The 57,671-nt window shown below is 73.5% G+C and carries 39 protein-coding genes and 2 pseudogenes (1 of these 41 running past the window's edge); 26 read left to right on the top strand and 15 right to left on the bottom strand.

Features of this window, described 5'->3' with window-relative positions:
* Positions 1–116 precede the first annotated feature (116 nt).
* Entirely contained in the window at positions 117–2,285 is a 2,169-nt protein-coding gene (locus tag ACZ5XS_RS13030; protein WP_468650608.1) for an alpha-galactosidase, read from the bottom strand.
* A gap of 120 nt (positions 2,286–2,405) precedes the next feature.
* Between ACZ5XS_RS13030 and ACZ5XS_RS13035 the strand changes: the two genes are divergently transcribed.
* The 5 genes from ACZ5XS_RS13035 (at position 2,406) to ACZ5XS_RS13055 (ending at position 9,192) form a co-directional block, all read left to right on the top strand.
* The gene (locus ACZ5XS_RS13035; RefSeq protein ID WP_468650609.1) at positions 2,406–3,443 is read left to right on the top strand and encodes a LacI family DNA-binding transcriptional regulator; all 1,038 of its coding nucleotides are present in this window, start codon (positions 2,406–2,408) and stop codon (positions 3,441–3,443) included.
* 56 nt (positions 3,444–3,499) lie between these two features.
* Positions 3,500–4,831, top strand: coding sequence for an ABC transporter substrate-binding protein (locus ACZ5XS_RS13040; RefSeq protein ID WP_468650610.1), 1,332 nt, complete (start codon positions 3,500–3,502; stop codon positions 4,829–4,831).
* 17 nt (positions 4,832–4,848) lie between these two features.
* Positions 4,849–5,772, top strand: a complete 924-nt coding sequence (locus ACZ5XS_RS13045) for a carbohydrate ABC transporter permease (protein WP_468650612.1) — start codon at positions 4,849–4,851, stop codon at positions 5,770–5,772.
* Entirely contained in the window at positions 5,769–6,599 is an 831-nt protein-coding gene (locus ACZ5XS_RS13050; RefSeq protein WP_468650614.1) for a carbohydrate ABC transporter permease, read from the top strand. The genes ACZ5XS_RS13045 and ACZ5XS_RS13050 overlap by 4 nt, the downstream gene beginning before the upstream one ends.
* Positions 6,600–6,687: 88 nt before the next feature.
* Positions 6,688–9,192 carry a CBM35 domain-containing protein gene (locus ACZ5XS_RS13055; protein WP_468650616.1) on the top strand — a complete coding sequence of 835 codons (2,505 nt, stop codon included), beginning with the start codon at positions 6,688–6,690 and terminating at the stop codon, positions 9,190–9,192.
* A gap of 201 nt (positions 9,193–9,393) precedes the next feature.
* On the opposite strand, the gene ACZ5XS_RS13060 is transcribed toward ACZ5XS_RS13055, so the two are convergent.
* The 5 genes from ACZ5XS_RS13060 to ACZ5XS_RS13080 all read right to left on the bottom strand — a co-directional run bounded on the left by ACZ5XS_RS13060 (position 9,394) and on the right by ACZ5XS_RS13080 (position 22,635).
* Positions 9,394–11,376 (bottom strand): hypothetical protein, encoded by a 1,983-nt coding sequence (locus ACZ5XS_RS13060; RefSeq protein WP_468650618.1) that lies wholly within the window; start codon positions 11,374–11,376, stop codon positions 9,394–9,396.
* Positions 11,373–15,620 (bottom strand): DUF5682 family protein, encoded by a 4,248-nt coding sequence (locus ACZ5XS_RS13065; RefSeq protein WP_468650620.1) that lies wholly within the window; start codon positions 15,618–15,620, stop codon positions 11,373–11,375. Before ACZ5XS_RS13065 ends, ACZ5XS_RS13060 begins: the two co-directional genes overlap by 4 nt.
* A complete protein-coding gene (locus tag ACZ5XS_RS13070) occupies positions 15,617–16,777 on the bottom strand; it encodes an ATP-binding protein (protein ID WP_468650622.1) in 1,161 nt (386 codons plus the stop codon). The genes ACZ5XS_RS13065 and ACZ5XS_RS13070 overlap by 4 nt, the downstream gene beginning before the upstream one ends.
* Positions 16,778–16,876: 99 nt before the next feature.
* The gene (locus tag ACZ5XS_RS13075) at positions 16,877–21,772 is read right to left on the bottom strand and encodes a DNA-binding protein (RefSeq protein WP_468650624.1); all 4,896 of its coding nucleotides are present in this window, start codon (positions 21,770–21,772) and stop codon (positions 16,877–16,879) included.
* On the bottom strand, positions 21,769–22,635 hold the full coding sequence (locus ACZ5XS_RS13080) for a DUF4132 domain-containing protein (RefSeq protein ID WP_468650626.1): 867 nt from the start codon (positions 22,633–22,635) through the stop codon (positions 21,769–21,771). Before ACZ5XS_RS13080 ends, ACZ5XS_RS13075 begins: the two co-directional genes overlap by 4 nt.
* A gap of 412 nt (positions 22,636–23,047) precedes the next feature.
* Between ACZ5XS_RS13080 and rsgA the strand changes: the two genes are divergently transcribed.
* From rsgA to ACZ5XS_RS13095, 3 genes are all read left to right on the top strand, one after another.
* On the top strand, positions 23,048–24,160 hold the full coding sequence (rsgA, locus tag ACZ5XS_RS13085) for a ribosome small subunit-dependent GTPase A (protein WP_468650628.1): 1,113 nt from the start codon (positions 23,048–23,050) through the stop codon (positions 24,158–24,160).
* 90 nt (positions 24,161–24,250) lie between these two features.
* Positions 24,251–25,654, top strand: coding sequence for a DNA-3-methyladenine glycosylase 2 family protein (locus ACZ5XS_RS13090; RefSeq protein ID WP_468650921.1), 1,404 nt, complete (start codon positions 24,251–24,253; stop codon positions 25,652–25,654).
* 50 nt (positions 25,655–25,704) lie between these two features.
* Positions 25,705–26,193 carry a methylated-DNA--[protein]-cysteine S-methyltransferase gene (locus tag ACZ5XS_RS13095; RefSeq protein ID WP_468650923.1) on the top strand — a complete coding sequence of 163 codons (489 nt, stop codon included), beginning with the start codon at positions 25,705–25,707 and terminating at the stop codon, positions 26,191–26,193.
* Positions 26,194–26,218: 25 nt separating this feature from the next.
* Here the strand turns inward: ACZ5XS_RS13095 and ACZ5XS_RS13100 are convergent.
* Together ACZ5XS_RS13100 and ACZ5XS_RS13105 are read right to left on the bottom strand one after the other, a co-directional pair.
* A pseudogene (locus ACZ5XS_RS13100) lies at positions 26,219–26,584 on the bottom strand (PPOX class F420-dependent oxidoreductase); the annotation flags it as partial.
* 202 nt (positions 26,585–26,786) lie between these two features.
* On the bottom strand, positions 26,787–27,269 hold the full coding sequence (locus ACZ5XS_RS13105) for a DUF456 domain-containing protein (RefSeq protein WP_468650630.1): 483 nt from the start codon (positions 27,267–27,269) through the stop codon (positions 26,787–26,789).
* 210 nt (positions 27,270–27,479) lie between these two features.
* On the opposite strand from ACZ5XS_RS13105, the gene ACZ5XS_RS13110 reads away from it, so the two are divergent.
* Positions 27,480–29,462, top strand: a complete 1,983-nt coding sequence (locus ACZ5XS_RS13110; RefSeq protein WP_468650632.1) for a protein phosphatase 2C domain-containing protein — start codon at positions 27,480–27,482, stop codon at positions 29,460–29,462.
* An 11-nt stretch (positions 29,463–29,473) separates the two neighbouring features.
* Here ACZ5XS_RS13110 and ACZ5XS_RS13115 read toward each other — a convergent pair whose 3' ends face one another.
* Complete coding sequence (locus ACZ5XS_RS13115; RefSeq protein ID WP_468650633.1) at positions 29,474–30,829, bottom strand: helix-turn-helix domain-containing protein; 1,356 nt, start codon at positions 30,827–30,829, stop codon at positions 29,474–29,476.
* A gap of 218 nt (positions 30,830–31,047) precedes the next feature.
* Here ACZ5XS_RS13115 and ACZ5XS_RS13120 point away from each other — a divergent pair, with 218 nt between their 5' ends.
* Both ACZ5XS_RS13120 and ACZ5XS_RS13125 read left to right on the top strand, forming a co-directional pair.
* The gene (locus tag ACZ5XS_RS13120) at positions 31,048–31,698 is read left to right on the top strand and encodes a hypothetical protein (RefSeq protein ID WP_468650635.1); all 651 of its coding nucleotides are present in this window, start codon (positions 31,048–31,050) and stop codon (positions 31,696–31,698) included.
* Positions 31,699–32,310: 612 nt separating this feature from the next.
* On the top strand, positions 32,311–32,763 hold the full coding sequence (locus ACZ5XS_RS13125) for an ATP-binding protein (protein WP_468650637.1): 453 nt from the start codon (positions 32,311–32,313) through the stop codon (positions 32,761–32,763).
* Positions 32,764–32,848: 85 nt separating this feature from the next.
* Here ACZ5XS_RS13125 and ACZ5XS_RS13130 read toward each other — a convergent pair whose 3' ends face one another.
* Positions 32,849–33,892, bottom strand: a complete 1,044-nt coding sequence (locus ACZ5XS_RS13130; RefSeq protein ID WP_468650639.1) for a DUF2637 domain-containing protein — start codon at positions 33,890–33,892, stop codon at positions 32,849–32,851.
* Positions 33,893–34,194: 302 nt separating this feature from the next.
* Positions 34,195–35,064 (bottom strand): (2Fe-2S)-binding protein, encoded by an 870-nt coding sequence (locus tag ACZ5XS_RS13135; RefSeq protein ID WP_468650641.1) that lies wholly within the window; start codon positions 35,062–35,064, stop codon positions 34,195–34,197.
* A 156-nt stretch (positions 35,065–35,220) separates the two neighbouring features.
* Here ACZ5XS_RS13135 and ACZ5XS_RS13140 point away from each other — a divergent pair, with 156 nt between their 5' ends.
* Positions 35,221–36,021, top strand: coding sequence for a GntR family transcriptional regulator (locus tag ACZ5XS_RS13140; protein WP_468650642.1), 801 nt, complete (start codon positions 35,221–35,223; stop codon positions 36,019–36,021).
* A 236-nt stretch (positions 36,022–36,257) separates the two neighbouring features.
* Here the strand turns inward: ACZ5XS_RS13140 and ACZ5XS_RS13145 are convergent, their stop codons facing one another.
* Positions 36,258–37,037 carry a hypothetical protein gene (locus ACZ5XS_RS13145; RefSeq protein WP_217237509.1) on the bottom strand — a complete coding sequence of 260 codons (780 nt, stop codon included), beginning with the start codon at positions 37,035–37,037 and terminating at the stop codon, positions 36,258–36,260.
* Positions 37,038–37,175: 138 nt separating this feature from the next.
* Entirely contained in the window at positions 37,176–38,852 is a 1,677-nt protein-coding gene (locus ACZ5XS_RS13150) for a PucR family transcriptional regulator (protein ID WP_468650644.1), read from the bottom strand.
* A gap of 376 nt (positions 38,853–39,228) precedes the next feature.
* Here ACZ5XS_RS13150 and ACZ5XS_RS13155 point away from each other — a divergent pair, with 376 nt between their 5' ends.
* The 5 genes from ACZ5XS_RS13155 to ACZ5XS_RS13175 all read left to right on the top strand — a co-directional run bounded on the left by ACZ5XS_RS13155 (position 39,229) and on the right by ACZ5XS_RS13175 (position 46,085).
* Positions 39,229–40,128 (top strand): FAD binding domain-containing protein, encoded by a 900-nt coding sequence (locus ACZ5XS_RS13155; RefSeq protein WP_468650646.1) that lies wholly within the window; start codon positions 39,229–39,231, stop codon positions 40,126–40,128.
* Positions 40,128–40,712, top strand: a complete 585-nt coding sequence (locus ACZ5XS_RS13160; RefSeq protein WP_468650648.1) for a (2Fe-2S)-binding protein — start codon at positions 40,128–40,130, stop codon at positions 40,710–40,712. Before ACZ5XS_RS13155 ends, ACZ5XS_RS13160 begins: the two co-directional genes overlap by 1 nt.
* A 2-nt stretch (positions 40,713–40,714) precedes the next feature.
* On the top strand, positions 40,715–43,111 hold the full coding sequence (locus ACZ5XS_RS13165) for a xanthine dehydrogenase family protein molybdopterin-binding subunit (RefSeq protein WP_468650650.1): 2,397 nt from the start codon (positions 40,715–40,717) through the stop codon (positions 43,109–43,111).
* A 312-nt stretch (positions 43,112–43,423) separates the two neighbouring features.
* On the top strand, positions 43,424–44,881 hold the full coding sequence (locus ACZ5XS_RS13170; RefSeq protein ID WP_468650651.1) for an NCS2 family permease: 1,458 nt from the start codon (positions 43,424–43,426) through the stop codon (positions 44,879–44,881).
* Between the two features lie 52 nt (positions 44,882–44,933).
* Positions 44,934–46,085: an XdhC family protein gene (locus ACZ5XS_RS13175; RefSeq protein ID WP_468650653.1), complete on the top strand. Its 1,152-nt coding sequence runs from the start codon at positions 44,934–44,936 to the stop codon at positions 46,083–46,085.
* Here the strand turns inward: ACZ5XS_RS13175 and ACZ5XS_RS13180 are convergent.
* Both ACZ5XS_RS13180 and ACZ5XS_RS13185 read right to left on the bottom strand, forming a co-directional pair.
* Entirely contained in the window at positions 46,037–47,353 is a 1,317-nt protein-coding gene (locus tag ACZ5XS_RS13180) for a lanthionine synthetase LanC family protein (RefSeq protein WP_468650655.1), read from the bottom strand. The two genes, ACZ5XS_RS13175 and ACZ5XS_RS13180, sit on opposite strands and share 49 nt — an antisense overlap.
* 73 nt (positions 47,354–47,426) lie before the next feature.
* The gene (locus ACZ5XS_RS13185) at positions 47,427–47,867 is read right to left on the bottom strand and encodes an SRPBCC family protein (protein ID WP_468650657.1); all 441 of its coding nucleotides are present in this window, start codon (positions 47,865–47,867) and stop codon (positions 47,427–47,429) included.
* 195 nt (positions 47,868–48,062) lie between these two features.
* On the opposite strand from ACZ5XS_RS13185, the gene ACZ5XS_RS13190 reads away from it, so the two are divergent.
* The 9 genes and pseudogenes from ACZ5XS_RS13190 to rfaE2 all read left to right on the top strand — a co-directional run.
* Complete coding sequence (locus tag ACZ5XS_RS13190; protein ID WP_468650659.1) at positions 48,063–49,025, top strand: UDP-glucuronic acid decarboxylase family protein; 963 nt, start codon at positions 48,063–48,065, stop codon at positions 49,023–49,025.
* Positions 49,026–49,193: 168 nt separating this feature from the next.
* Complete coding sequence (locus ACZ5XS_RS13195; protein WP_468650661.1) at positions 49,194–50,828, top strand: carbamoyltransferase family protein; 1,635 nt, start codon at positions 49,194–49,196, stop codon at positions 50,826–50,828.
* On the top strand, positions 50,825–51,844 hold the full coding sequence (locus ACZ5XS_RS13200) for a glycosyltransferase family 2 protein (RefSeq protein ID WP_468650663.1): 1,020 nt from the start codon (positions 50,825–50,827) through the stop codon (positions 51,842–51,844). The genes ACZ5XS_RS13195 and ACZ5XS_RS13200 overlap by 4 nt, the downstream gene beginning before the upstream one ends.
* A pseudogene (locus ACZ5XS_RS13205) lies at positions 51,841–52,416 on the top strand (D-glycero-alpha-D-manno-heptose-1,7-bisphosphate 7-phosphatase); the annotation flags it as partial. The gene ACZ5XS_RS13200 and the pseudogene ACZ5XS_RS13205, both read left to right, overlap by 4 nt.
* A gap of 326 nt (positions 52,417–52,742) precedes the next feature.
* Positions 52,743–53,759: a glycosyltransferase family 9 protein gene (locus ACZ5XS_RS13210; protein ID WP_468650665.1), complete on the top strand. Its 1,017-nt coding sequence runs from the start codon at positions 52,743–52,745 to the stop codon at positions 53,757–53,759.
* Complete coding sequence (locus ACZ5XS_RS13215; protein ID WP_468650667.1) at positions 53,756–54,706, top strand: glycosyltransferase; 951 nt, start codon at positions 53,756–53,758, stop codon at positions 54,704–54,706. Before ACZ5XS_RS13210 ends, ACZ5XS_RS13215 begins: the two co-directional genes overlap by 4 nt.
* Complete coding sequence (locus tag ACZ5XS_RS13220) at positions 54,703–55,920, top strand: glycosyltransferase (RefSeq protein ID WP_468650669.1); 1,218 nt, start codon at positions 54,703–54,705, stop codon at positions 55,918–55,920. Before ACZ5XS_RS13215 ends, ACZ5XS_RS13220 begins: the two co-directional genes overlap by 4 nt.
* A complete protein-coding gene (locus tag ACZ5XS_RS13225; protein ID WP_468650671.1) occupies positions 55,920–56,501 on the top strand; it encodes a D-sedoheptulose-7-phosphate isomerase in 582 nt (193 codons plus the stop codon). The genes ACZ5XS_RS13220 and ACZ5XS_RS13225 overlap by 1 nt, the downstream gene beginning before the upstream one ends.
* A protein-coding gene (rfaE2, locus tag ACZ5XS_RS13230) for a D-glycero-beta-D-manno-heptose 1-phosphate adenylyltransferase (protein WP_468650673.1) crosses the window boundary here: on the top strand, positions 56,498–57,671 show its 5' portion. It continues 233 nt past the right edge of the window; only the first 1,174 of its 1,407 coding nucleotides appear in the window; the start codon lies at positions 56,498–56,500; the stop codon falls past the right edge of the window. Before ACZ5XS_RS13225 ends, rfaE2 begins: the two co-directional genes overlap by 4 nt.

Consider the following 57,671-nt stretch of genomic DNA (forward strand, 5'->3'; position numbering starts at 1 on the left):
TCCCCCACGCTCGAACAACCTCGCGCGGGGGGACCCCCATCGCGGCCGCTCCGGCGCCTTGCGATGCACGGCACCAGACCACGCGACCTGATCGGCCGCTCATAGTGAAAGGACCCCTAACCGCCCGGGGTGAGCCGGACGAGCAGGACCCCTGGTGTGCGCGGCAGCGACACCCGCAGTCCGTCGCCGTCCCAGACCGCCGAGCCCGATCCCGCGGCGGACGGGTGCAGGATGTCCGCCCGGGCCTCACGACCGGCCAAGTGCCCTACGGGCAGGCGGAGTCCGCTGACTCCGCCCCGCCGCCACACCGAGACGTACGTGCAGCCGTCCGGCACCCGCAGGCCCAGAGCCAGCCACTCGTCCGTCCACCCCGGCAGACCGAGCGGCCAGAACGGCACTGCTCGGGCGAGGTCCTCGCGGATCGTCTTGTACGTCCCCACCGCGTCCCGCACGAGCCCGAGCTGGTGTGCCGACATGCGGTCCAGGTGGCCGGACAGATGGATCCGTCCGAGCAGCGCGCCGCCCAGGGTGAAGGTGATGAGGTCGTCGTCGTAGTCGGGCTGGGGGTAGGCCCAGACGGCGCCCTGCTCGGGCGGGACGGCCGTCGGTGCCGCCGCGGCGATCGGCGGGTAGCGCAGCGGATCCTGCTGGTCGCTGGTGGACTGGAGCTGGGCCACGGCGAGGGTGGCGCCGTCCATGCGCATCCCGCCCGAGGCGCAGTTCTCGACGACCAGGCCGGGATGGCGGTCCAGGACGCCGGACAGCCAGTCCAGGTAGGCCTGGGCATGGCCGAGGAGTCCGGCTCCCGGTGCGATGTCCCCGGTGTTCCGGGTGTCCTCGGTGACGCCCGTGTCTCCGGGCGCGCACGTTCCCGGGTCGACCACGATGTTGTAGTCCAGCTTGAGGTAGCCCACCCCCCAGTCGCCGACGATCCGGTCCACCGTCTTGTCGAGGTGCGCGCGGGCGGCCGGGTGCCGAAGGTCGAGCTGGTGGCGGCCCTGTTCGGTGAGGCGTACGCCGTCCCGCTGGAAGAAGGCCTCCGGCGGGAGCGCGGACGCGACGGGGCTGCGCACGCCGACGACCTCCGGCTCCAGCCACAGGCCGGGCACCATCCCGCGTTCCCGGATCCGGTCCAGAACCGTGCCGATCCCGCCGCCGGGAAAGCGGCGGGGCGAGGCCAGCCACTCGCCCACGCTGTCCCACCAGCCCCGGGTGTCGTCGTCGTACCAGCCGGAGTCGACGCAGAAGTACTCCGCCCCGGCCTCGGCGGCCGCGTCGATCAACGGCAGTAGCTTCTCGGTGGTCGGGTCGCCCATCAGCGTGTTCATGTAGTCGTTGAAGACGACCGGAAGCGTGGTGTGGTCCGGGTGCGGGCGGCGGACGGCACGGCGGTACGAGGTCAGCGCACCCATCGCCGCGTCGAACCCGGAACCGAGGGCCAGCACCCCCGGCACGGTGGTGAACTCCTCACCCGGCGCGAGCCGGACCCGCCACTGGTGCTCCGCGTCGGTGGGGCCGTTCAGCGCCAGATAGGTGCCCAGGGCGTGTTCGCCCAGGTCCCAGCGCCAGCCGGCCGGGGACTCGGTCTGCCACAGCCAGGTCCGGTCGCCGTCCCGCTCCGTCAGCGCGCCCATCGCCAGGTGGCCGTCGGTGGGCCAGCTGCCGCGCCCGGCGAGGACGAGGGCGGCCCGGCTGTCGTGCTGGTGGGCACCGACGTTGATGTCGGCGACGGTGTCGCGGAGCGGTTCGGCGTACCAACGGCACTCGGCGAGCCAGTCGTTGCGCGCCCGGTGCACGTCGAGCGCGTCCGGAGAAGGCAGGCCGCCGAGCAGCAGGCTGCTGACGGACTGGACGACCAGGGGCTCGGTGCCCTCGTTGCGCAGCCGGACGCGGGAGCGGAGCACCGGCAGTCCGGTCGGGGACGTCAGTTCGACGAACGCCGTCAACCCGGTGGCGGGGTCGTGGAGTTCGACGGTCAGCCACTCCCGGTCGGCGCGCCTGCCGCTGCGGTGGTCGCGGTACCGCAGGCGGGTGCCGAAGGCCGTGCCGGTGAAGCGCGGGCCGGACCAGCCGCTGCCGTGGCCGAGGGCGGTCAACTCGACGAGGGGGAGGGCGGCCTCCGGATCACAGGCGGGCCCGGCGTCGCCGGGAGCGGCCAGCCGGACCAGCCGCAGGGTTCCGTCCGAGGCGGTGGCGAACTCGGCCCCGAGCCCCGAGTGACCCCAACGGAAGGTGTCCTCCGGGTGGTTGCCGATCTTCCTCGTCGCATCCGCCGTACCGGCCAAGGCGTCTCCCCCTCCTGACCCCGCCCCCGTCGTTCCTCGGCGGCGGCGGTCTGCGTCAGTCGCGTGAATCCATCGTTACGGTCTCTTGACGACCGCATTGTGACCGGTCACAATCCTGGCATGAATGTGACCGGTCACACAAGCCGCCCGCCGAGCATCCGGGACGTGGCGACGGCCGCCGGGGTCTCGTACCAGACGGTGTCCCGGGTGATCAACGGCCATCCCAGCGTCAAACCGGCCACCCGACAGCGGGTGCTCGCCGCCATCGACGAGCTGGGTTTCCGGCGCAACGCCACCGCGCTCGCCCTGGCCAGCGGCCGCAGCAGGGCCGTGACCGTGCTCACCGCCAACACCACCCACTACGGCTACGCCTCCATCCTCCAGGGCATCGAGGAGGCCGCCCGCGCCGCGTCCTACGCGGTGGGGATCGGCGTCCTCGAATCGGCGGACGAGCCCGCCGTCGCCGCCGAAGTGCAGCGGGCGGCGGACGCGGGCGGCGGACTGATCGTGATCGCCTACGATCCGGCCGGGGTACGGGCCCTGGCCGCCGTCCCCCCCGAACTGCCGGTCGTCGGCGTCGTCGAGACCCCCACGAGCCCGCCCTCGGGCGACCGCCCCTGGGTGTGGACCGACGACCGCGAGGCCGCCTACGAGGCGACCCGCCACCTGCTCTCCCTCGGCCACCGCACCGTCCACTACGTCGCCATCCCCTCCAGCACCCGCCGCACCAGCGCCCGCACCTCCGGCTGGCGTCAGGCGCTGAAGGAGGCCGGAGCACCCGAACCCCGCCCGGTGCAGGGCAACTGGGGCCCGGCCGGCGGTCACGGCGCGGGCCTGGAACTGGCGAACGGCCCGGACGTCACCGCGATCCTGTGCGGCAACGACGACCTCGCCCTCGGGGTGCTGCGCGCCCTGTACGAGTCCGGCCGGTCCGTCCCCGGCGACGTCAGCGTGGCCGGTTTCGACGACGCCCCGCACTCCGCGTTCCTGACCCCGTCACTGACGACCGTACGCATGGACTTCACCGGCCTCGGCCGGTCCGCGTTCGCCCTGCTGCACGGGGTGCTGGAGGAGTCCGCGCAGATCGCCCCGCACCCCGTGTCCGTACCCGAGCTGGTGGTGCGGGAGAGCTCGGGACCCCCGTCCGCCCGCGACTGAGATCTCGGTACCGCCGTCCTGAACCAACCGTTCGCGAAAGGCACTTGAGGTACGTGATGAAGACAAGAGCTCTCCCCGCCCTGGCCCTCGTATGCGCCGTCGGCCTGGCCGCCACCGCGTGCAGTGACCCCACCGCCGGTGACTCCGGCGACTCCGGTACGGACGCGAAGCAGACGGCCGTCGACCCGACCGCCCGGCTCGACGGCGTGAAGCTGACCATGTGGACCGCACAGAACACGGTCAACGCACCGAAGCAGGTCGTCGACGCCTTCGAGAAGGCCACCGGCGCCGAGGTCGAGACCCAGGCGATCCCGGACCTCTACGAGCAGAACGTGCCGACCAAGCTCGCCTCCGGCGACCGGCCGGACCTGATGTTCTGGCAGCCGTCCATCTCCACGCTGCCCTTCATCCAGCCCCAGCAGAACCTGCTCACCCTCGACGGGGAGGAGTGGGTCTCCAAGCTCGGCTCCACCGAGCGGTCCCTCGGCGTCATCGACGGCAAGCGGTACGCGGCGATCGTCACCAGCCCCGCCATGCTCGGCGTCTACTACAACAAGGACGTCTTCCGGCAGGCGGGACTGGCCGAGAAGGACTTCCCGAAGTCGTACGACGACCTGCTGGCCCTCGGCCGCACCGTCACCGACAAGACCGACGCGGCCGGCTTCTACGAGGCCGGCGGCGACCAGTGGCCCCTGCAGTGGCAGATGCAGGTCCAGCTCACCGACCTCGACAAGCAGTGGTGGGCGGATCTGAACCAGAACAAGAAGAAGTGGACCGACCCGGTCGTCGTCGACGCGATCAAGAAGTACAAGGAGAAGCTGCTCGACGCCGGGCTCGCCCAGAAGAACCACAGGACCGGCACCTTCACCGGGCAGGCCGACTCCCTCTGGAAGGGTGAGGCCGGCATGGTCCTCAACGTCACCTCCTTCCAGAGCCAGTTGCAGGCCAAGTACTCCACCGCCGAGATCGACAAGAAGATCGGCTGGTTCCCGGTCGCCAACTCCTCGGCCACCGGCCTGTACTCGCCCGACCAGACCAACGGCGTGGTCGCCTTCAAGACGGGTGACGAGAAGCGACAGAACGCGGCTCGGCAGTTCCTCGCCTTCTGGCTCGGCCCGGACTACGCCGACTACATCAAGGCGATGAAGATCCCGTCCGTGCAGCCGTCCGTGCCCACCCCCGACGGACTCCCCGAGGCGTCCAAGGACCAGGTCGCGGCCCTGCCCAAGGCCATCGGGGTCTTCCAGGCCAAGGCGATCGTCGCCCCGGACACGCACCTCTACCTCGCCGACATGCTCTACGGCAAGAAGAGCCCGCAGCAGGTCGCCCAGGCGATCCAGGACCAGTTCGCGCAGGTGGCCAAGGCCCAGGGCGCGCCCGGCTTCTAACGACACGGGGCTCTTTGATGGCGGACACAGCCATACGCACGCGCAAGCAGGCATCCACGACAGGCGAACCCCGGCGGGTGGGACGGCTCCCGCGCGCCGCCGTGCACCACCCCTGGTGGTTCGCGCTCCCGGCGATCGTCGTCTTCGCGGGCTTCTTCCTGGTGCCGAACCTGCTCAACTTCTACTACCCGTTCACCAACTGGTCCTCGTACCACGCGGACATCGCCTTCACCGGCCTCGACAACTTCAAGACCATCGCCGACGACGGCTCCCTGCTGCGCGCGATCCGTACGACCCTGCTGTACGCCCTGCTCGCCGCGCTGTTCCAGAACGGCTTCGGACTCGTACTCGCCCTGTTGCTGGAGGCCGACACCCGCTTCAACCGGTTCTTCCGCGCCGTGTTCTTCCTGCCCGTGCTGATCTCCGCGCTCGCCACCGGCTACGTCTTCCAGGCCCTCCTCGACCAGGACGGCGCCGTCAACTCCGTCCTGGGCACGGACATTCCGTGGCTGGGCTCGACGACCTGGACGCTGGTCCTGGTCACCCTCATCCACGGCTGGAAGTGGATGGGCCTGGCCATGCTGATCTACCTGGCCGGCCTCAAGGGCATCCCCGGCGAGATGCTGGAGGCCGCGAAGTGCGACGGCGCCGGGCCCTGGCGGACCTTCTGGTCGGTGCGCTGGCCGATGCTCGCGCCGGCCGTCACCTTCAACGTCACCACGGCGCTGATCGGCTCGATGAACACCTTCGACATCGTGCAGGCCACCACCGGCGGCGGGCCCGCGGGATCCACGGAGGTCTTCAACATCTACATGTTCCGGATCTTCGGACAGGGCCTGTACGCCCAGGCCTCCGCGATGAGCCTCGTCCTCTTCCTGGTGGTCGTCGCCGTCGCGGTCCCGCTGGTCGTCGGCCTGAGGCGAAGGGAGCAACTGCTGTGAACCCGTCCGTGGCCTGGCGATACGGCCGCCCGGCCCTCGTCCTGCTGCTCGCGGGGCTGGCCGTGGGCGTACCGCTGTGGCTGGTCGCCGTCACCTCCGCCAAGCCGCAGGCGGAGGCCATCAAGCCGAACCTCGACCCGCCGGGGCACTGGCAGGCCGGCAGCAACTACGCGGACGCCGTCGGCCAGGGCGAGATGCTGCGCGGCTTCGTCAACTCGCTGCTCGTCGTGCTGCCTTCGGTGCTCCTCGTCCTGATCCTCGGCGCGGGCGCCGCCTGGGTCTTCGCCCGCCGCAAGTCCAAGCTGGTCTCGGCCGCGTACGCGCTGTGCATCAGCGGACTGCTGCTGCCGCCCGCCGTCATCACCATCGTGATGGAACTGCGGCAGCTCGGGCTCTCCAACACCCGGCCCGGGATGATCGCCGTCTACACCGGGATGTACCTGTCCACGTCGATCTTCTTCATGACGGGCTTCATCCGCGCCATCCCCTTCGAACTGGAGGAGGCCGCGCGGATCGACGGGGCGCGGCCGGCGCGGATCTTCCTGCGGATCATCCTGCCGCTGCTCAGGCCCGTGATCGCCACCGCGACGATCATGGTGATGCTCTACGCCTGGAGCGACATCTTCTACGCCTTCTTCGTCCTCGGCGGCGGAGAAAGGGCGACCCTGCCGCTCAACCTCTACAAGGTCGCCAGCGCCCAGCTCTACCTCAACAACTGGCATCTCGTCTTCGCGTACGTCGTGGTGATGAGCCTGCCCATGGTCGCCGTGTTCCTCGTCGGCCAGCGAAAGATCGTGTCCGGAATCACCAGTGGAGCCGTCAAGTGACCGGAGGTCCAACCGCGTGATCACCCCCACCCGCACAAGATCCCGTCTCAAAACACTGTTCGTCACGACCGCACTCGGAGTCGCCGCCATGGCAGGCACCCTCCCCGCCGCGGGGCCCGCGGCAGCCTCCCCCACTCTCGACTTCGCTCGAGCGGGAGGTACCCCCATCGACCCCCAGCGGCTCACCGTCGACCTCGGCACCTCCGAGGGTCCGGTGATGCTCGGCGCCAACGGCGCGCTGTACGGGCTCAGCGACGACGGCGTGCCCAGCGACGCCGCCCTCGAGCCTTTGAAGATCACCAGCATCTCGCAGAAGCCGGAGGGCGGCGCCCAGCACCCCAACGGCGACGCGCTCACCGTCTCCAAGTCGTTCTTCCGCAACGGCGGCGGCGAGATCAACGTGATGATGCAGGACATCTACGCCAAGTGGCCCTACGAGGACCTCGGCATCGACGACTACCTCCCCAAGGTCGACAAGATCGTCAAGGAGGTGTCGGCCGACCCGAACAGCGACCGCTTCGTCTACATCCCGTTCAACGAGCCCGACCAGATCTGGTACAACCTCGGCACCTCCGACCAGGCGCAGTACGAGGCCAACCGCGACCGGTTCCTCAAGGACTGGAAGACGGTCTACCAGCGCATCCGCGCGATCGACCCCGACGCGCGGATAGCCGGCCCCAACGAAGCCGGCTACCACACCCGCCTGCTGACCGACTTCCTCACCTTCGCTCAGCGGGAGAACGTCCTGCCCCAGGTGATGACCTGGCACGAACTGAGCTCCGGCTCGCTGCGCGACTTCCAGGGCCACTACGACAACTACCGCTCCATCGAGCGCACGTTGGGCATCGCGCCACTGAAGATCAACATCGACGAGTACGCCAACCGCCGTGACCTGTCCGTACCCGGGCAGCTCGTGCAGTGGGTCTCGATGTTCGAGCGGAACAAGGTGTACGCCAACCAGGCCTACTGGGACGCCGCCGGCAACATGGACGGCAACGTCGTCCGGTCCAACATCCCCAACGGCGGCTGGTGGCTGTTCCGTTGGTACGCCGGGATGACCGGTGACACCGTCAAGGTGACCCCGCCGCAGGCCAACACCATCGACACCCTCCAGGGACTCGCCTCCCTCGACCCCTCGCGCCGCCAGGCCCAGGTGCTGCTCGGCGGCTCCGCCGGCGACTCCGACGTCGTCGTCCAGAACGTCCCCCGGTCCGTCTTCGGCCGCACGGTCACCGCGACCGTCGCCGAGGCGGCCTGGTCCGGCTACGAAGGACAGCACGCCACGCCACGCGTCCTCGCCCGTACGAAGGTGAAGGTGGCGGCCGACGGCACGGTGACCGTCCCGCTGCGCGGCCTGCGCAAGATGTCCGCCTACCGGATCGTCCTCACCCCCGGCGGCACCGGCACCCCCACCGCCGCCTCTGTCCCGTGGTCGGCGTCGTACGAGGCCGAGAACGCCGCCATCACCGGCGGCCAGGTGTACACCCAGGGCACGGTCGGCAACGCCAACGGCTACGCCGCCTCCGGGACGAAGGACGTCGGCTCGCTCAACCAGGCCTCCAGCAAGGTCGACTTCACCGTGACGGTCCCCGAGGACGGCACCTACGACCTGGCGATCCTCTACGGCAACCAGTCCGGCGCCCCCTCCACACAGAAGCTGTCGGTCGACGGCGGCGACCCGGTCACCGTCACCTACCCGTCCACCGAGAACTGGACCTACCGAGCCAAGAAGGACGTCACCCTCGACCTGCCGGCCGGCACCCACACACTGACGCTGGCCAAGGGCGACGCCGAAGTCACCCTCGACCGCGTCGACCTGACCGCCCGCACCGCCAAGCCCTCCGCGTCGTACGAGGCCACCCTCGCCGACATCAGCGGCAACCCGTCGTACGACTACTCCTCGTCGGCCGGCGTGGGCACCGGCGCCCTCGTCCTGCGCAGGGGCGACAAGGCCGTCTTCGACGTGTACGCCCCGCGCGACGGCTACTTCACCGTCGTTCCGCGCACCTCGGCGCCGGTACGGCTCACCCTGCACGGCGAGACGGTGTCGGCGGCGCCGGGCCGGCCGCTGCGGCTGTACCTGGTCGCCGGCAACAACCGGGTCGCGATGACGGCCCAGAACGCCTCCGTACGCTCCCTCGACGTCTCGGGCGAGGGTTCGACCTCCGGCACGCTCTCCTACGAGGGCGCCTCGGCCACCCTCGCGGGCGGCGCCGAGCTGGTCGACTCCGCGCACGCCTCCGCCGGCTCGTACATCGGCCGGCTCGGCAACAGCGCCTCCAGCACCGCCGAGTTCACGGTGGACGCGCCCAGGCCGGGCCGCTACCTGCTGGTCGTCCACTACGCGCACAACGACCGGCGCGACAACGGCCACGCCTACAACACGGACATCATGTCCCGCACGGCGGACATCACCGTGGGGAACGCGGCGCCCCGGAAGGTCACGTTCAAGAACACCTGGAGCGTCGACGACTACTGGACGCTGGGCGTCCCCGTCGACCTGAAGAAGGGCTCCAACAGCGTGACCTTCGGGAACGCGAGCGCCTGGGCCCCGGACATCGACCGGATCGAACTGGGCCGGATCATCGGCTAGCCCGGTCCGGACCCGGCGGTGGCCCCGACTGCTCCTCGGTCGGGGCCACCGCCCTGAGCGGGCCGGAGACGGCGGCCTCCGGCGCCCGGCACCGAGTTCGCCATCGGCCGCATCTCGATACGACGGCACCGGTCGGGCCGTACTGACGCACACCGGCTGGGACCGGCACCGGGGCACCGAGCAGTACGGAAGCGGCCACCCCTACCTCACCCCGGGCGCCGCGGCCTGGCCCGGCGCGCGGCGAGCGGCCCTGGTCGGTGAGCTCGTCGCCCTGATCGGGCCGGCCTCGCCGCCCTGCGTACCCGGTCCACGCTGCGGGACGGGACGAGCGGGTTCCCCTGACGTCACCGATGCCTCCGGCGCTTCCTGGCGGGCCTGCCAGGTGTTCTGGACCAGCACCCGTTCGGTGCTCGCCAGGTGGACTGCGGCAGCGAGCCAGGCCGACGAGTAGTCGTCGGGGTCGGCTTCGTCGAGCCGGCCGAAGACGTCACGGGTGCGGCGGTCGGCCGCTGCGGTGAGTGCCGCGGCCAGGTCGGCGGCGGTGCGGAATCCCGTACGGCGCAGGGAAGCCGTGTCGCGGCCGAGATCGCCGCTGCGGGTGGGCTCGGCGACCGCACGGCGGCCTCCGGCGACGGCCAGTTCGACCAGCCGCCGCACCCGCCACAGCGGCGAGTCGGCCAGCGGGTCGGGCGGGGACCGCGTGAGTGCTTCGGCAGGCGGACCGGCGTCGGGGGGCGGAAGATGCGCGCCTTGGATGCGGTCATAGCCGAGATCGGCGCGGTCCAGCCACTCCGGAGGCAGACGGAGTGTCGCTTCGGTGCCGGGTACCGGGCCGACGGCGAGCGGGTGCAGGGTGGCGGCCCGGTCGGGGTCGAGCCGGCCGATCACGCGTATGTGGAGGCCGGGGCGGGAGGCGAGTCGGCGGAGGTTGGCGGTGTGGGCGAGGTCGGGGTGGGCGTCGGCGGGGGCCAGACGGATGAAGGGGCCGGTGGCGGCGGGCAGTTCGCGGGCCAGGAGGTGGTCACCGGAGGCGCCGACGACGACCAGGTCGCAGCCGATCGGTTCGCCGGTCCGCCCGTTCTGCTCGGGTGACGTAGCGAGTCGATCGGCGACGGTGTCGGCGAGTGGGCGGGCGAACAGGGCGGCCAGAGGCCCCGATGACCAGGGGACGCCGGTCAGGGGGGTGGCCCGGACGCCCTTGCCGGAGCCGAGACGGCCGTCCGGGGAGACGGTGGCCCCGGTGATCAGCAGGCCGCCGCGCGCGAGCTGGGCGTGGTCGAGCGCGGCCGGGCCGAGGGAGACGGGAGCCGTGGCGGCGCCCAGGGCGCGGGCCGGGCCGCCGGGCTTGACGTCGGCGACGGAGAACCAGCGGCCGTCGTCGGTGACGAGGTGGGTGACCACGCCGCCGTAACCCGTGGCGCTGATCACCGGCTCGCGGCAGACCCCGTGGACGCGCAGACCGCCGTCGCCCGGCCGGTAGCCGCGGCGGGCGGTACCGATCAGGGCCGGGTCGGCGTGGCCTGCCGCCAACAGGCGCGTGGTGAGCAGGAGTTCGCGCAGAGCGGCGACCAGGTCGGCCAGGCGATGGCCGTCGTGCCGGGCGCGTGCGCCGCGCAGGCCGCGTACGACGCGCACGGCGGCGGTCTCGGCCCGGTGCAGGCCGGCCAGGCGGGCCGTGTGGGCGGCCCGCAGCAGCTCGGCCTGGGGCACCGCTCCGGCGGCGGGCACCCCTGCGGCCAGGACCGCCGCGGCGGCCGACCACAGGTCCGATGCCGCCGTGGTCTGGGCCGGGGTGAGAGCGGCGGTCACCGGCTCGGGGAGTTCCGGGGCCGCGAAGGGCTCGGGTGTGGCCGCGCTCCCTGCCGCCGTGGCCTCCGCCGCCGTGGCCTCCGTGTCCGCCACCGGGCAGGCACCCAGGACTGCGGCCCGGTGCAGGCAGCGGGGCGCGAGCAGGCACGTGCAGCGGGCCTGGTCGGCGGTGGTGACCGTACCGGAGGGCCCGGGCGCCAGGGTGACCACGGCGTCCTCGCCGCAGTCGACGGAGACGGTGTCGCCGTCGACCGCGGCGGGCACGGCGGCGTACCGCTCGATCGCCGCGTCCAGCTTCTTGCGCAGCCGGGAGGTCAGGCCCTCCACGGCGGCGGCCACCACATCCGGGGCGACGGGCGGGAGTTGCTCGTTCATCGGGATTCTCCGCGGAGGCGGTCGCCCACCCAGCGGGCGAGGGCGAGTGGGCTCAGGGCGGCCACGGGCATTCCGGCCGCGACGAGTTGCTGGGCGACGGGCACCGAGTAGCGCGGGGCTCCGGTGTCGTCCAGGGCGGCGCAGCCCATCAGGTGGACGCCGGACGCGGCCAGCGAACGTACCTCTCCGAGCAGGCCGCCCAGCGGATACCCCTCCTCGAAGTCGCTGACGACGACCACGAGGGTGCGGCTGGGCACCGTCACCAGCGAGCGGGCGTGCGCGAGCCCGGCCGCGATGTGGGTGCCGCCGCCGACCCGTACCTCCAGGAGGAGGGACAGGGGGTCGGTGACCTGGTCCGTCAGGTCGATCACGCGGGTGGAGAAGGTGAGGAAGTGGGTGGAGAGGGTGGGTACGCCGCCCAGCACGGCGGCGGTCAGCGCCGACCAGATGACGGAGGCCTCCATCGAGCCGGACACGTCGACCACGAGGATCAGCCGCCAGTCGGCCTCGCGCCGGGACCGGGTGCTGAAGACCGGCTGTTCGGGAACGACGACGGTCCGGCCGTCGTCGAGCCGGCGGGTGTGGGCGAGGTTGGCCCGCAGGGTGCGGGGCAGATCGAGCCGGCCGCCGGGACGGCGGGTCGGGCGCGGGGTGGCGAGGCCGGTCAGGGCGGGGCGCAGCCGGGTGGCGAGTTCGCGGGCGAGTTCGTCGACCAGGCGGCGTACGAGCGGCCGGAGCCGGGCGAGTTGCTGCTCGGGCATACCTCCGGCGAGGGAGAGGACGGAGGCCAGCAGTTCGACGGAGGGGCGTACGGCGGCCGGGTCGAGCTGTGTGAGTACGTCGGTGCGGCCCGTGCCGGCGGCCCTGCCGAGGACCTCCTCCCGGACCTCGGCACCGAACAGGGCGTCGAGTTCCTCGGCCCATTCGCGAGCGGTGGGGAAGGCTCCCTCCTGGCCGCCGCCGGTTCCGTCGCCGAGGTCGGTGGCGCCCTCGCCGCGCCCGGCCCCGTACAACTCGTCGAGGGCGTGCGCGTAACGGCGGGCTCCGGCGGAGAGCCGGTCGGTCTCCCGGCCGAGCAACAGCCGCCACCGGTCGGCGGGAACGAGGCGCCGCTCCGCCCCGTTCGCCACTGGCGTCGTGGTGCCGGCCGACGCGGTGGTCGCCGGTGCGCCAGGCGGCTCGCCCCCCGTCCCCGCAGGGGCGGCCGCAGCCCCGGGCGCGGCCGCGACGGCGGCTGGGACCGCGGGTCGCGTGAAGGCAGGTCCGGCGTCAGCCGGTGTTTCCTTCGCGGTTTGCGGCTCGGTGTGCTCGGGTGCTGCCACGGCGGTCCCGGGCGGCTGCGTCGATCCGCGGGCTCCTTCGGACGTGTCCAGGGGCCTCTGAGCCACCCGATGGGCCGAGCCGTCGGCACCGGGCACGCCGTCCGCCGGTACCGGCAGGCCCAGGGCGTTGAGCGCGGCGAGCCCGGCGGTGTCGGCGGCGGTCCACAGGGCGATGAGTTCGGGCGGGGCGGCCAGCGTGAGGTCGAGCCGGTCGCCGAGGCGTTCGGTGATGGTGTGCAGCAGGCGGTCGCGGTCCGCCGGGGAGAGAGCGTCGAAGCCCCCGCGCAGCGCGGGCAGCCGGTCCAGGAAGGCCTGGTCGGTGAGTCTGTCGATGCGGTCCAGCAGGGGGGCGAGGGTGGCGGGGGCCGCCTGGAGCAGCGGTCCGGCGGCCGTGAGCAGGCCGGTGAGCAGGCGCGCCAGGCGGTGGCGGCCGTCCGGGCCGGTCGCGGTGTCGACCCAGCCCGCGGCTCGGGCGCCGAGCGCGTCGGGGCTGTCGAGGTCGAGCAGGACCCTGGCCGCCGACGCCGCCCCCTGGACGAGTGGGGAGCCCGTGCGCGCGAGTGCGCCCAGGGCGTCGTCCATCCGCAGCCCCAGGCGGTGTTCACCGGCCCTGGCCGCCAGGGCGACCAGCGCGGCGGCGTCCTGCGGATCGTCGCCGCCGGCCAGTCCGGGCAGTGCCCGCATGGCGGCTTCGAGCAGGGTGACGGCCAACTCGGCGGCCTGCCCGCGACCCTCCGGCGTGGTGCCGGGCAGGTGGCCTCGGCGCAGCGCCTCCAATAGGTCGAGGGCGTCGAGCAGTTCGGGGAGGGTGGCGGCGGAGGGAAGGACGACGGCAGCCTCGGCAAGACGGTCGGCGACCAGATCGGGCAGGTCGCACCGGGCCGCGTCGCGCAGACCGCTCAGGAGCTGTGCGCAGGTGGCGCCGTCGGCCGTCTCGCGACGGTACGTCTCACGCAGCGTTCCGGCGGCGGCCTGGGCGGCGTCGACGCCGCGTACGCCCGCCAGGTCGAGCCGCGCCGGCACGGACGGGGTCCAGGCCAGCCGCCATCGTGTGGTGAGGGCGGACGCGTCCCCCGTACCGGCCACCGCGACCGGCTCGCCGTATCCGACGCCGCACACCCGGAGCCGCTGGAGAAGGATCTCCCGTCCGCCGTCGAGTTCGGACCGCAACGGGTCCAGGCGCATTTCACGGGGTTCCGCACTGTCCGGGCCAGGCAGCCGCAGCGCGGCCAACTCCGCCTCCACCGACGGGCCAAGACCCGATCGGGGCGTGCCGGGCGCGATGCGTCCCCGCTCGGCGCCGACCAGCACCGTTTCGAGCGCGCGGGCCAGCGCCCGGCCCCGGCCCAGGGGTTCGCCCTGGCCGAGCACGGTGGTCACCGCCTCCAGCAGTTCCCCCCGGCCGGGTGCGGGCAGGCCGCGCAACCTGGCGAGGTCGCAGGCCAGTCGCAGGGTCTCGGCCGCCTCACCCGTGCCCGCGGTGTGCCCGGCAGCGCGCAACTCCCGGACCAGCGCGGTGATCGCGCGGGCGGCGGCGTCCCGCACCCGGCCGGGGTCGCCGCCGGCCATGAGGACCGCCTGCTGCCAGCGGGGGTCGCGGATTCCGGCGGGGTATCCGGAGCGCGAGTCCAGCAGATCGAAGGCGTACGGGACCAGCGAGGTGACCGGCGCTGGGCGCGCGGCCCCACTCGTCGGCTCCGCGCCGGGCGAACCGGACGGGTTCGCGCCTGCCTCGGGCATGCCGTGGCCGGCCGCGTCGGCTCCCACGCTGTGCGGCGTTGCCGCGTTCGGCGTGCCGCCGGGCAGGACCGGGACCGAAGCGGTGCTGCTCGGACCGGACAGGTCGGCTGCGGCGCCGCTGGGGCCGTTGGGAACGGTCCCGTCGGTCGCGGTGCCGGACCCGGGCCCGGTGGACGGCCGAAGGACCGCGGCCGGGGCGGGGGTGGGGGTTTCCGCACCGGTCGGGCCGGACGCGGACCGGTCGGGGTTGCCCGGCGGGACCGGGACGACGGTTGGGGCGGACCCAGTGGTGCCCGCCGGACTCGACGCGGAAGGGTCGAGGCCACCCGACGCCGCCGTGTCCGGTGCGGTAGCGGGTCCGCCCGGGCCCATGCCGTCCGCAGCGGCGGCGTTCCCCGAGGCGCGGCTCGCATCGGCCACGGGCGGCACCGGGTCGTCCGGGCCGGCCAGGGCCGGGGCGTGGAAGGCGCCGACGACGGCTGCGACGCGGCGGCCGTCGGCGGCGGCCTCGGTGAGGACGTGGCGCATATGGGCTTCGCGGGCGAGGTCGGTGGCGGGGACGCCACCGGTGGCCGCCGCGTCCTGGCGGAGGGCCCAGCCGACGCCGAGGGCGGCGCGGCGGACGGCTTCGGGGGTGCAGCCGGGGGCGAGGACTTCGACGGCGCGGTCCCAGAGGTCGTCGCCGTCGCGGCCGGTACCGGCGGCGGTGAGGCCATCGGCGTAGACGGTTCCGGCGTGGGCCGGCGGGGTCTCCCCGCCGGGGTCCGCCCCGGCCGGTGCGGACCAGCCCGCATCGGCCAGCGGAAGGTCGCAGCACAGCACGGCGGCCCCTCGCTCGCGGGCCCAGCGGATCGCGGCGAGTTCCGGCGAGAAGTCGGCGAAGGGGTAGAAGGCGAGCCCGCCGTCCTCTCCGGCGCCCGCGACGGCCAGCGGGGCGACGGCGCGCGGGTCGGCGAGATGCGGCAGCCACCGCTGGAAGTCGGCCGGCAGCTCGACGCACACCACCTCGGCCCCGGCGGCGTCCAGCAGGGCGGGCACGGCGGAGGCCAGCGCGGGGCTGTGGTGGCGTATGCCGAGAAGGTACGGCCGTACGGAGGCCGCGAGGGTTGCCACCGCCTCCCGGGGGTCGGCGACGGATGTCCTCGGCGGCGCGGCGGTCACCGCCGCCTGGTCGACGGTCAACGCAGGTTCTCCCGCAGGTCCCAGAGGCGGCGCCACATGGCGGAGCCGTCCTCGGCGCGACGGCGGACCGGGCCGTCCCAGTAGCCGAGCAGGCGCCCGTGGTCGGCGGGGTCGTCCTTGCGTACGACGCCGAGGAGGTGCCCGGGTACGAGGTCGAGGAGGTCCCCGGCGGGGAGGTAGGCGGCGGCCAGGCCCAGGGAGGCGGCGACCTGTACGGCCTCGGCGGTGGACATCACCGTGCCGGGCCGCTCGATGTCCCAGCCTTCCGCCGAGCGGCCGGAGCGCAGGTCGCGGAAGACGGTGACCAGCGCGTCCAGTACGGCGTCGTCCACAGCGAAGGCGGCACCGGCCCGCTGGACGGCGGCGGTGGCCTGGCCGCGTACGAGGGCGGTCTCGGCGTCGGCGTCGGCGATGGGGTGGACGGTCTCGAAGTTGAAGCGCCGCTTGAGGGCGGCGGACATCTCGGAGACGCCCCGGTCACGGAGGTTGGCGGTGGCGATGACACTGAAGCCGGGGACGGCGGGGACCAACGCGTCGGCTGTGCCCGCGAGTTCGGGCACGCTCAGGCGCCGGTCGGACAGGATCGACACCAGGGCGTCCTGCACCTCGGGCAGGCAGCGGGTGATCTCCTCGATCCGGGCGACCTGCCCGCCGCGCATGGCGGTCAGCACCGGGGAGGCCACGAGGGCCTGCGGGGTGGGCCCCTGGGCGAGCAGCAGGGCGTAGTTCCAGCCGTAGCGGAACGCGTCCTCCGTCGTGCCGGCGGTGCCCTGCACGGTGAGGGCGCTGGTACCGCTGACGGCGGCGGCCAGCAACTCGGAGAGCATCGACTTGGCGGTGCCCGGTTCGCCGACCAGCAGCAGGCCGCGCTCACCGGCGAGAGTGACCACGCAGCGTTCCACCAGGGCGCGTTCGCCGACGAACTTGGGGGCTATGGCCAGCCGCGCGGGCAGCGTCTCATGAGGTTTCGGCAGTTGCAGGGTCTCGCCGCCGCTGCCGCAGACGAAGGTGACCACGGCGCGCGGGGTCAGCGCCCAGCGGGGCGGGCGCGGACCGTCGTCGTGGGCGGCGAGGAAGGCGAGTTCGGTGGCGTGGCGCTCCTCGGCCGGCAGCGCCTGCCGGGCGGGGAGGGCCGTCGCCTGTTCCATCAGCGTCATGAGGTTCCTTGTGCTTTACGGGGTGCCATACGGAAGTCGGGCTCTGGGGCGGGGTGCGGCGCCGGACCGCCCGGCACCGCACCCCGTCGACCAGGGGGCTCAGCGGCGCCGGCCGCGACGGACCTTGAGCTCCTGGAATCGCGGGCCGTCGCCTTCGCGGACCCGCTGCCAGGCCCTGCGGTAGAGGTCGGCGACGGGTTCGGCCGGCACGATCACCCCGAGCGCCGGGTGGTCGCCGCCGACCAGGTCGTACAGCGGCAGCTTCCACTGCTCCAGCGGGAGGCGCGGGGACCGGGGGTCCACCCAGCCGCCGGGCAGGAAGAGCGAACGCCCCGCCCGGGAGCGGCTGGCCTCGACGACCAGACCGGAGGCCGCCAGTTCGGCGCGGGCGGCCTTGAGCCGGGCAGCCCCACCCCGATGTTGCTGCCACCCCGTCCAGCGTGCGGTGTTGCGGTCGGTCGGGTCGGGCAGCGCCAGCAGCATCAGGTAGAGCACGGCGGCGTCCTCCCCGATGCCGTACTCCTTCGCCGCCTCGCCGACCAGGCCGGGCACCGACCGGGCGGGGTCCTGCGGCCACCAGGTGCCGTCCTTGTCCCGCGCCCCCGCCTCCGGGTCACCGGGATCGGCCAGAAGGGCCGCGAAACGCGGGTCGCCCGCGGTGCGCAGCGCCACCTCGGCCGGGAAGGGCCGCTGGTCTCCGGTGCGCAGCACGGACAGGTACGGGTCGGTCCCGGCCTCGTCCAGCAGTGCCGTACGGATTCCGGGCGCGGGCTGGTCGTCGTGGGTGGCCATGATGACGGCGCCGTAGCGCTCGTAGCCCTCGCCGGTCTCGGTGGGGGCGCCGGCCACCTTGCGGAAGTCGGACAGGCTGACGTACTGGTCGAGGTCGAGCATCAGCCCGGGGCCCGCCAGCCGGTCCCGTACGGCGGCCAGCGCGGCCGGGAGGGCGGCCCGGATCGGGTCGCCCGCCGGGAGCCGGTGGGCCAGCCAGGCGGCCAGGGCGACCGTACTGACCAGGGTGTGGGCGGTGAAGCCGGTGGCGTCCGTGTCGACCGGGTGGACCCGGTCCCCGCTGACGTGCCAGGTCAGATCGCGGCTCAATTGCGGTTCGGCGGCCGGGTCGAGGAGCGCGGGCAGTGCCCGGCTCGGCTCCCACGACGTCCTGACCGCGCGGACGGCCTCCGCGAGCAGCGCTTCGGGGACCGCGGCCCGCCGGCCCAGCTCGGCGTTCCAGACCTGCGCGGCGGCGGCCACGTCGGGGCCTTCCGTCCACAGCCGTGCGGGTTCGGCGGGCAGCAGCGCCCGGACGACGGCCCGCCGGAAGCCCGCGTCCAGGCCGCGCAGCTCGTCCTTGGCCAGGGCGGCGTCGGCCACCTTCACCCCGAGCGTCGTACGTGCCGCGGGACTGAGGAAGTTCCGCCCGTACGTGTCCGTCTGGGGGAGGCCGGCCACGATCAGCCTGGCCGTGGTCGGTGTGACCCCGGTCAGGCGGGCGAACTCCTCGGCGGCCTCGGGGAACCAGGGCGCCGGACCGCGCCCGGCCAGCTCGCTCAGGAACGCCCCGAGCCACCCTGCCTCCCGGGCCTCGCCCATCGGGGCCGAGGACGCCACCGTGTAGGGCGCGGGGACCTCGAACAGTCCGGCCGGGTCGTGGAAGAGCGCCGTGAACTCGCAGCTGCCGGTGTCCGGGCGTTCCACGTCGACGAAGGCCAGGAACGCGCCGCCGCCCAGCCGGAGCAGACGCAGCCAGGACCCGGCCCGCTCCTTGCCGTCGGCCAGGGTGAACAGGCTGCTGTCGAGACGCAGTTCGAAACGTCGCCACCGGGCCGGTTCGAGGACCGCGAGGCCCTGGGTGTCCACTTCACGGAGGAGTTCCTCCAACGAGTCCCGGTGCTCCGGCTCGGTGGTCGCGGCCGCGGCCCGGAAAGCCGTTGCGGCGGGCAGGTCGGGGAGGGACGTCCAGTCCAGCCTCGCCCACGGCACTTCCGGCCCGTCGAAGTGCAGGCGGATCGCCGGAGCCGGCTCGGGAGCGTCCCGCAACGCCTGGCCGACGAAGCGCAGCTGGCGGCAGACCTGGTCGGTGTCATCGGCGCCGTACCAGGAGTTGACGAAGCCGAGGCCGTTGAGCGCGGCGGCGAGCACCTGGTCGGCGGGACCGATCAGCCCCTCGTCCGGCTGCCCGCCCTCGAGTTCCAGGGTGAGCCGGGCAGCCGCCGCGTCCAGCGCGGCCTGCTGGGTGGCCGCGAACCGCACCACGGCGGCGATGCCCGTCACCAGCGCGTCATGGCTGACCTGCGGCAGCAGCGTACGGATCAGCGCGGGCAACTCGTCCGGGTCCGCTGCCCCGCGCTCCCGGGCGGCGTCGGTCAGCAGCGCCGCCGCCGTGTCGCGGTCGACGCGGCGCAGCGCCTCGGAGCCCCGCGGGTCGCGGGGCCGGAGGAAGTGCCAGAAGCGCAGCGGGGGCAGCACCAGGGTGCCGGCCGCGAACGTCCCGGGCCGGTTGTCCGTCTTGGCCGTGGCCGTGACGACGCCGTCCTGGTCGATCAGCGTGAGGTCGTAGGAGCCCGTGACGACGGTCACCGGCCGGTCGGCGCCGGGGAAGAGCAGCGCGCGCACCGGCCGTCCGGCGTCGGCGGGCAGGGTGACGGCGTTCCCGGCCGGGTCCTCGCCGCGCAGTGAGCCGTCGGGCAGCTTCACCAGGCGCCAGCCCAGCAACCCGCCGTCCGGAGCGGGCAGCACCCAGCCGGACTCGAAGGTGCTCCCCACCGGGGCGGTGCGGGTGGCGTCGGCGAGGAAGCCGGGCAGGCTCTGCCGGCCGCGTTCACCGGTGGCCGGGTCGTACTCGTACCACCCGGCGGTCTCGCGGTTCTGGCCGTCCCAGTCCCACACCCAGTACGAGGTGCCGTCGCTGATCACCGACCGTTCCTCGGGCACGGCGGTGTCGCCCCGGTGCACCACACCGGTGCCCGTGGTCCGGCCCCCGCCGGGCAGCGGGAGGGTGACGGCGCCGAGGTTGCCGAGATAGTTCACCTGGATGCCCCGGGTGCCGGAGCCCTGCACGGGCTGCCGGCGGTCGGCGGAGTGGTGCCAGTAGCCGCGCAGTTCGCCGTTCGCTTCGCGGGACCGCCAGTAGACGAGCAGTTCGCCGTCCACGTAGTGGCAGCCCGGCTCGCCGTAGCGGTCCTTGTCCGGAATCCGCAGGTCGTGGGTGAGCACGGTGCCCTCGGCGCCCAGCACCCGGACCTGCGAGGAGCCGGAGGTGATCAGGTGCGGCCAGGCGTCCGCGACGACGAGGTCGTCGATGTCCTTGGCGGGTACGAGGGCGGCGGCCGCCTCCTCCCAGGCGGGCCAGCCCAGCTCGTCGAGGAGCCCGGCCCGCAGGGTCCGTACGACGACCGGGGCGAGGTCGGTCCCGACCGCGGCGCGCACCTCGTGCTCGGCGAGGGCCAGGGTCTCGCCCGGCAGCCACGTCAACCGGCCCAGGGCGTCGGGCAGTTCCGGCAGACCGCCGGCGGCGAACCGCCCGGCGACCTCGCGCACCCACTCCGTCAGCATCGGCCGCCCGCCGGGTGACCGGGCCAGTACCCGCAGGGCCCGCAGACCGTCCTTGTCGTTGCCGAACCAGTCGGCCCCGCGCCAAAACGCGCGCCGGAAGCGGGCATCGGCCTCCAGCGCGATGAGATCGCGCCGGTCCTCACCCTCTGCCCACTGCTCCAGGCTCAGCCTGTCGCTCTCCTCGGGGTCGGCGACCGGCACCTCCAGCGACAGCAGCAGGTCCAGCAGGTCCACGTCGTCGGTGGTGGCCGGCAACGTCCCACCGGACGCGGCGAGTTCGGCGCGCAGCCGGTCGGCCATCCGCTCCACCAGCGGGTACAGCCCCGGCAGGCGGCCGCGCCGATACCATCCGGTCCTACGGAACGTCAGGAACCGCCCGAGCCAGCCCGCGGCCCCGTCCGCCGGGCGCTCGGCCTCCGGCAGCGTGTCGTCGCAGAGCCCCGCCGTGGCGCCGGACTCCTCCAGCAACTCCAGCCACAGCCCCGGCAGTTCCTTGTCGTCGCTCGAAGGCATCAGCTCCAGCAGCGTCCCGCGCACCTCCGGCTCCTGCCGGGCCAGTGCCGCCAGCGCCGGCCGGTGGGCCTTCCACCAGCCCGCCGCCGCCCGCAAAGTGGCCGGCAGCGCGAGAAGTTCGGCCAGATACGCGCCCTCCTCCGCCACCGGGTCCAGGCCGGCGGCCTTGGCCAGCTTGCGCAGATCGCCCGCCATCTGGGCGGACGGTGCCAGCCCGCCTGCCGTACGTCGCACGCACAGCCGGCGGAACCGGCGGAACGCCTCCTGCGCCGGGACCCGCGCGACCAGCTCCTTCGCGTATCCCGAAAGCACCTTCACCGGCAGCGCCCCGGCGAGCGCGAACTCCAGGAACACCGCGTCCAGCCGGTCCTCCTCGACGGTCAGGCCGTGCTCGGCCTCGGACGTGCGAGCCCGGGTGAACATCTGCGCCGCGTACGTGGCGTTCTCCACCCCCAGGAAGACACGGCCGGCCTGCTCGTAGAAGGTCGGCAGGAAGTGCGGCACGGCGGCCGCCAGCTGACCGGCGAGCAGCTGATAGGCGTCCAGCGCGGCCTTCGGCTTGGACTTCGCCTGCCGTGCCACGCGGTCCAGCTCCGGTACGACGCCCAGCGCGTGGTGGCCGTCCGCCGGGTGGTGCACCAGCACCCACTCCGGGAAACCCAGCGACTGCCGCAGGCCGAGACCGACGTCGGCCGGTTCGCCGTCCGGCTCCAGGCCGAGGAAACCGGCGGCCAGGTCCTCCGCCGCGCCCAGCTCGGCCGCGACCAGCCGCACCACCACCCGGCCGTCCAGCCCCGGATGCCGGTACGCACGCGCGGTCAGCGGCACCGCCCGCTCACCGGCCCCCTCCGTACCCGGCGGCAACACCGCCCCGGCCGTCAGCAGTTCGACGGCCTCCGCCTGCGCAATGGTCCCCGTGTCGCTCATGCGCCCTTGCCCTTCTCGATCTTGCGGCCGGCGTACAGCGCCGCCGCCATGCGCATCCCCTCGGACCAGGCAACCGGGCCGACCCGGGACGGCCGCACCGTGCGACCCTCCTCGTCACTCCAGGTCAGGCCGCCGGTCTCGGTGTCCCCGTCCCAGTAGGGCTCCCCGATCCACACCGACGCCTCGACGCTGCGGCCGGCGTCCCGCACCCGGCAGGTCGCGTAGCCGCCGGACACCCGATAGCCCAGCGAGGTGGCCCGCGCGGCCAGCCCGAACCGCGAGTCGTACGCCCCGCCCGCGAACTCCCGTATCTCGGTGACCGTTTCCGCGAGGCCGTCAGGCTTGAGCCAGGTGGCCCGGTGGATCTGCTCGACCCGCTGTGTCACGCCCAGTTCCGCCGCGAACTCCCGCAGGTCCTCCAGGTCGGGCAGCAGCACCGGGTGCGGCAGCGTCACTGTGCGCGGCGACAGCCGGACCGTCTCGCCGTCCAGGTTCACCACCCGCAGCTCACCGGCGTCCGTCGCGTCCCGGAGGAAGCCCACCTCGTCCGGGTCGTCCCCGACGACCGCGAGGTCACGCAGCGCCGACTGCCACGCCTCGTCCGGCCACAGCCGGGCCAACAGCCCGGTGGGCACCGGCAGCGACGACACCATCCAGGTGTCCACCTGCGCCACGCACGCCACCGCGTGCCGGTCCAGCCACTCGCCGAATCGCCGCAGCCGGTCCGTCTCCGGGTGCTCCCGCACCGCCTTCGGCAGCGACTTCAACTGCCGCCCCGCCGCCCGTCCGGATGTGGCCCGCGCGGCCACCCGGCCGTCCACCAGGGCGACTTCGTACCCCTCGCCCGCCGACAACCAACCCATCGGTCCCCACCCCTGACACCGTCCGGAAAACAGCACGCTTGAGCCGGTGCGTCCCGGTCTCGCTGTGACGATGCGGCGAACGCTATCGGTAGCAACTGACAAGCGGTCCGGCGGAGCCTCCGGCGCGGAACGGCGAGAATGCCTGCGGCGTCTGCGAGTGGCCGTCAGGTGCGCCGTAATTCGATGGCGCCGCAGCCCCGGGTACCTCTAGAGTCGGGGGTGTTCGAGCGGCAACTTGCGGTTGCCGTGGGTGACCTTGCTTGGGAGGTGTGACCGATGGCTGTCGTTGAGATGGGCGCTGCCCGCATCCGGAAGTTCATCAAGTCCACTCCCGTGGCCTCCGGCTGACCTCACCTTTTTTACCCGCGCCCCTGAGCGCGGCGCCGGGGCCACCCCTGTGAAGGGTCACCCCTTGTCTTTCTCTTCTCTTCTGGGTTCGTACTCGTCTTCCTCGCATCCGCTCGTGCCGTATGGCTGGGATGCGGACTGGGAGGCCGAGTCTGCCCCGTTCGCCGAGCAGGGTCTCCTGCCCGGACGGGTGATCCGGGTCGACCGCGGACAGTGCGACGTGGTCACCGCCGGCGGGATCGTCCGGGCGGACACCGCGTTCGTCACCCCGCACGACCCCATGCGCGTCGTGTGCACCGGCGACTGGGTCGCCGTCGAACCCGCGGGCAACCCGCGCTACGTACGCACGTACCTGCCACGCCGTACGGCCTTCGTGCGCTCCACCTCCTCCAACCGGTCCGAGGGGCAGATCCTCGCGGCCAACGTCGACCACGCGATCATCGCCGTGTCGCTGGCCGTCGAAGTCGACCTCGGCCGCATCGAGCGGTTCCTCGCCCTGGCCTGGGAGTCCGGGGCGCAACCCCTGGTCGTGCTGACCAAGGCGGACCTCGTGCCGGACCCGGTGACGCTCGGGCATCTCGTCCAGGACGTCGAGACGGCCGCGCCGGGCGTGCCGGTGCTGCCGGTCAGCTCCCTGGACGGGGCCGGACTGGAGGTCCTGGTGGCTGTCGTCTCCGGTGGGACGTCCGTGCTGCTCGGCCAGTCCGGCGCGGGCAAGTCGACGCTCGCCAACGCGCTGCTGGGCGAGGACGTCATGGACGTACGGGCCACCCGGGACGCGGACGGCAAGGGCCGGCACACCACGACCACCCGCAACCTGCTCGCCCTGCCCGGCGGCGGTGTCCTGATCGACACGCCGGGGCTCAGGGGAGTCGGACTGTGGGACGCCGAGAGCGGCGTCGGGCAGGTCTTCTCCGAGATCGAGGAGCTGGCCGCGCGCTGCCGGTTCCACGACTGCGCGCACGAGAGCGAACCCGGGTGCGCGGTGCTCGCCGCCATCGAGGACGGTGACCTGGCCGAACGGCGGCTGGACAGCTACCGCAAGCTCATGCGGGAGAACCAGCGGATCGTCGCCAAGACCGACGCACGCCTGCGGGCGGAGATCAAACGGGACTGGAAGCGGAAGGGGGCACAGGGCAAGGCGGCGATGGAGGCGAAGCGGGGACGCTGGGCATGAGGACACGGGCGTAGGGCGGCCGAAGAGGGCAGCTCGACGTCCGATTTCCGCCAGCTCCGGCCCTGGTCCTGGCCCACACTGGATGACGTGATGGACGAGGACACCAGGTACGAAGCGGTGCGCAGCCGGGACGGACGGTTCGACGGCGAGTTCTTCTTCGCCGTCGAGACGACCGGCATCTACTGCCGGCCCAGCTGCCCGGCGGTGACGCCGAAGCGGCACAACGTCCGGTTCTTCGCGACGGCCGCCGCCGCGCAGGGCTCCGGGTTCCGGGCCTGCCGGCGGTGCCGGCCGGACGCCGTGCCCGGCTCCGCCGAGTGGAACGTACGGGCGGACGTGGTCGGGCGGGCCATGCGGCTGATCGGCGACGGTGTCGTCGACCGGGAGGGCGTCGCCGGACTCGCCGCACGGCTCGGCTACAGCGCCCGGCAGGTCCAGCGCCAGCTCACCACCGAGCTCGGCGCCGGTCCCGTCGCCCTCGCCCGGGCCCAGCGGGCCCACACCGCGCGCGTCCTGCTCCAGACGACCGGCCTGCCGGTCACGCAGATCGCGTTCGCGTCCGGCTTCGCCAGCGTGCGCCAGTTCAACGAGACCATGCGGGACGTGTACGCCTCGACGCCCAGCGAGCTGCGGGCCGCCGCCCCGCACGGCGGCCGGGCATCCCGCCGCACGACCACCCCGGCCGCCGGGATCCCGCTGCGGCTCGCCCACCGGGGCCCGTACCGGTCCACAGCCGTCTTCGACCTGCTGGCGGCCGAGGCGGTGGCGGGCGTGGAGGAGGTGGCCGGGCCGCGCGGGCGACGCACGTACCGGCGCACCCTGCGCCTGCCGCACGGCACCGCGATCGTCGCCGTCGACGAGCGGCCGGGCGCCGCGAGGTCCACGTCCGGCGCCCATCCGGGCGGCTGGCTGGACACCCGCCTGCACCTCACCGACCCCCGCGACCTGACCACCGCCGTTCAGCGGCTGCGCCGGCTCTTCGACCTGGACGCCGACCCGTACGCCGTCGACGAACGGCTCGGCACCGACGCACGGCTCGCCCCGCTGGTCGCCGCCCGGCCGGGACTGCGGTCGCCGGGCGCCGCCGACCCGGAGGAGCTCGCCGTGCGGGCCCTCGTGGGACGGGCCGAGGCGGAACGGCTGGTCCAGCTCTACGGCAAGACGCTGGACGCCCCCAGCGGCAGCCTCACCCACCTCTTCCCGGAACCCGCCGTTCTCACCGCGGCCGAACCCGAGGGCACCCTGGGTGCCCTCACCGCCGCCCTCGCCGACGGCGTCCTGCGACTGGACCCGGGCGCCGACCGCGACGACGCCGAGGCGGCCCTGCTGGCGCTGCCCGGCCTGGACGCCCGCACCGCCGCCACCATCCGCACCCGCGCCCTGGGAGACCCGGACGTGACGCCGCCCGGCCCGGACACCCCGGACAGCTGGCGCCCCTGGCGCTCGTATGCCGTGCAACACCTGCGCGCAGCAGGGGAGTTGGAGTACCGATGACTGCCGGAGCACCCATGACCGCCGGAGTGCCCATGACCGCCGGAGCGCAGATGAGCAGCGACACGCACTACACCACCCTGGACAGCCCGGTCGGGCAACTCCTCCTCACCGCCGGCCCGGACGGTGTTCTGACCTCCCTCTCCGTGCCCGGCCAGAAGAACGGCCGTACCCTCCAAGCCGGTTGGCGGCACGACCCCGAGCTCTTCCGTGCCGCCGAGGAACAGATCACCGCCTACTTCGCCGGTGAACTCAAGGAGTTCCGGCTGGAGATGCGCGGTGACGGCAGTGTCTTCCGGGAGCGGGTCTGGGCCGCCATCGACACCGTCCCCTACGGCGCGACCACGACGTACGGCGAGATCGCCGCCCGGATCGGTGCCTCCAGGGCCGCCGTACGGGCCGTCGGCGGCGCGATCGGAGCCAACCCGCTGCTGATCCTGCGGCCCTGCCACCGGGTGATCGGGGCCGACGGTTCCCTCACCGGATACGCGGGCGGGCTGGAGCGCAAGACGAGGCTCCTCGCTCTCGAAGGCGTCCTCTGAGCGCTCTCCGCGGACTCCAGACGTCGTCCTCCAGTCCCCAGCTGTGGATCCGCCGCGGATGGAGGCGGATGACCTCCTCGCTGAAGTGCGGGCCCAAGTCGTGAGGGCCCGTGAGGAGTTCGGCCTCGCCCCGGATGTCGATACCGCGGACGCGCCACGGCTTCAGGCTCACGATGTCGTCGACGACCAGGGCGACCTTCGGGTTCCGCCGGAGGTTGCGCCACTTCTTGGTGCGGCCCATCGCGAAGCCGCCGATCAGGATGGTCCCGTCGGGCCGGGGGTGGAAGCCGACCGGGTTCGCCTGGGGCTGGCCGTGCGGGTCGACGGTGGCCAGTCGTCCCAGGCGCTGGGAGCTGAGGTAGGCGAGCTCGGCCTCGCCGAATTCGGTCATGGCAGCCACCCAAACACCCCGGCCCGCCGGGCGCATCGGACCCTCGTCCCGGTTCCCGGGGCCCACGACGGCCGAGGTGACCCGCACACCCATGTGAACGAAAGCGCAAGCTTCCCCGAGTCGGTCGGTTGGCCGACGGGCGGCGGGGCGGCGGGGCGGTGGGGCGGTGGGCCGGCGGGCCGGCGGGTCGAACCCCGTGGGCTCAGCCCCACAGCACCGCGCCCAGCCACGCCCCCGTGATCAACAGGCAGGTGAACAGCTCCGCCAGCACGCTGGAGCCGCCCGAGCGCATCGCCGTGCGCAGGGCCGCCATCGCCTCGCCGTGCCGGCCGAGCCGGAGCCTTTCGCACAGGTAGATGCCGCCCATGAAGCCGGGGATCGCGCCGAGCACGGGGATCAGGAAGAAGCCGGCGAACGCCCCCACGCCGGCGTACACCCCCATGCGCACGGTGGCGCCGCTCTCCCGCAGCCGTCGGGGCGGCAGCGCCCAGCGCACCACCTGGGAAAGGAGCAGCGCGACGGTGGCGGCCACCAGGACGGCCCAGGCGAGCGGCCTGGGATCCTTCAGCGCCCACCACATGACCGCGGCCCACACCAGCCACGATCCGGGCACGCCGGGCACCAGCACTCCGCCCACTCCGAACAGAATGACCAGGCCGACCAGCAGGAGATCCACCACTCCCATCTGTCCAGGGTGCCGGAGAGCGGCCGAAGACGCAGGTCAGGGCGCGGGCCCACGCCGTGCGCCGACGCGACGGGCGGTGGGGCCGCCCGGCCGCTTGTGCCGTATGGCCGTTCGACTACTCACTCGGCACGCCCTTCCGACGTGCCGTGCGCCGCCGTATTTTGCGGATGCCCCGTTTTCATACGGCCCGCGCGGTGGACAATTGGGGGCATGAACCAGCAGGGGGGAAAGCCCAGCGGTCACGAGGACGACTGGTGGGGGCAGCTGTACGACGACACCACCGAGGACACGGGCCCCACACCCACGCCCGACTCACTGGACGACCGGTTCGCCTCGGCGGCGGGAACGGTGGAGGGACGCGGCGCGGCTCAGGAAGAGGACCAGGGCGGAATCCCCGCGCAGCGTCCCGGCGGCGCCGCTGTCGCGGAAGCCGCGACGCCTGCGGCAGGGTCCGGTGACGCCGGTACCGGCGGGGTCCCGGGGCGCGGGGTTGCCGGTTCACGTCCGGGTTCCGCCGGGGTCGCGGAGGGCGGGGTCGCCGCTCCACGGCTCCCCGGGTCCGGGGCCGGGAGCGGCGCGCCGCGAGCCGGTGGCGTCGGTGCGGTGGATCCCCCCGCGCGCGGGGGGTTCGCAGGGTCGCGGGCTCCCTGGGAGCCGCCGCCCGACCGGCCTCCGGGGCCCGCCACCTTCCCGCCCGGCCCGAAGCCCCCGGGGTTCGCCGAGCAGTCGCCGCACTGGGACCGCGCGGCTCCCGGGCAACCGCCGCCCCCCGGCCGTGCGGCCGCCGCGACCGGTGGCCGCACCTTCGCGGAGCCCCCCACCACAACCACCGCCGCACCGCGGATGTCCTCGGACGCACCCCCGCCTCCCTCCGCGCCCCCTCCGCCACCACCCCCTTTCGGCCCACCGCCGCCCACCGCCCCGCCCGCGCGGGGGGCCACCGAGGCCGACGCGCCGGCCGTCGACGACGAGCCGGAGCAGGACGCGCTGCGGGGAGCGCCCGCCGGGGGGAATGCCTCCGCCACTTCGCGCCCCACCGGTCCAGCGCCGAGGCGCGCTCCCTGGGAGCCGCCCCCCGCAGTCCAGGACGCCGCAGCCGCATCCGCCCCGGAACAGGACGCCGCCGACGCCCGGGACGACCGTCCCGGCACCTCCCCCCAGGCCGGCCCCGCCGACCCGCAAACGCTCCGGACCGCCACCCGGGTCGACCTGCCCGTCCCGTTGCCCGAGCCCGTCGGCTACGTCGGCTCCGGGCCCCCCACCTACGAGGCCGAACCCACCGCGCTGCCCCCGGCGAACCCGGACGACCTCGACGACCTGGTCGCGGACACCGTGCTGGACGGGGCCCGGTACGGATCCTCCACGCTGCGGGCGGCCTCCGTGCGGGGGGACTCCGCGCGGTACCGGGGAGAGCCACGGCGGGATTCCCTGCTCACCGCACGCTTCGGGGCGGGGGAGCACGCCCTGGTGCTGGTCGCGATGGCGACCGGTGCGCGGGCCACGCCGGGTGCGCACCGGGCGGCCGCCGAGGCGTGCCACTGGATCGGGCGGGCGGTGGGCCGTAGCCACGTCAGGCTCGCCGAGGACATAAGGGCGGGCCGGCGCGGCGACCTGAAGTCGGGCCTGCACCGTCTCACCGACCGAAGCCTCGGCAAACTCCGGGCCAGCGCCGCCGAGCAGGGCATCGAACCGGAGGAGTACGCCGCCGCCCTGCGCTGCCTGCTCCTGCCCGCCGACCCCGAGTGCCGTACGCGCGTCTTCTTCGGCGTCGGCGCGGGCGGACTGTTCCGGCTGCGCGGCGGCGAGTGGCAGGACATCGAACCGCGGGTCTTCGACGTCCCCGGCGAGCCGGTGGTCGGCTTCGGGTCACTGCCGGCCGAGACCCCCGAGGGCGATCGGCTCACCATGGACCTCGGCATCCCGACACCCCCGAGCCCGTACGAACCGGCCCCCGAGCCGCCCCGTGAACCCTTCCGCTTCCGTGCCTCGGTGGCCCGGCCCGGGGACACGCTCCTGATGTGCACCGACGGCCTCGCCCAACCGCTGCGCGGCGAACCCGAACTGTGCGGGTACCTCACCGGCCGCTGGTCCGGGCCCACCCCGCCCGGACTCGCCGAGTTCCTCGCCGACGCCCAGGTCAGGGTCAAGGGGTACGCGGACGACCGTACGGCCGCGGCCGTCTGGGAGGCGTGACAGCCGGCCCCTCAGCCGGTCCTCTCCACCCACTGGCGCGAGACGTCGTACCAGTAACGCGGCAGCCCCTTGATGGAGCTCGTGCGGAACGGCCGGCCGGCGTCGTCGATGCGGACGGTGCCGGTGCGGCCCTGCGAGGCCCAGTCCAGCTCCAGGTACCAGCGGCAGTCGCAGCCCTCGGTGCGCGCGGTGACGAGCAGGACCTCCGGGTCCTCGGCGGAGACGCGGTACGGCAGGCGCATGGCCGGGATGGGAGTGCCCGTGTCGTTGCCCTCGACGGGGCGGGCGATGGGGCGGTCGATGTCGAGGTCGACGTCGAAGAAGCGGGGGGTGATGGCTCCGCCGCAGCCCTGGTCCATGGAGTAGGCGGTGCCGGGGGCGGGGTCGGTGCGTCCGACGACCCGTACCCGCAGCGCCTCCAGGATGACGGCCGTGGAGGTCCGTCCCTGTACCGAGATCCGTACGTTCGTGTCGTGCCCGTGCACCGCGTTCTGGGTCCCCGCCCAGGTGGCGGCGTCCTGCGGGGCGGGAGGCGGGGGGACCTGCCGGGGCTGCTTGTCGATGACGTAGTCGTGGCCGCAGCCCAGCGCCCAGACCTGGGAGTCGGCGGTCCAGGTGAGGGGGACGGCGGGGACGTCCCCGCCGTCCTGCTCGTGGCTTCCCGAGGGGCTGCGGCTCCCCGTCGGCTTTCCGGAGGGCTTCGCCGTCGGGGCGTCGGCCGAGGGGGACCCGGTGGTCGCGGAAGGGCTCGGCGATCCGGTCGGGGGAAGGCGGCCCGGGGCGCCCGGCGCGGTCGTACGGGACGACGGCCCGCGCGAGGACCGTGCGGAGTCGTCACCCTCCGGCGAACCGGACGGCATGGCCGACAGACTGCCCAGCGTGACGAGGAGCACCGCCGCGACGGCCGCGGAGACCAGGGTGCGTCGGCGCCGGTACCAGTGGCGGGGCGCGGGAGCGGGGACCGCGCCCACCGGGGGCACATCTGGCTTTGGCTCTGTCTCCGTCTGTGACTGCGTCTCTGTCTGGGGCTGGGGCTGTGGCTCCATCTGGGGCTGTGGCTGTGGCTGCGCAACCTCGGCTGCCTCGGACACCGCTTCCCCGGCCCGTGGCCGCTGCCGTGCCGCCACCGCCGTCAGCCACAGCCGGTGCAACTCCAGCCGTTCCTCCGCCGACGCCCCGCACAGGCCCGCGAACCGCTCCACGGGAGCGAAGTCCTGGGGGACCGCCTCACCCGCGCAGTAGCGGTGCAGCGTGGAGGTGTTCATGTTCAGGCGGCGGGACAGCGAACCGTAACTGCGGTCCGTCCGCTCCTTCAGCCGCGTCAGCAGCGCCGCGAACTCCCCGACGTCGTCCTGTGATGCCGGCACCGTTCCCCCGTCCGCCCGGATCCGTATCCCAGGCACTCCATATACCTGCACGTCAGATGGGCTGGGACGGTTCCACCCCGAGGGATCGGGCATCCCCTGTTGCGCCCGCCTGCCGTGACCACTGATGCTCTGGGTGTCGCACCGACGACCGCCGGACCGACCATCCGGCGTCGTGGCGGCACATCCCACACCCATGCACTCGTTCACGGGGGACACCCATGCCCAAGCGCATCCGAGCCGGCGCGCTCACCGTACTGGCCATCACGGGCGTCACGCTCGGCTCCGCACTCGTCGTACAGGCCGACGCCCAGCAGGCGCCGGTCGCCACGACGAACACCGCGGCGACGACCGCCGCCGCACCGAAGTTCCTCGCCGCCGCCGAACTCCCGCCGCACCCCACGTCCTCGTGGACCGCCGGCAAGGTCACCGACGGCGTCCCGGACGAGCTGCGGCTCTGCCTGGAGGAGGCGCTCCTCGCCTACGACTCGCGGTACCGCGCCTTCCACACCGACCTCGACACGAGCGCCCGGCAGCTCACCGTCGTCGTCGGCAGCACCGCCAAGGCCAAGGCGCTCGCCACGCGTATGAACAAGGAGATCCGCTCCTGCGCGACGCGCATCGAGCAGTCCGACCCGGAGACCGAGGCCTCGTACAAGGGTTACGGAACGCTGCCCGTCGAGGAGGGCGCCCGTGTCCACGGTCTGCACACCGTCTCGTCCTGGGGTGCCTCGGACGTCCGGCTCCTGTCCGTCGGGCGGGACGGCCGGGCCGTCACCGTCGTGGAATGGGCGCAGTTGGGCGACCTCGGTGACGCGCCGGTGAAGGCGTTCAGGAAGACGACCACGACAGCCGTGAACAAGCTCTACTGACCGCACGACCGCCGCGGAAGCCGGGGCCGCCCTCCCGCACGGGGGTCGGGCGGGCGGCCCCCGCATCGCCTCGTCTCCCGTGGGGGACACCCGCGGCTCCGTCCCTCCAGCCGGAAGGGCCGGCCGGTTCCGGACGTGGCCGGGTAGCCGCGTGAGGAAGGAACCAGCGGATTCCGGCCAGTTTCACCAGCCGTACGGTCTGCCTGGTCGGCGCTCGTCGCCGGGCCCACCGCTGGTGCGCGCGCAGTGCCGGCCTGCGAGCGGCGAACACCGGCTTCGGGTGGTCGGCGGCCGGGGCGGTGACGTTGGCGAAAGTGCGCGAGGCCGTGCGGACTGTTTTCGCCGGGCGGCCGGCACCGTACCCGGGACGTCGTGGACCACGAGACCCGTTGTGGCGGACGGCCCCAGGACGGCCTCATGACGGCCCATGACGGCCCATGACGGCCCCGAGAACACTCAAGGATGGCCGAACACCTGGTCGTTGACTATTCGACATGACTGTCGGGAGCCCCACAGGGGCATGGATCCCCGTGAACGTGTTCGAGCAGGAGGGGAACCGACATCGGCACGCGGGCGGGGGTCATGAAGAGGCAGGTACGAGGAGGCGGTCCCATGGCAAGAGGGGCCTTCTCGGCGGACACAGTGGAGGACAGGGCCGACAGCGCGATGGACGAGGCGCCGGCGCCGCAGCTCAAACGCAGACTCGGGCGGGCGGACCTGAGAGCGGTGCCCGAGGCGCGCAGAGCACTGCGCGAGCTGTTACGGCACTGGGGCAGGCCCGGACGGGCCGAGGTCGCGGAACTCCTGACCAGCGAGATCGTCACCAACGCGATCATCCACACCGACCACGACGCGCTGCTGACGGCCACCGTCGGACCGCGTGGTCTGCGGGTGGAGGTGCGGGACTTCGTCTCCCGCAGGCCCAGACTGCGCGTACCGAACGCCGACGACGGTACGCACGGCCGGGGCCTGGTCCTCGTGCAGTCCCTCGCGGACGCGTGGGGCGTGCGGGTGCACGGGGTGGGGAAGGCGGTGTGGTTCGAGCTGGACGCGGGCGTCGCCTGAACCAGGACGTCGACCGGAACGCGAACCGAACGGGACGGGGTGCGGCTCGCCTGAGCCGCACCCCGTCCCGTGAACCCGGTTGCCTCTAGCCGAACTGCTGCTCCAGGTCCTTGAGCTTGCGCTCAAGGGAGTCGAGACGCGGCAGGGCCATGGTGTCGTCCTCCGCGGTGAGATCGACGGTGATGGGGTCAGATGCGGTGCGAACGGGCTGCAGGGAGGGCCGCTGGCGTGCGGCGGGGAGTTGCTCCGGCGATATGGCAGGCTCCGCGGTGGTGCGGTCCGACGGGCCACGCTCCAAGGTCGCCTGCGCCTCCAACTGGCGGCCGCGGCCGACGAAACCGCGGTGGCCCCGGCTGATCGCCTTGAGCTGCGCGCGCTCGACCCGCTCCTTGTCACGGCGCCGCATGCGGGCCGCTTCCTTCTCGCGCTTGTCCTCGCGGACCTCGTCGACCGCCTCGTCCAGGCTGCGCACGCCCTCCAGGAGCATCAGCGACCACGCCTTGTACGTCTCGCGCGGGGCCCGCATCCAGCGGACGGCGCGGATCTGCGGCAGCGGACGGGGCACCAGGCCCTGCTCGCGCAGGGCGGCCCGGCGGGTCTGCTTCAGCGCGCGGTCGAACAGTACGGCCGCCGACATCGACATGCCGGCGAAGAACTGCGGGGCGCCCGCGTGGTCGATGCCCCTGGGCGCGTGCACCCAGTTGAACCAGGCCGCCGCGCCCGCGAACGTCCACACGAGTATCCGGGAGCCGAGCGCCGCGTCGCCGTGGCTGGCCTCGCGCACCGCGAGCACGGAGCAGAACATCGCCGCGCCGTCGAGGCCGAACGGGACCAGGTACTCCCAGCCGCCGGACAGGTTGAGGTTCTGCTGGCCGAAGCCGACCAGGCCGTGGAAGGAGAGTGCGGCGGCAACCGCCGCACAGCAGAACAGCAGTACATAGGAGGCGGTGCCGTATATGGCCTCCTTGCGCCTGCGGCGCTCCTCGCTGCGCTCCCACGAGTCGTCCGCGCTCGCGTCCTTCCCCGAGGTGCGCTTGCCACGCGCGAGCACCGCAACCGCCGCCAGCATGCCCAGGAGCAGTACGGCGCCCGGAAGCAACCAGTTCAGCGATATGTCGGTCAGTCTCATCTGGGGTCCCTTGCATTGGGATAGGGCGTAACGCCCGCCATAGTGGCCCAATCCCAACGGCCCTCAGGCGTTTTCGGGGCAAGAGGCCGCCAAGGAAGTGCAAGGGGATGCCCAGGGCGGCGTTCTGCTCGAACTGCCGCTTGAGGGGCGGGAGTTGAGTTCGAATAAGACTACCCGTACGGGTGGTTCCACGGAAAGTTACTGCGGCCGGTGAGGAAAATGTGAAGTGCCTGTAACCCGAGGGTGTCCCAGTCGCGAGTGAGCTTACGGGACGCCTGATCCCGGCCCGACCCGAGGGTCCCTCAACTCGCCGCGAGTGCCGTCAGCTTGGCGACCCGGTCCGCGTCGCAGGTACGCGGACAGGTGGCGCAGGTGTCCTCGGGCTCCAGCGTGTAGAACATGCAGCAGCTCGCCCGGTCCCGGGTGGGCAGCGACTCGCCGTTCGGTCCGGCCAGCCTCCGGAAGGCCGCCGAGCCGACGTACGGCCTGGTCGAGCCCGGCAGGAGGAGTTCCAGCTCGCGCTCGGCCCGTCGCTGCTCGTGCTGGTGCTCGTTCTCGCCGAGCAGTTCGGCGACGTACCAGAGGCCCTCGACGATCTCGTCCGTCACCATGCCCCACAGGGCGCGGCCGCGGCGTCGCATCCGCGGCCCGAACCCGGCCAGCACCGGTTCCATGTGCTCGGCGACCGCCGCCCGCACCTCGGCCCGCAGGGCCTCCTCGTCGGGGACCACCCGGGCGCCGGGCAGCGCTGCCGCCGGGTCGTCCGGCAGGCAGGCGAAGGGGCCGGGGTGCACGGCGAAGGACATGGGGCCCCGGGTGCGGTCGTACGAGACGTGTGTCACGGGGTAGCGCGGGACCCGGCGGTGCAGGAACCACGGCGCGGTGATCAGGAGGCAGGCGGGCCAGGCGTACCGGTGCAGCCCGAAACTGGCGATCACGTCCGGGCGGCCGGGGCGGCCGTGGTCCCGCAGCACCTGCGCGTCGTCCCGGGCCAGGAATCCTTCGAGGCCGGGGCCGGCCTCCGCGAGCTCGGCGGCGGCGACCCAGCCGTCGCCGCGAGGGAGCCGCTCGTCGGGGTGCAGTTCCGTGACTGTCAGGGTCGGGAAAACCTCGGTGACGCGTGCGTAGGCGTCTGCGACGGCTGAGCGGGGGGTGGGCTGCGAGGCGGGCATCCGGCACCATCGATTCGGGGTCGCTGTAGAGGTAAGGCTTACCTTATCCAGAGTGTGCGGCATGGGAACTGTCGGGTTATGCCCTAATCTGCTTGACGGGCGAGTAACAAGACGCCGTAATGACCCCAAGTACCGACACGTCCGGAGGAGGATCCCGTGAAGCAGGGCGCGCAGGGCTCCGCCGAGGCGGGAGTGCCCGGGTTCTCCGGCGTTCCCGCGGACGCCGTCCGGGTGCCGCCGCAGTCCCGGGCCGCCGAGGTGAACCGGGAGTGGGGCACCGCCGTCCGCGGTGAACACACCCACAGCGAAACGCCCATGCCCCGGCCCCGCCCCGCCGTCCAGCGGTCCTCGGTGCGCGGGCAGATCCTCGACGCGCTGCGTACCGCACTGGTCGCCGGTGAGCTCAGGCCCGGCGAGGTCTACTCCGCCCCCGCGCTCGGGGAGCGCTTCGGGGTCTCCGCGACGCCCGTCCGGGAGGCGATGCAGCAGCTCGCGCTGGAGGGCGCCGTCGAGGTCGTTCCCAACCGCGGGTTCCGGGTGGTCGAGCGGGGCACGCGCGAGCTGGCCGAACTCGCGGAGATCCGTGCCCTGATCGAAGTCCCCGTGATGATGCGGCTCGCCCGTACGGTGCCGGTCGAACGCTGGGCCGAGATGCGGCCCCTCGCCGAGGCGACCGTTCGCGCGGCGTCGACCGGGTGCCCGGCGACCTACGCGGAGTCCGACCGGGCCTTCCATCGCGCGGTGCTCGCGCTGTCGGGCAACGAACAGCTGGTCCAGATCGCCGAGGACCTTCACCGCCGCGCCCAGTGGCCCCTGGTCGGGGCGCCCGCCCCGCGGAGGCGGGCCGAACTGGTGGCTGACGCGGCGGAACACGCGGCCCTGCTGGACGCGTTGATCGCGCGGGACCTGGATGTGGTGCGGTCGCTGGCGGGGGAGCACTTCACGGGTGCTCGCTGACGGGGCGGGTGCCGGGTGTTGGGTATTGGGTGCGCGTTGCGCCTTGTGGTGGGTGGGTCGGGGCCGTGTCGGGGGGTGTCCGTCCTCGGAACGGCGCGGAATCGGTTGCCTACCGAGGTGCCCGCGTCGACGCGCCAACCGCTGCGGGCGGACACCCCCCCTGACACGGCCCCTTGCCGCCGTACGCGAGTGCGGGAGCGCACACCCCCGCCTTTCGGCCGGCCGCGTCGGGCGGGTTACGCCGTTGCCGCCGGGGGGGCCGGGGTCAACTGGCGGGAGAGCCAGGTCGGTACGCCTCCCAGGAGGCGGAACAGGCGCCGGGCCTCCTCCCGTAGGCGCGTGGCCTCCGGGTCCACCTCCGCGTCGGCCAGGGAGGCCAGTGCCGGTGCCGTCCCGACGAGGTACCCCAACTCCTCGCGGATCCGCAGGGATTCCCGGAAGCCGTGCCGGGCCTCCGCCAACTCCCCCTCCCGCAGCGCGAGTCCGGCGAGATGGCGCCAGGTGAAGGACAGGAGCAGTGGATCGGCGTGCGCGGTGGCCCCGGCGTGCGCACGCCGGTACGCCGCCCGTGCCGACTGCGGGGAGTGCGCCAGGTTCTCCGCCAGCAACCCCCGCCGGAAGTCGAGGAGGGCCCGCCCGGGGGCCCCGGGCGGGATCAGCGCCGCGGCCCGGCCGAGTGCCGCCCGGGCCTCGTCGGCGCGGTCCCGGACGCCGTGCAGCGTCGCCGCGTAGGCAAGGTGCCCGCGTTCACAAGCGGCCGCGCCGCGCTCGTCGTCGCCGTGGGCCAGCGCCTCGGCGGTGCGCAGCGCGTCCTCGGCCTGCTCCCAGCCCTGCTCGGTGTACAGGCACCGTTCCACCAGCAGGGCGGCACGTTGGAGCGCGGCCGGTGCGGTGACCGGTTGGAGCAGTGCGGCGGCGTCTGTCCAGCAGGCGCGGGAGCGTAGCCGCCATACCGCGGTCTGGAGTGGATCGTCACCGGCGGTCGTTCCGTTACCAGACATGGCGGTATGCGCCACGTTGCCCTCCCCGAGCACGCCATCGAGCTATGAGTGGTGGCGGCATCTCAGCACGGATCGCCCGGCTGGGCCAAGGGGGCGGGTGAAGGATTTCACAAAGTCGTGGGAGTCCTGGTAGGCGGGTTGTGCCCTGAGGAGTCAGCTCATTCGCAGTGCCAGGAAGAAATCCAGCTTGTCCTCGAGGCGTGAAAGATCACGGCTCGTCAACTGCTCGATCCGTCCCACCCGGTAGCGCAGCGTGTTGACGTGCAGGTGGAGGCGGTTCGCGCAGCGCGTCCAGGAGCCGTCGCAGTCGAGGAAGGCCTCCAGGGTGGGGATCAGTTCGGCGCGGTGGCGGCGGTCGTAGTCCCGTAGGGGGTCGAGGAGGCGGGCGGTGAACGCCCGGCGGACGTCGTCCGGGACGAAGGGCAGGAGGAGGACGTGGGAGGCCAGTTCCTGGTGGCCGGCCGCGCAGACCCGGCCGGGGCGGGCGGCGGCCACTCTGCGGGCGTGCCGGGCCTCCTCCAGGGCGCCGCGCAGGCCCTCCGCCGAGTGGACCGGCGCGCTGACGCCGAGCGTGACCCGCCCGTCGTCGTCGAGGCCGGCCGACAGCGGGTCCCGTACGGACTCCAGGAGCTGGTCGGCGAGGATCCCGGCCTCCGAGCCGTCGTGCTCCGTGGACATCGACGGCAGGGGTACGAGCGCGACGGCCTCGTCCCCGGTGTGGGCGACGGCGATCCGGTCGGAGGGCTCCGGTCCCGTCGACAGCGGGTCGACCAGGATCTCCTCGAGGAGGGACTGGGCCATCGGCCCGCCCTCCAGTTCGCTGTCCCGCCACTCGACGCGGGCGACGACCACCTGCCAGTGCGGGGCCGCGCCGAGGCCGGGGAGGAGGACGGGGGCGGCCACCCGCAGGCGTGCGGCGATCTCGGCGGGCGCGGCACCCGTCTGCACCAGCTCCAGGACCTCCTGGGCGAGGCGCCGGCGGACCGTGCGCGCCGCGTCCCGCCGGTCGCGTTCGACCGAGATCAGCTGGGTGACGCCCTCGAGCAGGTCCAGCCGCTCCTCCGGCCAGTCGCCGGCGTCCGCCTCGACGGCCAGCAGCCAGTCGGACAGCACGGTCTCGCGCACGTCCCGGGAGCCCTGGGTGGAGCGGCCGCCACTGCTGCGTACCGGGAAGAGCGAGTAGGTCGTGGAGCCGAGCGGCACGCGGTGCGGGCCGCGCCGGCCCGTGCGGACCGCCGCCAGGTGTTCGGCCGCGAGCCTGGCGCACACGTCGGGCGGCAGGGCGGGCCCGGCGAGCTTGGAGCCCGCGATGGGCCGCCCGGCGGGGGACAGCACCCAGGCGCGCAGGTCCAGGTCGGAGCCGAGCAGGTCCAGGACCACGTCCGGGCCGCCGCCCGCCGGGCCCGAGGTCATCATCCGCCGGTGCCGGTCCACGACCGCCGCGAGATCACCGGCCCGCTCCCCGGACACCTGTCGTACGACGTGCTCGGTGATGGTCGCGAACGCCACCGACTCGTGCACCGCGAAGAGGGGGAGACGGTGGCGCGCGCAGGCCGCCACCAGGTCGTCCGGCACGGCCCCGAGTTCGGCCTCCCCGGCCGCCAGCGCGGCCACCTGGGCCTGCACCAGGAGCCGTACGAACGGTTCGGAGTCGGTGGCGTCCCGGCGCCAGGCCAGGCCGGTGAGGACCAGCTCTCCGCCCGAGAGGTAGCGGCTGGGGTCCTTGAGGTCGGTGGTCATCACGCCCCGCACGGTGCGGTCCAGCTCGTCCTCGCCGCCGAGCAGCCGCAGGCCCAGCGCGTCGGTGTCCAGCAGTGCGCGCAGCCGCATTCTCGTCGCCGCCGTTCTTTTTTGTCTCGAAATCTACGATGGGTGTGAGCGTCCGCGGACGAGGTGTCCGTCCGGCGGCGGACGAGCGGTGCTCGCCGTTCCGGAGCCGCATTCCGGCCGTGTTCCAGGTCACACGGGGTGTGCCGCGCGTTTCCGGAGGAAAACGGGGAGGTTGCCGATGACCTCCTTTCATACGAATCTACAAGATGACCGCCCTGGCCAGCCAACTCCTTCATGGTTTCCGTGACTGACCCGGTCGGCGCACGGCGCTGTGTACTGGCCTGACTCCGCGTGAACAGCCCATGAACGAGCCGGGCCCGCCGCACACGGATTGGCTCGATCTGTACGACCCACGAGACGAAGAAGAGAGCCGGTCATGGACTTCCTTCGCCCCGCCAGCTGGGAGGAGGCGCTCGCCGCGAAGGCCGAGCACCCCACCGCTGTGCCGATTGCGGGTGGCACCGACGTGATGGTCGAGATCAACTTCGACCACCGCCGGCCCGAGTACCTGCTCGACCTGAACCGCGTCGGCGACCTGGAGGAGTGGGAGGTCGGCGAGGACAGTGTGCGGCTCGGGGCCTCCGTCCCCTACGCGAAGATCATGGAGCACCTGCGGGGCGAGCTTCCGGGTCTCGCTCTCGCCTCGCACACCGTCGCCTCCCCGCAGATCCGCAACCGCGGCGGCGTCGGCGGCAACCTCGGTACCGCCTCCCCGGCCGGTGACGCCCACCCCGCCCTGCTGGCGGCGGGTGCGGAGGTCGAGGTCGAGTCGGTGCGAGGATCGCGCCGGATTCCGATCGACGCGTTCTACACCGGCGTGAAGCGCAACGCGCTGGCGCCCGACGAGCTGATCCGTGCGGTGCACATCGACAAGGCGGACGGGCCGCAGCAGTACTCGAAGGTCGGTACCCGCAACGCCATGGTCATCGCCGTGTGTGCGTTCGGGTTCGCCCTGCACCCGAAGACGCGGACCGTGCGCACGGGGATCGGGTCGGCCGCGCCCACCCCGGTCCGTGCCAAGGCCGCGGAGGAGTTCCTGAACGCCGCGCTGGAGGAAGGCGGCTTCTGGGACAACGGGAAGATCATCACCCCGTCGGTCGCCAGGCAGTTCGCGGACCTGTGCGCCGGCGCCTGCAACCCGATCGACGACGTCCGGGGCACCGCGAGCTACCGCCGCCACGCGGTCGGCGTCATGGCCCGCCGCACCCTCACCTGGACCTGGGAGTCGTACCGCGGCACCGACGGTCGGACACAGCAGAAGGGGAGTGCCGCGTAATGCGCGTCAATTTCACGGTCAACGGCCGTCCGCAGGAAGCCGACGACGTGTGGGAGGGCGAGTCCCTGCTGTACGTGCTGCGGGAGCGGCTCGGCCTGCCGGGTTCGAAGAACGCCTGTGAACAGGGCGAGTGCGGGTCCTGCACCGTCCGGCTGGACGGTGTGCCGGTGTGTTCCTGTCTGGTCGCCGCGGGACAGGTCGAGGGCCGCGAGGTCGTCACCGTCGAGGGGCTGGCGGAGTTCGCCAAGCAGCGTGCCGAGCACGGGGGCTGTGCGTCCGGTGCCTGCGGTACGTCCCTTCAGGACGCCCGGGAGTGGGCTGCCGAGGGGCACGACTCGCAGACCGGCGAGGGCACCGGACTCTCCCCGGTGCAGCAGGCGTTCATCGACGCCGGCGCCGTCCAGTGCGGCTTCTGCACGCCGGGTCTGCTGGTCGCCGCCGACGAGATGCTGGAGCGCAACCCGAACCCGACCGACGCGGACATCCGCGAGGCGCTGTCGGGCAACCTGTGCCGCTGCACGGGCTACGAGAAGATCATGGACGCGGTCCGCCTGGCGGCCGCCCGACAGGGAGAGGCGGTCTGAGCATGCCGAGCAACGGCGCCCCCATCGGGACTCCCACCAAGGTCACCCAGGGCTCGAAGACCAAGGGCGGCATCGGCGAGTCCACGCTCCGCCCGGACGGCACCCTCAAGGTCACCGGCGAGTTCGCGTACTCGTCCGACATGTGGCACGAGGACATGCTCTGGGGGCAGATCCTGCGTTCCACGGTCGCGCACGCCGAGATCGTGTCCATCGACACGAGCGAGGCGCTCGCCCTGCCCGGCGTGTACGCCGTCATGACGTACGACGACCTGCCGACCGAGGTGAAGAACTACGGCCTGGAGATCCAGGACACCCCGGTCCTCGCCCACGGCAGGGTCCGCCACCACGGCGAGCCGGTCGCCATCGTCGCCGCCGACCACCCCGAGACCGCGCGCCGCGCCGCCGCGAAGATCAAGGTCGAGTACCGGGAACTGCCCGTCATCACCGACGAGGCCTCCGCGACCGCGCCGGACGCGATCCTGATCCACGAGGGCCGCGACGACCACCACGTCGGGCACGTCCCGCACCCGAACATCGTGCACCGCCAGCCGATCATCCGCGGTGACGTCGAAGAGGCCGCCAAGAAGGCCGACTTCGTCGTCAGGGGCGAGTACACCTTCGGCATGCAGGACCAGGCCTTCCTCGGCCCCGAGTCGGGCCTTGCCGTACCGGACGAGGACGGCGGCGTCCACCTCTACATCGCCACCCAGTGGCTGCACTCCGACCTGCGCCAGATCGCGCCCGTGCTCGGTCTGCCCGAGAGCAAGGTGCGGATGACGCTGTCCGGCGTCGGCGGCGCGTTCGGCGGCCGCGAGGACCTGTCGATGCAGATCCACGCCTGTCTGCTGGCGCTGCGCACGGGCAAGCCCGTCAAGATCGTCTACAACCGTTTCGAGTCCTTCTTCGGGCACGTCCACCGCCACCCGGCCAAGCTGTACTACGAGCACGGGGCGACCAAGGACGGCAGGCTCACCCACCTGAAGGCGCGGATCGTCCTGGACGGCGGCGCGTACGCCTCCGCCTCCCCGGCCGTCGTCGGCAACGCCGCCTCGCTCGGCGCGGGCCCCTACGTCGTCGACAACGTCGACATCGAGGCCATCGCCCTCTACACCAACAACCCGCCCTGCGGCGCCATGCGCGGCTTCGGCGCGGTCCAGGCCTGCTTCGCCTACGAGGCGCAGATGGACAAGCTCGCCGACAAGGTGGGCATGGACCGGGTCGCGTTCCGTCAGCTCAACGCGATGGAGCAGGGCAGCCTCATGCCCACGGGCCAGACCGTCGACTCGCCCGCCCCGGTCGCCGAACTCCTGCGCCGCGTCAAGGCGATGCCCATGCCGCCGGAGCGGCAGTGGCTCGCCGCCGGCGAGGCCGCCGACGTACGCGAGCTGCCGGGCGGCCTCTCCAACACCACCCACGGCGAAGGTGTCGTACGCGGTGTCGGCTACGCGGTCGGCATCAAGAACGTCGGCTTCTCCGAGGGCTTCGACGACTACTCCACCGCTCGCGTCCGTATGGAGGTCGTCGGCGGAGAGCCGGTGGCCACCGTGCACACCGCGATGGCCGAGGTCGGCCAGGGCGGCGTGACCGTGCACGCGCAGATCGCCCGTACCGAGCTGGGCGTCGCCCAGGTGACGATCAAGCCGGCCGACACCCAGGTGGGCAGCGCCGGTTCGACGTCCGCGTCGCGTCAGACATACGTCACCGGTGGCGCCGTCAAGAACTCCTGCGAGCTGGTGCGCGAGAAGGTCCTGGAGATCGGCCGCCGCAAGTTCGGTTCCTACCACCCCGCCTGGGCGACGGCGGAGCTGCTGCTCGAGGGCGGCAAGGTCGTCACCGACGGCGGCGAGGTCCTCGCCGGCCTGGTCGACGTACTCGAAGACGAGTCGGTCGAGGTCGAGGCCGAGTGGCGGCACCGGCCGACCGAGGCCTTCGACCTGCGCACCGGGCAGGGCTTCGGACACGTCCAGTACACCTTCGCCGCGCACCGCGCGGTCGTCGAGGTCGACACCGAGCTCGGCCTGGTCAAGGTCATCGAACTGGCCTGCGCCCAGGACGTCGGCAAGGCGCTCAACCCGCTGTCCGTCATCGGCCAGATCCAGGGCGGCACGACCCAGGGTCTCGGCGTGGCGGTCATGGAGGAGATCATCGTCGACCCGAAGACCGCGAAGGTCAGGAATCCCTCCTTCACGGACTACCTGATCCCCACCATCCTCGACACGCCGACCATCCCCGTCGACGTGCTCGAACTCGCCGACGACCACGCCCCGTACGGGCTGCGCGGCGTCGGCGAGGCCCCCACCCTGTCGTCGACCCCGGCGGTCCTTGCGGCCATCAGGAACGCGACCGGGCTGGAGCTGAACCGCACGCCGGTCCGTCCGGAACACCTGACGGCGGTGTAGTCGGGCGTCGCGTAAGAGCTCGGGTGGTTGCGGTTCGTGGCGGGTGCGGGTGAGTGGGGCTTCTCGCGCAGTTCCCCGCGCCCCTGAAGGCACGGCCCTTCGGGCCTGAAAAGCACGGGGCGCAGCCCCGGCCTTTTCAGGGGCGCGGGGAACCGCGCGACCAGCCCCGACGCACCCGCAGCCGCCCACGAACCCACCACGCAAGTACCCCGTTCGTCTCGGGCCGTCCCCCGGGTCGTGCACCTCCCCAAAACCCGCCCGTCGCCGAAGGCAACCCGCGGGTGTCCCTTTGAACCTTGGGAGCAGGCCCACATGACCCAGCAGTCCCTGGAGCCGCAGACCGTCGCCGAAGACGCGGGAGAAGGCACCCGCGTCCCGGCCGGACGGTCCTGGCTCGACCGGTACTTCCACATCTCCCGGCGAGGATCCTCGGTCGCACGCGAAGTCCGCGGCGGCGTCACCACCTTCATGGCGATGGCGTACATCCTCCTGCTCAACCCCCTGATCCTGTCCGGCAAGGACGCGGCGGGGAACACGCTCGGCCAGCAGGCGCTGATCACCGCGACCGCGTTCGCGGCGGCCCTCAGCACGCTCCTGATGGGCTTCTTCGGCAAGGTGCCCCTCGCCCTCGCCGCCGGGCTCTCCGTCTCCGGAGTCCTCGCCTCCCAGGTCGCGCCCCAGATGACCTGGCCGCAGGCGATGGGCATGTGCGTGATGTACGGCGTGGTCATCATGCTGCTCGTCGTCACCGGGCTCCGCGAGATGATCATGAACGCGATCCCGCTCGCTCTCAAGCACGCGATCACCATGGGCATCGGCCTGTTCGTCGCCCTCATCGGCTTCTACAAGGCCGGTTTCGTGCACCAGGGCAAGGCGACCCCGGTCTCCCTGGGACCGGCCGGTGAACTGGCCGGCTGGCCGGTGCTGCTCTTCGCCGTCACCCTCCTCGCGATCTTCATGCTGCAGGCGCGCGGCGTCCCCGGCGCGATCCTGCTCGGCATCGTCGGCGGCACCGTACTGGCCGTCATCCTCAACGCCCTTGACGTCATCGACCCCCGGCAGTGGGCGAGCGGCGCCCCCGAACTGCACGGCACAGCGGTCTCCATGCCGGACTTCTCGATCTTCGGCGACGTCGAGTTCGGCGGCTGGGGCGAGGTCGGCGCGATGACCGTCGGCATGATCGTGTTCACCCTCGTGCTGGCCGGCTTCTTCGACGCGATGGCCACCATCATCGGCGTCGGAACCGAGGCGAAACTCGCCGACGAGCAGGGCCGGATGCCGGGCCTGTCCAAGGCGCTGTTCATCGACGGCGCGGGCGGTGCGATCGGCGGCGTGGCGGGCGCGTCGGGCCAGACGGTGTTCGTCGAGTCGGCGACCGGCGTCGGCGAAGGCGCCCGTACCGGACTGTCGTCCGTGGTCACGGGCCTGTTCTTCGCGGCCTGCCTGTTCTTCACCCCGCTGACGGCCATCGTGCCGGGTGAGGTCGCCGCCGCGGCCCTGGTCGTGATCGGTGCCATGATGATGATGAACGCCCGGCACGTCGACTGGGCCGACCGCGCCACCGCGATCCCGGTCTTCCTGACCGTCGTGATCATGCCGTTCACGTACTCCATCACCGCTGGCGTCGCCGCCGGTGTCATCTCGTACGTGGCCATCAAGTCCGCCCAGGGCAAGGCGCGGGAGATCGGCGCCTTCATGTGGGGACTGACGGCGATCTTCCTGGTGTACTTCGCCCTCGACCCGATCGAGAGCTGGCTGGGCGTGCACTAGCCGCCCGCGCCGAGTGCCCTCCGCACGACCACGCAGTGAAGGAGACCGAGACATGCTGGACATCGCCGAGGAGCTGAACCGGTGGGCCGGGCAGGGACGTGACTTCGCCGTGGCCACCGTCGTCGCCGTCGGCGGCAGCGCCCCCCGCCTGCCCGGCGCCGCCCTCGCGGTGGACGCCGACGGCACGGCGATCGGCTCGGTCTCCGGCGGCTGTGTGGAGGGCGCGGTCTACGACCTGTGCCAACAGGCCCTGCGGGACGGGCAGCCGGTGCTCGAACGCTTCGGGTACAGCGACGACGACGCCTTCGCCGTCGGTCTGACCTGCGGCGGGGTCATCGACATCCTCGTCACGCCGGTACGGGCGGGCGACCGGGTCCGTCCGGTGGTGACGGCCGCGCTCGACGTCGCCGCGCGCGGGCGGGCGGCCGCGCTGGCCCGGATCGTGTCCGGCCCCGCCGAGCTGGTGGGGCGGGCGATGCTGGTCCGTCCCGAGGGCTCGTACGACGGCGGCTTCGGCGCCCATCCCGAGCTGGACCGCACGGTCGCCGCGGAGGCCGGCGCGTTCCTGGACGCCGGCCGTACCGGCACCCTGGAGATCGGCGAGCAGGGCTCCCGCTGCGGGGCGCCGCTCACCGTGCTGGTGGAGTCGTCCGTCCCGCCGCCCCGGATGATCGTCTTCGGAGCGATCGACTTCGCGTCGGCGCTCGTGCGGATCGGCGGGTTCCTGAACTACCACGTGACCGTGTGCGACGCGCGGCCCGTGTTCGCCACCCGCGCCCGCTTCCCCGAGGCCGACGAGATCGTCGTCGAGTGGCCGCACACCTACCTGGAGCGCACCGACGTCGACGCCCGTACGGTCCTGTGCGTCCTGACCCACGACGCCAAGTTCGACATACCCCTGCTGAAGCTCGCGCTGCGGCTGCCGGTGGCGTACGTCGGCGCGATGGGCTCCCGGCGCACCCACCTGGACCGCAACGAGCGGCTGCGCGAAGCCGGCGTGACCGAACTGGAGTTGGCGCGGCTCAGGTCGCCGATCGGGCTCGACCTCGGGGCGCGCACGCCGGAGGAGACGGCCCTGTCGATCGCCGCGGAGATCGTCGCCGCCCGGCGCGGCGGCAGCGGGGTCTCACTGACCGGCGCCCACACGCCCATCCATCACGACGTGACGTCGGTGCCGGCGGGGCGGATCGGGTCGGTGGCCTGACGGGTGCCCCGGTGTACCGGCGGCTGGTCGGGCCAGGCGAACGCGTAGTCCAGGTCGCCGCCCCGGTCCAGCCGGACGAAGCGGATCAGCTCCCGCGCGATGCCCGCGTTGCCCTGCGCCCACCCGGGGCGGGGTTCGAGGTCGCCCGGGGTGACCTTGTGCTCGAAGTTGGACCAGCGGGCGCCGTCGGCGTCCCGGATCGCGCGGCCGGCCAGATCCGCGACGAGGACGGCGGCGAAGTCGTGGCCGTCGTCCTGCTCGGCCATGCGGTCGCAGGCGAGTGCCAGGACGCCCGCCGTGCCGCAGCAGCGGCCGTTGTTGTCCCAGAAGCCGGGACGCAGCCGTTCCGGCAGACCGGAGCGGGTGACGGTGTGCCAGCAGCGGTCGGCGAGGGCCGACCAGGCGGCGGGGGCGTCGAGGACGTCCCGGAGCCGGCGGAAGACCTGCGCGTCGCCGGCGGGCCCGTGACACCAGCCGTAGCTGTACCGCTCGATCAGGTCGGGAAGGTGCGCCGGGTCGGAGTGGGCGACCAGAAACCCCTCGGGCCCGCCCTCTGCCCGGGCCACGACGCCCGCGGCACCGGCCTCGGCCAGCTCGACGAGGTCCGTCCGGCCCGCCGCGGCACCGACGGTGGCCAGCGCGTACACGATCCCCAGCGTGCCGTGCGAGATGTGGTGCATGCGCCCGTCCCTGCCGGTACGGAACTCCCAGTGCACGCCCGCCGGAACCGGCTCGGCGGTCCGCAGATAGGGCTCCAGAGCGAGCACGGCGAACTCCTCGTCACCTGCGGCCAGCGCGCCCAGAGCGATCCCGGCGTTCCCGCCCATGAGGTCGAACAGCTCGCCCCACCGGGTGCCGTCGAACCGCGACCGCACGATCCCCAGAGCCCGGTCGGCGGCGGCACCGGCGGCGGTGTCGCCCAGTTCCTCGTGCACGGTCCGCAGCACGAGCGCCATGCCGGTGAGCCCGAAGTACAGGGAACTGTCCTCGCAGTCGTCGACGGCGGTCACGAGAGAACGGGCCGCGCGCAGGGCGGTGTCGGCGTACGCGTCGTCCCCGAAGTGCCGCCACGCCTCCAAAAGCACCGGGACGACACCGGCCGTACCGCTGTAGAGCGTGGGTTCGAGTCCGGCGTCGGAAGGCCGCGCGGCCCAGGCGAGGCCGCCGCTCCCGCTCTCCCGCGCCTGGCCGAGAAGCCACCGCAGGGCGTCCACGGCCAGCGCCTCGATCCCGTCCACCGCCACGGTCTTCGCGTCCGTCTGAGTCATGACGCTCACTCTGGCACCGGCCGGGCACGCCCACAGGTGTCTTTGCCGACGGATGGGCCGGGGCGCCCGGTCGTCACGGTCGTCTGAGCAGCTCGTTGACCGTCCGTCCGAACACCGTCCGTGCCGCGGCCCGCAGCAGGGGGTCGAAGACCCGGGGCAGCAGACGCACCCGCAGCTCCTCGCGCCACAGCACCCGCGTACGGCCGCCGGGACCCGGCCGCACCTCGATCTCGGCCCAGCCCGTGACGATCCGGCCCCGCTTGTCCAGACGGCACAGGCCGGGCAGGTCGCCCGCGGGCGGGCGCCACACCGTGACCTCCATCCGGTCGTCGAAGGCGAGCGGGCCGAGTCCCGAGCGGGCCACGACGAGGGTGCCCTCGCCCGTGGGCGGCGGCGTGAGCTCGGTGACGCGGGTCAGCGGGACGGTGTCGCCGTGACGCGGCCACTGGGTGAGGCGGCGCCACGCCTCGTCGAGGGAGAGCGGTGCCGTACGTTCGAGGAGGAAGGTGACCACTCAGTGATCGTAGGCACCGCGCGCCGCTGAACAGTGCGTTCGTATACGGCTCGGCCGGGCGCGCGAGTGGGCGAACAACTGGAGCGTTCAGGCCCGGGGCACGGAGGGTGATCGAGCGCTCCGCCACGCATGCGCCGCCGCCGCCCTGGTTACTCGCGCCGACACGCAAGTGAAGGCGAGAGCGAGGAGAGGCCCGTGAGCGCATACACCTGGCGCCGGGCGCTGGTCACCGGCGGAGCCGGATTCGTGGGATCCCATCTGTGCGCGCGACTGGTCGCCGACGGCACCGACATCGTGTGCCTCGACAACCTGGCCACCGGCTCCCGCGCCAACGTGGCCGAACTGGAGCAGCGCCGCGGCTTCCGCTTCGTCCGCGCCGACGCCACCGACCCCTCCGCGCTGCGCGACCTGCCCGGCCGGTTCGACCTGGTGCTGCACTTCGCCTGCCCGGCCTCGCCCGTCGACTACCTGCGGCTGCCCCTGGAAACCCTCGACGTCGGCAGCACGGGTACCCGCAACGCCCTGGAGCGGGCCCGGGCCGACGGCGCGCGTCTCGTGCTCGCCTCCACCTCCGAGGTCTACGGCGACCCCCTGGAGCACCCGCAGCGCGAGAGCTACTGGGGCAACGTCAACCCGATCGGCCCGCGCAGCGTCTACGACGAGTCCAAGCGCTTCGCCGAGGCCCTGCTCACCGCCCACCGCCAGGTCCACGGCACGGACGCCGCCATCGTCCGGATCTTCAACACCTACGGCCCGCGGATGCGTACCGGCGACGGCCGTGCCGTCCCCGCCTTCGTGTCGCAGGCCCTGGACGGCGCCCCGCTCACCGTCGCGGGCGACGGCGGGCAGACCCGCTCACTGTGCTACGTCGACGACATGGTGGACGGCGTCCTCGCGCTGGCCGCGTCCGGCGCCGACGGCCCCGTGAACATCGGCGGCGCCGAGGAGATCACCATGCTGGAGCTCGCCCGCCGGATCATCGAGCTCACCGGCTCCTCCTCCCGGATCCGGTTCGTCGAGCGCCCCGCCGACGATCCCGCCCGGCGCCGGCCCGACACCCGGCTGGCCCGGGAGCTGCTGGGCTGGCAGCAGAGGGTCGGCTGGAGCGAGGGGCTGGGGCGCACGATCGGCTGGTTCACGCACTCCATAGCGGCCTGAGCGGCCCTGCGGCAGGTCCCGGCGACGACAGCGCGGTGACCTGAGCTTCGTATGAGATGAAAAGTCGGTTCATTTCGGCGTAAGTCAGCTTCAATTGTTTGAGGCAACTGGGGTGAGGCACTCGCAGGCCCGGAGTCCTCACACGCCTCCTGGGACGGAGCACACCCCATGCGCATCCTTGGTATCAACGCCCTGTTCCACGACCCGGCCGCCGCCCTCGTCGTCGACGGCACCACGGTCGCGGCAGCCGAGGAGGAGCGCTTCAGCCGCCGCAAGCACGGCAAGCGCCCCCTGCCGTTCTCCGCGTGGGAGCTGCCCGAGCTCTCCGCCCGCTGGTGTCTGGAACAGGCGGGCACACGCCCTGAGGAACTCGACGCGGTGACCTACTCCTTCGATCCGAAGCTGGCCCGGCCCGCCCGCGACCTGGGCCTGGACGACCCCTGGGACCCGCTGCGTCTGGAGTACGCCCGGCGCGCCCCCGAATTCCTGGCCGAAGCCCTGCCCGGCCTCGACGCCGACCGGGTGGTCTTCGTCCCGCACCACGTCGCGCACGCCGCCTCCGCCGGGCCCGCCTCCCCGCACCCCGACAGCGCCGTCCTCGTCCTCGACGGCCGCGGCGAGGCCGCGTCCCACCTGGCCGGCCGCTACCACGAGGGCAAGCTCGACATCCTCGCCACCCAGGCGCTGCCCCACTCCCTGGGCCTGCTCTACGAAGAGCTCACCCAACACCTCGGCTTCCTGCGCAGCAGCGACGAGTACAAGGTGATGGCCCTCGCCTCCTACGGCAAACCACGCTTCCTGCCCCAGCTGCGGCAGCACGTCCACGCCACCGGCGACGGCGGTTTCCGCGCCCACGGCGTCGACTGGGCCGCCCTGGCCCCGCCCCGCGCCAAGGGCGAGGACTGGACCCAGGACCACGCCGACCTCGCCGCCAGCGCCCAGGCCGTCCTCGAGGAGGTCCTCCTCGAACTGGTCCACTGGCTGCACGGCGAGGCCGGCGGCCAGGCGCTCACCCTCGCCGGAGGCGTCGCCCTCAACTGCGTCGCCAACTCCAGGATCGCCGCCCGTGGGCGGTACCGGCACGTGTGGGTGCAGCCCGCCGCCGGAGACGCCGGAACCGCCCTCGGCGGAGCCCTCCACGTGGCCGCACAGGACGCACCCCCGCAGCCCATGCCGGGCGCCGACCTCGGCCGCGGCTGGAGCGACGAGGAACTGCGCGCCCGGCTCGACGAGGCCGCCGTACCGTACGAGCGGCCCGACGACGTCGCCGAGGCCGTCGCCGAGGAACTGGCCCGGGACGGGGTCGTCGCCTGGTTCCAGGGACGCAGCGAGTACGGGCCGCGGGCCCTCGGGCACCGCTCCCTGCTCGCCCACCCGGGACGGGCCGAGAACCTGGAACGGCTCAACCACGTCAAGGGCCGCGAGGAGTTCCGGCCCGTCGCCCCGATGGTGCTGGCCGAGCGCGCCCGTGAACTGTTCAGCGGGCCGCTGCCCAGCCCGTACATGCTCTTCGTGCACGACGTCGCACGGGAATGGCGGGACCGTATCCCGGCCGTCGTGCACGTCGACGGCACCGCCCGCATCCAGACCGTCGAGGAGCGGCGGGAACCGCTGGTGGCGCGGATGCTGCACGCCTTCGAACGGCGCACCGGGCTGCCCGTGGTCGTCAACACCAGCCTCAACACCGCCGGCCGGCCCATGGTCGACGACCCGCGTGATGCCCTGGAGTGCTTCGGTTCCGCGCCCGTCGACCTGCTCGCCATCGGGCCGTACGTCGTGCGCCGGGGGAGGGCGTTCGCATGACACCGACGACCTCCGTCGGCACGGCGTACGCGGTGGTGATCCCCACCCTCGTGCGCGACACCCTCGCCGACTGCCTGGCCGCGCTCGCCGCCGCGACCGGTCCCAAGCCGCACGAGATCGTCCTCGTGGACGACCGGCCCGACCCCGATCCCGGGCCGTGGGAACACCCGCTCAGCGTGCTGGGCGACCTGCGCGAGCGCACCACCGTCGTCCCGAGCGGCGGGCGCGGGCCCGCCGCCGCCCGCAACACCGGACTGCGCGTCATCGCCTCGCCCTGGGTCGCCTTCCTCGACGACGACGTCCAGGTCGGCCCGCACTGGTGCGAGCAACTGGTGCAGGACCTGGCCGACACGACCCCGCGGACCGCGGGCGTGCAGGGCGTGATCGCCGTACCGCTGCCCGGCGAGCGCCGGCCCACCGACTGGGAACGCGGCACCGCCGGACTCGCGCAGGCCCGCTGGATCACCGCCGACATGGCCTACCGCACCGACGCCCTGAAGCAGGTCGGCGGCTTCGACGAGCGCTTTCCGCGCGCCTACCGCGAGGACGCCGACCTCGCCCTGCGCATACTCGACGCGGGCTGGCGCATCCGGCAGGGCCGCCGCACCACCCGCCACCCCGTGCGCCCCGCCGACCGCTGGGTGTCCCTGCGCGCGCAGCGCGGCAACGGCGACGACGCCCTGATGCGACACCTGCACGGCCCCGACTGGTGGGAGAAGGCCATCGCCCCGCGGGGCCGGCTGCGCAGGCACGCCGCGATCACCGCGTCCGGCGCCGCCGCGTGCGTCCTCGCGGTCACCGGACACCGCCGGGCCGCCGCGGTCGCCGCACTGGGCTGGGCCGCCGGCACCGGCGAGTTCGCCTGGGCGCGCATCGCCCCCGGACCGCGCACCCGGTACGAGGTGACCACCATGCTCGCCACCAGCGTGCTCATCCCGCCCGCGGCCACCTGGCACCGGCTCCGCGGGCTGTGGCGGCACCGCGACGCACCCGCCTGGCAGGAGGTGGCCGCATGAGCCGCGTACAGGCCGTGCTGTTCGACCGCGACGGCACCCTCGTCCACGACGTTCCCTACAACGGCGACCCGGCCCGCGTCCGCCCCGTCGACGGCGCCCGCGAGGCGCTCGGCCTGCTGCGCCGGCACGGCATCCGCACCGGCGTCGTCACCAACCAGTCGGGCATCGCGCGCGGACTGCTCACCGACGCCGACGTCCGGCGCGTCAACCACCGCGTCGACGAACTGCTCGGCCCCTTCGACGTGTGGGGCGTCTGCCCGCACGGCCCCGACGACGGCTGCCACTGCCGCAAACCCGAACCGGGCCTCGTCCTGTGGGCGGCCGGACGCATCTGCACCGCACCCTCGGACTGCGTCGTCGTCGGCGACATCGGCGCCGACGTCGAGGCCGCACGCCGGGCGGGCGCCCACGGCATCCTCGTCCCCACGCCCGAGACCCGGCCACAGGAGACGGCGAGGGCGGGCCATGTCGCCCCCGACATCCTGACCGCCGTGCGGGCCGTGCTGAACGGGCCGCCGACAGGCCGCGTCCTGGCTGACGAACGGCCCATCGAGGCCGCCTACGACATGGGTGGCGGAAGGCCCGTGGAGGTTCGCCGTCCGCCCGACGACGGGGGTGGGAGGTCGTCCGTCGATGCTCCCCGTGTGCCGGACGACATGGGTGGGAGGCGGTCCGGCCGGGGCTCCCGCTCGCGCGACGACGGGGGTGGGGGGCGGTCCGGCCAGGGCTCCCGCTCGCGCGACGACGGGGGTGGGGGGCGGTCCGGCCGGGGCTCCCGCTCGCGCGACGACGGGGGTGGGGGGCGGTCCGGCCGGGGCTCCCGCTCGCGCGACGACGGGGGTGGGGGGCGGTCCGGCCAGGGCTCCCGCCCGCCCGACGACACCAGCGGGAGGCCGCGGTGAAGGCTCTCGTCACCCGTCTCGACAGCTTCGGCGACGTCCTGCTCGCCGGACCCGCCGTCCGCGCCGTCGCCGCCCGGGCCGACACCGTCACCCTGCTGTGCGGGCCGCGCGGCGCACCCGCCGCCCGGCTGCTGCCGGGCGTGGACGACATCCTCGTCTGGGACGCGCCCTGGGTGGGCCTCGATCCCCCGCCCGTCGGCCGCGGCGAGGTCGAGCAGCTCATCGACACGATCGACGCCGACACGGCCCTGATCCTGACCTCCTTCCACCAGTCCCCACTGCCCACCGCCCTGCTCCTGCGCCTGGCCGGGGTGGCACACATCGCCGCGGACAGCGAGGACTACCCCGGCTCCCTGCTCGACGTACGCCACCACCGCGCCCCGCACGCCCACGAGGCGGAGGCGATGCTCGACCTCGCCGAAGCCGCGGGATTCACCTCACCCGACGACGGACGGCTGCGGGTGCTGCCCCCGCCCCGCACCACTGGGCTCACCGGCCCGGAGCCGTACCTCGTCCTGCATCCCGGCGCCAGCGTCCCGGCCCGCGCCTGGAGTCCCGACCGCAGTGCGGAGGCGGTCCGCGAACTGGCCGCGGCCGGACACCGGATCGTGGTGACCGGCGGCCCGGACGAGCGCGACCTGACCGCTCACGTCGCCGGCGAGCACGGGCTCGACCTCGGCGGCCGTACCGGCGCCGCGGAACTGGCCGGCGTCCTGGCCGGCGCCGACGCCGTCGTCACCGGCAACACCGCGCCCGCCCACCTCGCCGCCGCCGTCGGAACCCCCGTCGTCTCGCTCTTCGCGCCGGTCGTGCCCGCCGAGCGGTGGCGGCCCTACGGCGTCCCCTACGTGCTGCTCGGCGACCAGCACGCGCCCTGCGCGGACAGCAGGGCCCGGGAGTGCCCCGTTCCCGGGCATCCGTGCCTGGACACCGTGACCGCACACGACGTGGCCGCCGCCGTCGACAAACTCGTCGCGGAGACGGTGGAGGTGGAGGCGGTGAGCCAGCCATGAGGATCCTGCTCTGGCACGTGCACGGCTCCTGGACCACGGCCTTCGTCCAGGGACCGCACACCTACCTCGTCCCCGTCACCCCCGACCGAGGACCGGACGGCCTCGGCCGCGCCCGCACCTTCGACTGGCCCGACTCCGTCGTCGAGATGCCACCGGAGCGGCTGCGGGACGCCGACGTCGACGCCGTCGTGCTGCAACGCCCGCACGAACTCGCCCTCGTCGACCAGTGGCTGGGCCGCCGCCCGCCCCTGGTGTACCTGGAGCACAACGCCCCGCACGGGGACGTGCCCGACACGCGCCACCCGGCCGCCGGCATCCCCGGCGTCACCCTGGTCCACGTCACCCACTTCAACCGGCTGATGTGGGACGCGGGTGCCACCTGGGCCACCGTCATCGAGCACGGCATCGTCGACCCCGGGCACCGGTGGACCGGCGAACTGGACCGCGCGGCCGTCGTCGTCAACGAACCGGTGCGGCGCGGCCGTACCACCGGAACCGACCTGCTGCCCGCCTTCGCCGACGCCGCCCCGCTGGACGTCTTCGGCATGCGCACCGAAGGGCTCGCCGCCCACCTCGGCCTGCCGCCCGGCCGCTGCCGGTCCCACGAACTCGTGCAGGCCGACCTGCACGCGGCGATGGCGCGGCGACGCGTCTACGTCCACCCCGTCCGCTGGACCTCCCTCGGACTGTCGCTGCTGGAGGCGATGCACCTGGGCATGCCCGTTGTCGCTCTGGCCACCACGGAGGTCGCCGAGGCCGTGCCCGACGGCGCCGGAGTGGTGTCCAACCGGATCGACGTACTGACCGAGGCCGTACGGGGCTTCGTGGCCGACCCCCTGCACGCCCGCCTGATCGGTGAGGGCGCGCGGGCGGCGGCGCTCACCCGCTACGGGCTGTCCCGCTTCCTGGACGACTGGGAGCGGCTCCTGAAGGAGGTGACCCGATGAGGATCGCCATGGTGTCCGAGCACGCGAGCCCGCTCGCCGCGCTCGGCGGTGTCGACGCCGGGGGCCAGAACGTGTACGTGGCCCGCCTCAGTGAGGAACTGGCGCGTCGCGGCCACGATGTCACGGTCTACACCCGCCGCGACAGCACCGACCTGCCCGACCGGGTTCCGCTGCCCGGCGGAGCCGTCGTCGAGCACGTTCCGGCCGGACCGCCCGAGGCCGTCCCCAAGGACGAGCTGTTCCCCCACATGCCGGCCTTCGGCTCCCATCTGGCCCGCGCCTGGGCCCGGGAGCGGCCCGACGTGGTGCACGCCCACTTCTGGATGTCCGGCATGGCCGCCCAGACCGGCGCGGCCGCCCACGGCGCCCCGGTCGTGCAGACCTTCCACGCCCTGGGCACCGTCAAGCGGCGCCACCAGGGCAGGCGCGACACCAGCCCGTACGAACGCATCGGCATCGAGCGGCAGACCGGCCGCACCTGCGAACGCGTCCTGGCCACCTGTACCGACGAGGTGGACGAACTGGCGGCCCTCGGCGTGCCGACCCGACAGGCGTCCGTCGTGCCCTGCGGGGTGGACGTCGAGCACTTCCACCCCGGCGTGGACCCGGCCACCGCCCCCGCCCGGCAGCAGCGGCACCGACTGCTCGCCTGCGGCAGGCTGGTCCGCCGCAAGGGCTACGACCAGGCGATCCTCGCACTGGCAAAGACCCCCGACACCGAACTCCTCATCGCGGGCGGCCCCGCGCCCGGCCTGCTGGACGCCGACCCCGAGGCGGAACGACTGAGCCGGCTCGCGCGGCACACCGGCGTCGCCGACCGGGTGCGGCTGCTCGGCGCGGTCGACCCGGCCGACATGCCCGCCCTGATGCGCAGCGCCGACCTCGTCCTGTGCACCCCCGTGTACGAGCCGTTCGGCATCGTGCCGCTGGAAGCGATGGCGTGCGGTGTACCCGTCGTCGCCACCGACGTCGGCGGCCACCGGGACAGCGTCGACGACGGCGGCACCGGCCGGCTGGTGCCGCCCGGCGACCCCGAGGCGATCGCCACCGCCGTACGCGACCTGCTCGCCGAGGACGGCACCCGCCGCCGCTACGGCCGCGCCGGCCGGGCCCGCGTCCTCGCCCACTACACCTGGCAGCGGGTCGCCGACGGTGTCGAACAGGTCTACCGCCAGGTGGCGGTCGGACAAGCACAGCCGAGGGAGGTGGCCTGATGACCCTGCACCCGCCCACCGTCGCCCACTGCGACGAACTCCAGGACGCCCTGGGCGCGATCCGCGCCTCGGCCCACACCATCGACCGCTGGGGCGAACGCCTGGCCGCCGTCCTCACCGGGGGCGGCAGGCTACTGGCCGCGGGCAACGGCGGCAGCGCCGCCCAGGCCCAGCACCTCACCGCCGAACTCGTCGGCCGCTACCGCGACGACCGGCCGGCGTTCTCCGCGATCGCCCTGCACGCCGACACCTCCAGCACGACCGCCATCGCCAACGACTACGGCGTCGACCAGGTGTTCGCCCGCCAGGTCCGCGCCCACGGCCGGCCGGGCGACGTCCTGATGCTGCTGTCCACCAGCGGCGCCAGCGCCAACCTGCTGTCCGCCGCGGACGCGGCACGCTCGGCGGGCCTGCACGTGTGGGCGCTGACCGGCCCGGCCCCCAACCCCCTCATGGCGGGCAGCGACGAATCCCTGTGCGTGACGGCCGCGTCCGCCGCGACGGTCCAGGAACTCCACCTGGTCGCGGTGCACATGGTGTGCGCGGCGTTCGACGCGGCGGTGGAGCGGGGGACGGCATGACGGGCGGCCACGGCGGGCCGGGCGGCGCGCGCGGCGGGCGCCGCCGGGCCCCGCTGCTGGTGGTCGGCGACGCGCTGCTCGACCGGGACGTCACCGGTCACGCCGAGCGGCTCGCGCCCGACGCGCCCGTGCCGGTCGTCACCGACTGCGGGCAGCGCGTACGGCCGGGCGGCGCCGCCCTCGCCGCCTACCTCGCCGCCCGCGACGGTCACGACGTCACCCTCGTCACCGGGTTGGGCGACGACCCCGCCGGCCGGGATCTGCGGCACCTGCTCGAACCGTGGCTGACGCTGATCCCGCTCCCGCTGACCGGCCCGCTGTCCGAGAAGACCCGCGTCCTCGCCCAGGGCCGCCCCCTGGTCCGCCTGGACCGGGGCGACGGACGGGTACGCGAGGCTACCGACCAGGCTCGCCGGGCGATCCGCCGGGCACCTTCCGTTCTGGTCTCCGACTACGGCCGCGGCGCCGCCGACGCCCTGCGTGACGTCCTCGCCGAGCGCCCTCCGCTGGTGTGGGATCCGCACCCGCGCGGAGCCCCGCCGGTGCCCGGCACCCGGCTGGTCTCGCCGTCGGAGAAGGAGGCGTACGCGCTGTCCGGGGAGAGTCGCACACCGGACAGCGACCTGCGTGTCGCCGCCCGCGGCGCCGCCGCGCTCGTCCGGGACTGGCAGGTCGCCGCCGTCGCGGTGACCCTCGGCGCGCGCGGCGCTCTCCTGTCGTACGGGGAGCACCCGCTGCTCGTCCCCGCACCCACCACGCACGCCGGCGACCCGTGCGGTGCGGGCGACCGGTTCGCGGCCACGGCGGCCGGGCTGCTCGCGAACGGCGCGCTGGTCGGCGAGGCGGTCGAGGGCGCGGTGGCCGCCGCGAGCGACTTCGTCGGCGTCGGCGGTGCGGCAGCGCTGGCGTGCGAGGAGACCAGGTCCCCGGCCGTGGAAGGCGATCCGGACGACCCGTTCGCCCTGGCCGCCCGCGTGCGCGCCGGGCACGGCACCGTCGTCGCCGCGGGCGGCTGCTTCGACCTCCTGCACGCCGGCCACGTCGGACTGCTCCAGGCCGCCCGGCGGCTCGGCGACTGTCTGGTCGTCTGCGTCAACTCGGACGCCTCGGTGCGGCGGCGCAAGGGCGAGGGCCGTCCGGTCAACCCGCTCGCCGACCGCGTCCGCGTCC

The sequence above is a fragment of the Streptomyces sp. NPDC033131 genome, assembly GCF_055578365.1.

Excerpts from the sequence above, each read along its gene's own strand:
- ACZ5XS_RS13035 (WP_468650609.1), top strand. The coding sequence starts at position 2,406 with ATGAATGTGACCGGTCACACAAGCCGCCCGCCGAGCATCCGGGACGTG.
- ACZ5XS_RS13040 (WP_468650610.1), top strand. The coding sequence starts at position 3,500 with ATGAAGACAAGAGCTCTCCCCGCCCTGGCCCTCGTATGCGCCGTCGGC.
- ACZ5XS_RS13045 (WP_468650612.1), top strand. The coding sequence starts at position 4,849 with ATGGCGGACACAGCCATACGCACGCGCAAGCAGGCATCCACGACAGGC.
- ACZ5XS_RS13055 (WP_468650616.1), top strand. The coding sequence starts at position 6,688 with ATGGCAGGCACCCTCCCCGCCGCGGGGCCCGCGGCAGCCTCCCCCACT.
- ACZ5XS_RS13060 (WP_468650618.1), bottom strand. The coding sequence starts at position 11,376 with ATGAACGAGCAACTCCCGCCCGTCGCCCCGGATGTGGTGGCCGCCGCC.
- ACZ5XS_RS13070 (WP_468650622.1), bottom strand. The coding sequence starts at position 16,777 with ATGACGCTGATGGAACAGGCGACGGCCCTCCCCGCCCGGCAGGCGCTG.
- ACZ5XS_RS13075 (WP_468650624.1), bottom strand. The coding sequence starts at position 21,772 with ATGAGCGACACGGGGACCATTGCGCAGGCGGAGGCCGTCGAACTGCTG.
- ACZ5XS_RS13080 (WP_468650626.1), bottom strand. The coding sequence starts at position 22,635 with ATGGGTTGGTTGTCGGCGGGCGAGGGGTACGAAGTCGCCCTGGTGGAC.
- ACZ5XS_RS13090 (WP_468650921.1), top strand. The coding sequence starts at position 24,251 with ATGGACGAGGACACCAGGTACGAAGCGGTGCGCAGCCGGGACGGACGG.
- ACZ5XS_RS13095 (WP_468650923.1), top strand. The coding sequence starts at position 25,705 with ATGAGCAGCGACACGCACTACACCACCCTGGACAGCCCGGTCGGGCAA.
- ACZ5XS_RS13105 (WP_468650630.1), bottom strand. The coding sequence starts at position 27,269 with ATGGGAGTGGTGGATCTCCTGCTGGTCGGCCTGGTCATTCTGTTCGGA.
- ACZ5XS_RS13110 (WP_468650632.1), top strand. The coding sequence starts at position 27,480 with ATGAACCAGCAGGGGGGAAAGCCCAGCGGTCACGAGGACGACTGGTGG.
- ACZ5XS_RS13120 (WP_468650635.1), top strand. The coding sequence starts at position 31,048 with ATGCCCAAGCGCATCCGAGCCGGCGCGCTCACCGTACTGGCCATCACG.
- ACZ5XS_RS13125 (WP_468650637.1), top strand. The coding sequence starts at position 32,311 with ATGGCAAGAGGGGCCTTCTCGGCGGACACAGTGGAGGACAGGGCCGAC.
- ACZ5XS_RS13130 (WP_468650639.1), bottom strand. The coding sequence starts at position 33,892 with ATGAGACTGACCGACATATCGCTGAACTGGTTGCTTCCGGGCGCCGTA.
- ACZ5XS_RS13135 (WP_468650641.1), bottom strand. The coding sequence starts at position 35,064 with ATGCCCGCCTCGCAGCCCACCCCCCGCTCAGCCGTCGCAGACGCCTAC.
- ACZ5XS_RS13150 (WP_468650644.1), bottom strand. The coding sequence starts at position 38,852 with ATGCGGCTGCGCGCACTGCTGGACACCGACGCGCTGGGCCTGCGGCTG.
- ACZ5XS_RS13155 (WP_468650646.1), top strand. The coding sequence starts at position 39,229 with ATGGACTTCCTTCGCCCCGCCAGCTGGGAGGAGGCGCTCGCCGCGAAG.
- ACZ5XS_RS13160 (WP_468650648.1), top strand. The coding sequence starts at position 40,128 with ATGCGCGTCAATTTCACGGTCAACGGCCGTCCGCAGGAAGCCGACGAC.
- ACZ5XS_RS13165 (WP_468650650.1), top strand. The coding sequence starts at position 40,715 with ATGCCGAGCAACGGCGCCCCCATCGGGACTCCCACCAAGGTCACCCAG.
- ACZ5XS_RS13170 (WP_468650651.1), top strand. The coding sequence starts at position 43,424 with ATGACCCAGCAGTCCCTGGAGCCGCAGACCGTCGCCGAAGACGCGGGA.
- ACZ5XS_RS13175 (WP_468650653.1), top strand. The coding sequence starts at position 44,934 with ATGCTGGACATCGCCGAGGAGCTGAACCGGTGGGCCGGGCAGGGACGT.
- ACZ5XS_RS13180 (WP_468650655.1), bottom strand. The coding sequence starts at position 47,353 with ATGACTCAGACGGACGCGAAGACCGTGGCGGTGGACGGGATCGAGGCG.
- ACZ5XS_RS13195 (WP_468650661.1), top strand. The coding sequence starts at position 49,194 with ATGCGCATCCTTGGTATCAACGCCCTGTTCCACGACCCGGCCGCCGCC.
- ACZ5XS_RS13200 (WP_468650663.1), top strand. The coding sequence starts at position 50,825 with ATGACACCGACGACCTCCGTCGGCACGGCGTACGCGGTGGTGATCCCC.
- ACZ5XS_RS13215 (WP_468650667.1), top strand. The coding sequence starts at position 53,756 with ATGAGGATCCTGCTCTGGCACGTGCACGGCTCCTGGACCACGGCCTTC.
- ACZ5XS_RS13220 (WP_468650669.1), top strand. The coding sequence starts at position 54,703 with ATGAGGATCGCCATGGTGTCCGAGCACGCGAGCCCGCTCGCCGCGCTC.
- ACZ5XS_RS13225 (WP_468650671.1), top strand. The coding sequence starts at position 55,920 with ATGACCCTGCACCCGCCCACCGTCGCCCACTGCGACGAACTCCAGGAC.